Source organism: Mesorhizobium sp. L-2-11 (genome assembly GCF_016756595.1).
Lineage (GTDB): Bacteria > Pseudomonadota > Alphaproteobacteria > Rhizobiales > Rhizobiaceae > Mesorhizobium.
In genome coordinates this window covers 3226298-3283968 of the sequence record NZ_AP023257.1, presented here as the reverse complement: position 1 = coordinate 3283968, position 57671 = coordinate 3226298, and the positions used below count along the sequence as shown (strand labels likewise).

Sequence of the window (57671 nt, the reverse complement as noted above, 5' to 3'; positions counted from 1 at the left end):
CAACTCGTTCCGGCCGTGCATGTCGCCGCCCCGGTCGACACCACCGGCGCCGGCGATTCCTTCAATGGCGCCTATCTCGCCGCCCGGCTTGCCGGCCATGCCCCGACCGAGGCGGTGCTGCGCGCGCATCGCGTCGCCGCGGCCGTCGTCCAGGTGCGCGGCGCGCTGGCGCCATTCGAGACGCTAAGGGCGGCGTTCGGGGATTAGCTCAAAACGCCATCAGACTGCTGCCGCCAACCGCCGACAGCCATGCAGCCCAAGGCGGTCGCTATCCGCGCTTTTCGATGACGCCGTAGAGGACGTTGCGGTTTTCGCCAAAGTAGACCTGCGCCTCGACGGTGTTGCGGTCGACGCTGGCATTGATGATGTTCCACATGTCGGCCTCCGACCGCAGCAGCAACACCCAGTTCATGAACGTCTCCCGGTAGCCGGCGTCCGGGTTGCCCTCTGCGTAGTTGGCGAAGAGGAAAGTCCCGTTCGGCTTCAACATCTGCAGGCAGGTCTTCGTCAGCTTCACGGCGACGTTGTGCGCAAGGTAGTCGTAAAGGCCGGAGGCGTAGATGAAGTCGAACTTGCCAAGCTTGTGGCCCCTCGTGAGCATGGTTCGCACCGAGCCGTCGATGGCCTCTACCGCAGTGCCCTGAAAGTCGCGCGTGATCAATCCAACGCTCTGAGGATCCTGATCGAGCGCAACCCAGCGCTTGAGACGGCCCTCCTGTAAGGCGGCGGAGCGATTGGCCTCCCTTAAATGGCCGGCCGCAATCGCCAGGACCTCGGTTTGCGGTCCATTCCTGGTCGCAATCTCATCGACATACCGGGTCAAAAGATCGCGTCGTTCGCGTGCCGCGACGCATGACGGCACATCCTTGGTATGCCTGTAGAGCGCCTTGCCGATCTCCGAGGCGTTTGCCACGCTCTCCGCCACGTGCGGATCACAATAGATGTAGTCGAGCAACTGCGCGTCGCCGGAATAACCTCTGGGCTTGTCGTGGGACCACCGCGTGAGCGGATCCTCAAGAAAGTACTCCAGGACCGGGTGGTTCCGCACCACCGGCATCAATGCTTGCCAAACGTCCGGATCAACCTTGGAACGCATTGCTTCGAGGTGCGACATCAGACGGCGAATGATCTCCGCGGGGTCCTTCTGCTGCTCGATTTGCTGGTGCGTGATGTGGAGAATGAGCGCAAGCTCGACGCGAGCGGTTTCGAACGCTTCGCTATGCGGTTCGAGCTTTCTTCGAGGGAGACTGGCGGCGATCATCTCGGCAGTAATCAGACTTTTGCCATCGAGGATGGTTGCCACCGCAGAACTCCATAATCACATTTAACTAGATATCGTTACATATTGCGTAAAATTTTATCTTTGCCAAGACACATGTCCGGCATTTTATCGGTGTCGTTAAATTCCCGCCAACCATGCTGGTTGTTTAGACGCCTTCCGTGTCGGATTCCCGATACGAGTTAACGCAAACCTATATGCGCGACTGCATATTGCTTGCGAGGCGCCGCAATTCGCTGTCGCGCCTGAGGAGTCGGCCGGCGTGGGGGCAGAAGCTAGAAATGAGTTCGGCATACAAAGCCCCGTTCAAATCGGGCTTAGGGTGACGAACGAATACGCGTCATTCGCATTGGCCGATATGGCCCATGCGGAACCGCTCGAGCGGCGCTACGAGCCGCGGTCCGACGAACTCCGCAAGCTCTACCGAGAGGAAGGCCAGGCGAAGCGAAGAATGGACGCCAGGCCGGGGCTCTGGATCGCCGTTGCCATCTATCTCATGTTTTCGGCAACGGATCTTCTGCTGATTCCGGATGTCGCGCTCTATACGATCATGGCACGCTTCGTGGTCGGAGTGACGGCGCTGTTGACCCTGGAAGCGCAACTTCGCCGCGGGGTCGCCACGGAATGGATTGACGTGACTTGCGCCGCGGCCATCATCTTTGGCTATGTCGGTTGGTTGTCCCCAGCGGTTATGGGCGCGGACAAGGAAACCGTCTCTTATTATATGGTTTTCGGCACCATCTTTATGATTAGTGCCAATCTATTTTTCACTTTTAAATTCAGCCTGTCTATCGTGACTTCAAGTATAATTCTGGCAATATTGTATATTGTCAATTACTTCGTGCCATCCACGTTAACATACAAAATGGTATTTGGAACTTTCTACATATCATGCTTCACATTTACATCCTACGTAAACTGGAAGCTGAACGAGGAACGTTACAATGTCTTCCTGAATGCCCTCGAAGCCAAAATCCAGCACAAGGAAGCCACCGAGCGCGGCCAGGCGCTGTTGAACCTGTCGAGAACCGATCCGCTTACCGGTCTGGAGAACCGGCGGGCGATTGACGAGAAGCTGCGCGACTACTGGAGCGACTGGCAAAGGCATGGCAGCGGTTTTGTGGCGATCCTCATCGACGTGGACTTCTTCAAAAGGTTCAACGACTATTACGGACATCAGGAAGGCGACCGCTGCCTGATACTTGTCGCCAATGCCCTTGCCGAAATGATCAAGCAGCACAATGGCTCAATCGGCCGCTACGGCGGCGAAGAATTCATTGTCCTGGCTCGCATGGAGAAAAGAGAACAGGTCGCAGGTCTTGCGGAAGCCATTCGAAGCACGGTGGAGAACCTCGCGCTTCCCCACCAGCAGCGCAGGGACGGCACCTCGGTGGTGACGGTGAGCGTTGGCGCTGCCTTCACCAGGGCGCAGACTGGCGCCAAGCTGGAGAAGATCATCCACGAGGCCGATCGTGCGCTCTATCTGGCAAAGGCAGGCGGTCGCAATTGTACTTGGCTGTTCGATCCAAACGATCCCCAGAGCAGCGACGTGAGCGAGAATATCGCGGCTTTGCTGAAGATCGCGATCGGCCAGGATCTCGTTTCACTCGTCTATCAGCCGATCCAGAATGTGGCGTCTGGCCGGGTTGAAGCCGTCGAGGCTCTGATGCGCCTCAAAATGCTCGACGGGACATCGGTTCCGCCGAGCCTGTTCATTCCTGTTGCGGAACGAACCGGCGCGGTCCTCGAACTCGGGCGCTGGGCCATAAGGACAGTGTGCACTGAGCTCCTGGCGGACGATCACGTCCGTGTCGTCAGCGTCAACGTCTCTCCAATTCAGCTCAAGACGCCCGGCTTCGCAGCTTCGGTTGCGACGATTTTGAGCGAGACTGGCGTCGCCGGCAGCCGGCTGGCCCTCGAAATCACCGAAGGGCTGGAGATGGAGATGCACTCCGACATTCTGCGCTGCATCAGCGATCTGAAGCTGCTGGGGGTCAGGGTATGGCTTGACGACTTCGGGACGGGCTTTGCGGGCCTCTCATGGCTTCGTCTCATCGATTTCGATACGGTGAAGATCGACCGCTCGTTTCTGCACGACTGCGACACCGCAAGGGGCAAGGCGATGCTGCAGGACATTATTGCCCTGGTGCGAAATCGCGGCCATAAGATCCTGATCGAGGGGGTGGAAACCGACGAGCAGCTGGCTCTTATCCGCGAGCTTGACATCGATAAAATCCAGGGCTTTCACGTCGGCCGACCTGCTCCCGCCGCGAATTTCCGGACAAGACCGGCCACCTACAAACGCACATTGTCGATCGTCAAGTCGGCATGAACAGCGGCGGAGCGGCTGCCGCCAGCCGACGTCGCCGCGCTTCCATCAGCAATGGTCCCGCGGCAATGTCTCGGGTCCGGATATCCGGCCAGCCGACCGCCCGTCGACCCACCGGATCAGGCCCGGCTCATTGCTTCGTGCTCGCCTCCCGGAACGCCGCCTCTCCGGCCTCCGACACCTCGGCCCACTTCTTGTCGGCTGCCGAATCCGCGGCGTAGCTGTCGTGCCAGTTCCACCATTTGTAGGCCGGGGTCTGGGGATAGCCCTCGGGCGAGTCCTCCCAGACCTCCTGCCGGCCAAGCGGCGTGATGTCGAGATAGTTCCAGGTGCCGCCCATCTGCTCGTCGCCGCGGTTGTTGATGAAATAGGTGCGGAACACGCGGTCGCCGTCGCGGATGAACACGTTGTGGCCGTGCCACTCGTCGACGCCGAAGTCGGCGTCGAAGCTGTCGGTGAGCGTGAACCACGGTATCTCCCAGCCCATCCGCGCCTTCAGCCGCGCGATATCAGCCTGCGGCGCACGCGAGACGAAGACAAGCGTGGTGTCACGGGCGTTCAGGTGGGCGACATGGGCGACCTGGTCGGCCACCATGGAGCAGCCGCGGCAGGCATGGTCGGGCCAGCCGAACACTCCCGGCTCGAAGAAGGCGCGGTAGACGATCAGCTGACGCCGACCGTCGAACAGGTCGAGCAGGCTCACCTTCCCGTCAGGCCCCTCGAACGCATAGTTCTTCTCCACGGCCATCCAGGGCATCCGCCGCCGCTCGGCGGCCAGCGCGTCACGGGCGCGGGTCTGGGCCTTTTCCTTCACGAGCAGCTGCTCGTGGGCCGCTTCCCACTCCTGCGGCGACACCACCGGTGGTGTGCGCATCGCAGTCTGTCGCCTCTTCCGTCCGTTCTCGGCTGCTGAAGTCATGGCTTCCTCCTGATCTGGGCGCGCGCCTCGTCGCTGAAGCGCGGCTCATTCGCTGCTCGTCATTCGTTATTGGGCCTGAAATAGTTTGGCACCGGAAAACGACCAGTGGGAGTAACAAGTGTGACGCTATTCCGGGCGCCGATCAAAACCGCGGCGGGTGCGCTGGAAGCAGGTGATCCCCTCGGCATGTTGAACCGCGTGGCGCTGCGCGACGGGTGCTCCCGCGGAGCTGGCAAAGAGCGCCATAGCGGGCATCCGACACTGAACGCCAGAGCGGACGTTGACTCTGTTCTCCGCTACATCAACCAATCTACCGTCCACCGGGCTATGTCGAAGACGAACGGTGGAGATCGACTCGCGCCACGGCGTAGGCGTCAAGAGAGATGAATTGGTCATCCAACCGTCTTCCGGGACTTTCCATGAAGTTCGGATCGGCTGCCGCCCGCTCGAACTGGTCGGCAGCAAGAAGAGCAATGCGGGCGCTGATCGGCGTATCCGAAAGCTGCACTGATTGCTTTTTGGCAGTGAGATTCGAGAGCCACAGCGCCGTGCGCCCGTCTTTTTCGGCCGCGATCGCCGCGATGCTGTCAGCTCCGGAAGTTCCCACCGACAGCAGGGTGGCCCCGCTGAGTTTTGAGAGGCCTGCCATGACATGGAAAGCGGGATACACCATTCGGCCATCCTGTTCGTCAAACCACGGCTGCACGAAATCGGCCTTCCTGTAGACATATCCGAACGGGCCGGTGAAGTCGCCGAATGCGACAGCCTCGATTCCCTCGCGCGCGCAGCCCGCGAAATAACCGACTGTCCAAGCCGCATTGAACAGGCCGCGCTGCCGAGGATCGATGCGGCTCAGACAGACGCGACCGTTCGCTTCATTCGGCGCAGTGGACTTGCCGTAGGGGTTCTCGCGGCAGCCGAGCTGACTGGGACCTATACGCAGGGGCAAGAGGTCGCCCATGAAAGCACGGGTAGAGCGGATCAGATGGGGGATAGCCTGAAGCGTCTCCATCACCGAGACGTCATCCGCTGCGTGCACGTTTGGACAGGTGGTGAAGGTTGCGTAGTCGAGCGCGCCGGTCGGCGGACGCTTGCGGTTTAGCTCGGTGAAGTATGCGGCCATGCCGCCGCCCAGCGGCACCCCGGGGAAAGCCCGGCGGGCGGCGGCGTGGTTTTGCTCGAAGGTGGGCATCGCCGGCCACGGTGCTCCCGGCTGCACCGACTTCATGTCCTGCGCCGGAAAGACGCAGACAGCTTCTGGATTGAGGCGAAGGCTTTGGACGGCATCCGCGAGAGGCGCCAATTCGCCGAACGGATCGAGCGTGCCCTTGGTGATGATCTCAAGTACGACGCCAGCGCCGGTCAACTGTGCCAGGGCGGCGTAATGTTCAAGTTCATCCTGGCCGTGCTCGAACCGGAGATCGACTTGGCAGACCATCCACTGTGGAGCCAATCGTCGAATGATCTCGGGGACGTCAAGCGCGTGCTTCGCCTCGTCGGCAGCGACGCCGACGCCAATACGGGGCACGCGACCGATGGCTCTGCCGATCGTCAGGTTGATGGATGGATTGGGCTTTTTGGAAGACGCGGCAGGGAGCGTTCCCAACAGCTGCAGTCGGACGGCCTGCGTGAATTTCTCGCCTTTCGGCAATCTGTAGGGCCACGGGCGACGCAGGGGACGGACATAGGTTTTGTAGGAGGCGTCGGACCAATTGCGCTGATCCTCCATCTCAAAGGCGTCACCTTCCATGGTGCAAGTGGCCCAGATTCCAGGCATGATCTCGTGCGAAAGCGCGCGAATGTCGGTGAAGGGACATCTAGGATCGATGTAGTCCGGAAAAAGCGAGAGGTTTTCGCGACCGTCCTCGTGCAGCACCTTTACCGGCTTGCCGGCCAAACCCTCAATCGGATGCAGCACGACGAAGCCGGTTCTGTTGGTCAATACGTCAGTTTCGGGCTCTGCCTCCACCACAAACGACAGCGCACCGTCGCTCCCGCCTGCGATCCGCGCCTGGTAGATCAGCCGACCGCACGCTCCGGCGCATGTTCCACGGTAGGCGACGCTGAACGCATCCGGCTTTTCATCGATCTGGAGGTCATCGAGAACCGGCGTCTCGGTTCCCCAGTTCTCGTCCCGTACGAGAAATGAGATCCCGCGCAGAACCTCGACCCCGCCGATACGCACATAGCGTATCGCCCCATTGTCAAACTCGACCGACAAGGGTCCCGCGCGCAGTGTCCGCAACTGCGGATCGACCTGTTCGGTCCCACATAGGCGGATTGCTTGAGATGCTGCCGTGGTCAAATCGCTCTCTCGGTCTTGGCGTCGAAAATCGAGGCTCGGTTCATGTTGATGTCGATCGGCAGCCTCTCGCCGGGACGACTGACGTCGTGCGCCTGCAGTTCCGCCATCACCGGTGCGCCGGCCAGGCGGAAGGTCGCATAGCTGCGCGAGCCGGTCGGCTGCAGCAGGTCGATCGTTGCGTCGTAGCGAAACGTGCCCAGCGCAGGTGTCGCAGCATGAGCGCGCGTCAGATGTTCTGGCCGCAGTCCAAGCAGCACCGCCTGTCCGTCAATGGCGCCATTCAGGCTCCGGCCGGGGGCGACCGGAAGCAGCGCCTCGGAGAGCCGGATGGCGGCAGCGCCGCCGTCCAACTTCAGCGTGCCCGGCAGAAAGCTCATGCGCGGCGAACCGAGAAAGCCAGCGACGAAGGTGGAGGCGGGGCGCTCAAACAGGTCGAGCGGCGCGCCCTGCTGCTCGATCACTCCGTCGCGCATCAGCACGATGCGGTCAGCCAGAGTCATCGCCTCGATCTGGTCATGGGTGACGTAGATCATCGTTGTGGCAATGTCCTGGTGAAGACGCTTGATCTCGCCGCGCATCTCGTCGCGAAGCTGCGCGTCGAGGTTGGACAGCGGCTCGTCGAACAGGAAAATGCGCGGGCTGCGGACGATGGCGCGGCCGATGGCGACGCGCTGGCGCTGCCCGCCGGACAATTGGCGCGGAAAGCGCCCGAGCAGCGGGGTGATGCCAAGCATGCGCGCCGCCTCGGCGACGCGCGCCTCCACCTCCGATTTCGGCATTTTTCGCGCCTTCAGGCCGAAGCCAATGTTTTTCGCCACGTTCATGTGGGGATAAAGCGCATAGTCCTGGAACACCATCGCCACGTCACGGTCGCGCGGTCGGAAATCGTTGACCACTTCGCCGCCGATCTCGATGGTGCCTTCCGAACTCTCCTCCAGCCCTGCGATGGTCCTCAAGAGCGTACTCTTGCCACAGCCGGACGGGCCGACCAGTACGGTGAACTCGCCGTCGCGAATATCCAGGTCTATGCCGCGCACGGCATGGAAGGCGCCGTAGCGCTTGTGCAAGCCGGTGATCCTGACTTCGGCCATGCCGACCCTTTCTATCCGCGAACAGCGCCGAGCGTGAGCCCGCGCACGAGATGTCGTTGGGCAAGGACTCCCAGCGCGATCGACGGCACGAGGGAGACGATGGCCAGGGCTGCCGCCTCGCCATATTGCGCACCCTGGAAACCGATGAAGGCGCGAAACACCGTTGGCAGCGTGAAAGCAGTGCGGCTGGTCAGAATCAGCGCGAAGAAGAACTCCGTCCAGCAGGCGATGAAGGCGAAGACGGCCGCCGCGACGATGCCGGGCGCGGCGAGCGGCACGGCGACGCGCCAGAACGCCTCCCAGCGCGTGCAGCCGTCGACAAGGGCCGCCTCCTCCATCGATTTCGGCATGCCGCGGAAATAGGCGAACATCATCCATACCGACACCGGCAGCGTGAACACCGTATAGGCGATGATCAGGCCGATATGCGTGTCATAGAGGCCAACGCCGCGGTAGATCAGGAATACCGGCAGCACGATGCCGATGGGCGGCAGGAAGCGCTGCGACAGCACCCAGAACGACAGATGCTGGCCGCCGGTGTTGTAGCGCGCCAGGCTGTAGGCCATCAGCGTGCCGAACAGGGCCGAGAGCACCGTTGCCGACAGCGAGATGATCAGGCTGTTGATCAGCCCGTCGAGGCCGCGATAGGCGAACAGCGCAGCTTCATAGTGGACAAGGGTGGGTGCGGTTGGGAACCACACCGGCGGCACGGTGAGATAGTCGTCGCTCGGCTTGATCGAGGTGTTGAACATCCAGTAGAGCGGCCACAACACGAAGACCAGGAAGAAGCCGAGCAGCAGGATGCGGCCGACCGGTATCGACCGGCGTTTCGGGCGACGGACAGGCGCGACGGCCGCCATCAGACTGGCTCCGTCTTCAAAAGCCGTCGCACCAGCAGCATCACCACGAGCGCGGTGAAGACCAGGAACAACCAGCTTCCGGCGGTCGCCTGCGACAGGTGGAACTGGGTGAAGCCGACGGTGTAGAGATAGTAGGAGGCGGTGTAGGTCCGCGTGCCCGGCCCGCCGCCGGTCATGATGAAAATAGTATCGAACATGCGGATTGCATCGAGCAGCCGAAAGGTCAGCGCCAGCAGCATCATTGGCGCGAGATGCGGCAGGGTTATCGCCCAGAACGCTTGCCAGGCATTGACCCCGTCGAGTTCCGCCGCCTCGTAAAGGTTCGGGGGAATGGCGGTAAGCCCGGCGAGCAGGATGACGAACATGAACGGTGTCCACTGCCAAACATCGGCGACAATCAGCGAAACATAAAGCCATGGCGATTCGGTCATCCAGCCGATTGTCACCTCCTGCCCCAGAAGTTGCGTCAAAATGTAGTTGGTCGGCCCGAAAGGCCGCTGCAGCAGCAGCGTCCAGGCCTGGCCGACGATGACCGGACTGATGAACAGCGGCACGATCAGGATCGACATGATCACGCCGCGGCCCGGAAAGCTGCGAACCATGGTCAGCGCCACCAGAAGGCCGAGAACGAATTCGATAGCGACGCTAATCCCCGACAGCCACGCTGTCAGCAACAGCGACCAGCGCGCGACGGGATCGAACACGACGCGCTCGAAATTCTTCAATCCGACAAAGGCGTGGCCCGGCACCTGGAAATCATAGTTGATGAAAGACACGACCAGCGAGAACAGCAGCGGATAGACCGACAGCGCCAGGATCAGCAGTACCGCAGGCGCCACCAGCAGCCATTTGAAGTGGCGGTCCGCCCATTGTGCGAAGCCCGACAGTCGTGGCGGGGCGCCAGCGGCCTTCAAGCGACTGATGGTTGCGGTATGCTGCATCGACTACATCCCAAAACCTGCCCGGCGGTTGCGACGAGGTGTTGCGGACCAAGCGCCCGCAACATCGATTTTTGGTCAAGAATGCCGGCCGGCGTCCCTGATGCAAGCCGAGATCAGAGGGTGACCGCCATGCCGAGCTTCTCCACCGTGTTGTCGGCGGTAGCGCCCGGCAGTTTCAGGAACTCGGTGTAGAATGCCTTCTGCGAATCGACGCCGAGCCGGTCGGTCGTCTCATTCCACTCGGCCGCCGCTGTTTCTAGCGAGGCCTTCGAATCCGCACCGGCCCACACCGCCGTGCACATGCGGTCGATGCTCAGGAAATAGTCCTGCGCGCCTGGCATGATCGGGTCGAGGAGGCCGACATTGGCCGAGTTGTTAAGATTGCTCAGATACTCCTTGGCGCTCGGGAACAGCGCGCCGTAAAGCTCGGATTTGAAGTGGGAGATGCGGTAGGGATCGCGCAGGGCGTAGGGCAGCATGCAGCGCGCAAGCGAGACCGGCGGCGAGCAGGCCCATTGCATGAACAGGTAGGCCGCTTCGGGGTTCGCCGAATCCGCCGACAGCGCCTTATTGTAGCCGGTCGCATGTTCAGGATTGCCGGGCACGACCGCGTAGCCGACCTTGCCGGCGATCTGTGATTGCGGGATGAAGTTGATCGCGGTGGCCGACTGCGAATAGTTCGCGGCCATGCGGCCAGACGGCGGCCAGGAGTAGATCATCGCTACCTTGCCGGTCAGGAACGCCGCCCACAGCGAGACGGCGTCGAGTTCATTGTTGCCGGGAATCGACGCCGCATTGGCTGCAATCATGTTCTGCAGCGTCTTGACGCCGGCATCCGAAGCCAAGCCGGCCTTCATGTCGTCGCCGAACAGTTTTCCACCGTTGGCGCGGTACTGCTGCAGAAAGTCGAACTGGTTGCCGGGACTGCCCGCCTTGCGGAAATGGCCTGCGCCATAAACGTTCGGCGCCATCTGGTCGGTGATGAACTGGGCGATCTGGGCGTATTCCTCCCAGGTCTTCGGCGGCGCCAGCTTGGCGTTGAACTTGGCCTGGTAGGCTTCCACCATCTTCGGATCCTCGAAGATGTCCTTCCGGTAGTAGAGAGCGAACATGTCGCCGTCGTCGAAGAAGCCCCAGATCTTGCCCTTGTAGGTCGGCAGCGCCTTGTAAAGCGGATGATAGTCCTCGAGGTCGGCCGGGTTCATGTATTTGGCGATGTAATCGTCGAGGGGCGCGATGACGCCGCCATCGGCTAGCGACGGCGTCCAGGCGGGCGAGATGTCGAGGACGTCGTAGGCGCCTGAGCCGGCAATGTGCTCGGCAACGGCCTTGGAGTACTGGTCCGGGTTCGACAGTTCGACCACGTTCGACTTCATGCCCGTAAGCTGCTCCCACATCGGTCCACTGAAATTGCGCGGGTCGAGAGCCTGCAGGCCTGCCTCGTAGGTCATGTTCAGCGTGACGCCCGAATGCGCCTTCGCCGCCTCGACGGCGCGGAAGGCGGAACCATGGCCGCCGCCTGCGCCTGGCCGAGCGGTGAAGCGGCGTCTGCCAGTTCGAGCTTCTGCTGCGCCAGCGCCCAATCCGTCATCATGGCGAGGATCGGTCCGGACGCCGCCAGCATGCCGGTCATCTGGCCGAAGCGGGTTATGAAGGTTCGGCGGGTGGTTTCGCCGCGCATAAAGGCGTCGACCTCTGCTTCGAGGCCTGCCTGAAAGTCACGTTTTTCATGATCGTTCATAGTGCTTGGTCCTCCCATTTTCGTTTGCCTTCGCTCGTCCGCGGGCGCGGCGGTCGAGCATTCCTCTCGTGAAGCCGCCGCGAAGGCGCGGCGGCGCGCCGAATGCTCGTACTCCTATGTCCCGAAGCGGGCGGCGAAACCGGCCAGCCGTCTCTTCCATGCCTCGCTTGACAGCACCTCGCGATTGACCACGCCGCGCGGCTGGCGGCCGTGCTGCACCTCGATGACCGCCTTGACGTCCGCAGCACCGTTTCCGGCAAAACACTGGTCGGTCCAGCAGAGCGCGTGCGGCGTCAGGATAACGTTGTCGAGCTTGAGGATCGGGTCGTCGGCATCCGGCGGCTCCTGCTCCAGCACGTCGAGCCCCGCGCCGGCGATGCGGCGCTCCTGCAGCACTTTCGTCAGCGCCTCCTGGTCGACGATCGGACCGCGCGCGGTGTTGATCAGGTAAGCTGTCGGCTTCATCAGGGCGAGGCGCTCGGCATTGACGATATGGTGGGTCTGAGGCGTTAGCGGACAGCTAACCGACAGCACATCGGCGCGGCGGAACAGATCCTCCAGCCCGACCAGTTCGATACCCAGATCGGCAGCGACCTTGCTGTCGGCGAAAGGGTCATGGGCGACGAATTTCATGTCGAAGGGCTTGGCCAGGCGAAAGACCTCGGCGCCTATATTGCCGATGCCGAGCGACCCCAACGTACGCCCGACGAGACCAACGCCCATATGTTCCGAACGCTGATTGAACCCGGCAGGCCCCTTGCGGGTCAGCGCGTCCTTGGTGAGCAGTTTGCCGGTCAGTGCCAACATGAAGGTGATGACGGATACGGCGACCGGCCGCCGCACCCCATCGGGCGTGATGACCAGGGCGATGCCGGCGGCGGTGCAGGTCTCGACGTCGACGGTATCGTAGCCGACTCCGAAACGGGCAACGACAGCCAGGCGGCCGCTCTTAGGGACACTGGTCGCGTCGAAGCGATGGCTGAGCAGGATCAATGCATCGAAATCCTCAAGCTGATCGCCGCGCAGCGGATTGTTCGGTTCCAGGAACGCCATCTCGATGCCGGGCGCATTGCGCAGCGGCTCCAGGTCGAAGTCGGGATAGGTCGGCGCGCCGTCCGGCTTGCGGAAATCACCGGATAGCGCCACCCTGAACATTGCGTTGGCCATCGTCCCCTCCGCCTCACTCGCACCCGGCCCGGATCTTCGAGACCGCGTCGGCCATCGCATCGTGCAGGACCCAGACGTCACCCGAATAACAGATGAAATCGAAGCCTTTCGCATAGAAGTCGTGACCCTGCTGGACGCTCGGTACCAGGCGTCCAAGCGATTTGTTGTGCTTCTTGGCGGCGTCAACGATCTTGTCCATCGCCGTGGTGAAGGTGGGATGGGCGAAGTCGCCGGGAACGCCGAGTGAGACCGAAAGATCGAAATGTCCGACCCACAGGCAGTCGACCCCGTCCAGTCCCGCGATGCCATCGATGTTGTTGACGCCGTCGGCGGTCTCGATCAGGCAGATGAACACCGAGCGCTGGTTGGCCGTTTCGAATTTATCTGCGACCGAGCCCGGACGGTAGCGGTCATGCGCGATCTGTAGCGCTACGCCGCGAGCGCCAGCAGGATGGTACTTCATCGAATTGATGATGTGCTGCGCCTGTTCGACCGTACTCACCATCGGCGCAATCAGGCCTTCAGCCCCCATGTCCATGGCGCGGGCGAGGAAATGATAGTCCTGCGACGGCACACGCACCATAACCGGCAGGTCGGCCGCCTCGAAATAGCGGATCGCGCTCTTCACCGTTTCCAGGCTGAAGCCCGAATGCTCCATATCGAAGAAGACGAAGTCGCAGCCGGCGGATTTCAGAATGTGCCCGATTCCCGGCGTCGCGAATTCGGCGACGAGTGTGCCGAGCTTGACCCGTCGGTGCGCAGCCAACCCCTTGAGACTAGGCTCTGACATGCATTTCCTCCCCTTCGCCCCGAAGAGCGCAATCCGGCTATGCTTTTTTCAAGGCGTAGCCTCGAGAACGAGGTCGCAGATCGTCACCGACTTGGTGTCGACGAGCGGCGCGCTGTGCGTGTTGAATTCATCGAAATGAGCCGTCCGGCAGTGTTCGTCGAAGGCGGCCTCGCTGTCGTAAATCTCGTAGAGCACGACCCGGTCCGGTTCGCCGCGCGCCTCCGTCACGTCAAAGCGGCGGCAGCCGACCTCGTTGCGCACCGACGCAGTCGCATTGGCGTCGACGAGCTTTCGGAAGCTGTTTCGGGCGCCCGGCTTGAGGCGGAAATCGACCCAGACGACGAAGCTGGTCATCACATGGGCCTCGCGATTTCCAGATAGCGCCTCGACACATAGTCCAAATGCCTGCGCATCGCCGCTTCGGCCCGGTCCGGATCGCGCGCCGCGATCGCCTCGAAGATGTCGCGATGGGCTTCGTAGGCCTTGCGGTCTTCACCTTCGGCCAAAGTCGTTCGCCGCTGTTCGAGCAGCCATTCGGCCAACGCCGCATGGATAGCTGTGAAGATTCGATTTCGGGTGATCACCGCCAGCACGTAATGGAAGTCCACGTCAGTGCGTTCGAAGCGCGTGAGGTCGCCGATCGACTGCCGGTTCATCTCCAGCGCCGCCCTGAGGCTTTCAATGTCCTCTGGCGTGGCATTCACAGCGGCGTTGCGGGCAAGCCCGACCTCGAAAAACAAACGTGCGCTCTGGAAGTCCTGAACCCCGCCCGGGGCCGAAATCATGTGTCGCGCCGGCCCTGAAAGGGCGTCGATTACGAATTGGGGTGTGGGGCGGGTGACGCGGGCACGCTCGCCGGATCTCACCTCGACAAGGCCCATCTTTCTCAGATGCAGCAGCGCCTCACGAATTGAGGGCCGCCCGACCCCGAACTGCCGCATGAGTTCCCGTTCCGACGGCAGCCGCTCGGCTTCGGCCAGTTCTCCCTTGCGGATCATCCGCTCGAGGTGCTCTGCAACCTCGTCCGAAAGCTTCCGCTGCTTGATCTGAACACCAATCACTTGGCATACCTTTGATACCAGTTACACGCTATTGCCATAGCGCCCCCGTGTCAAACACAACTCAAATCGACAGGCGCCCGCCTTCCAAGCGCAAACAAGGAGCGAGGCTTTGGCTCTTTTCCTACAAGCAACTTGCTCACTAGCTGAACGATCAGCTCAGCGCAGGGTGCCCAACGCTGTCAGTTCGCGTCAGGATCATTTCGGATCGAACGAGATTGGGGCGCGGTCAGCTGTGGTTGATCGACGAGGTGAGCGCTGTAGGAGAAGACTATCCCTCCGACACAGGCTTGTGACAAAGTCTATCGAGCACGTCTCGAAGCGCAGTTGCGGCTTGGTCACGCTCGTCAGCAGACATCAGCTCGGGCTCAGCTTCCAGTCTGAGATGCGGCAATTCGGTTCGAACGGCGCGACAGGCAGCGACAAGATTGGCCTTCACATCGATGACGCGATAAGTGGCGACGGGGTAGGCGATCCCTTTGACGTGGATGCGTCCCAGCTCGTCGCAGTCAATTGTGTCCTTCACTTGCGCATACGTTTCATAGGAAATGAGCACGGTCCCTGGCTGCGCCTCCTGCTCAAGACGTGAGGCGAGATTCACGGCGCCGCCGATTATCGTGTAGTCCATCCGGTCCTCGCTGCCGAAGTTGCCGACAGTGCAATAGTCGGTGTGGATGCCGATGCGGCAGCGCAGTGGCGTTTCTATGCCGATGTCGCGCCAGATTTCGGCGAGTTCGCTCATCCGCTTCTGCATGGCGAGAGCCATTTCAACGCAGGCGAGCGCGTCCTCCTTGACGCCGCGAGTCTCCGGGTCGCCGAAAAACATCAGGATCGCGTCGCCGACATACTTGTCGATCGTCGCGCCGTGATCCAAGGCGATTTTCGACATCTCCGTCAGATAGTGATTGAGAAGCTGGGTGAGGTCTTCCGACTCCATCTTGTCGGTGGTCTCGGTAAAGCCGGCGATATCCGTGAAGCATATCGTCAGCTTCTTCCGCTGGCTGGCGATCCTGACGTCCTGGCGGCCCGTGAATATCGAGTTGTACACTTGGGGTGCTAAATACTTCGCCAGTTTGCTGGAAAGCGCCTCGAGGGCCGCGGATTTCTCGGCTAGGTTCTCCTCCCGTTGCTTCAGCTCGGTGATATCAGAGTAAACCGCGACCGTACCGCCGCCGGTGATCCGCCGCTCGCTTATCAGGACCCACCGCCCGTCGCCTCGCTGCTGCACCCACGGTTCGGCAGGGTTACGATGCCGGGAGAGCCGCTCTGCGACCCATTCCTCGAACCGCCCCTCGGCATCCCTAATATAGCCGCGCTCAGCTGATCGACGAATGATGTGCTCGAATGTCGTGCCGGGCGTCAGTTCGATCGCAAGGTCGCTGTAAAGCAGTTCTCGGTAGCGGCTGTTGCTTAGGACCAGCCGGTCCTCCCCGTCGTAGAGAGCGAATCCCTCGGAGATGCTCTCGATGGCATCGATGAGTCGCTGGCGGGCCTCGGCGACCTCGCGCAGGTTCTTTTCCTTCACCTCGACCGCGGTGTCCCGGAAGAGCCTGAGCGCCTCGGCCATGCGGCCGATTTCATCGCGGCCCGCCTCAGGCAGCGGCGTCCGAAGATTGCCGCCGGCGATCGCGAGCATGCCCTGGCTAACGCTTCCCAGACGGGCGAGAAGGCTGCGGTCGACATAGAGCCAAGCGATCAGAACCGAGCTCAAGAGGCTGAGAAAGGCGGAACCAAGGACAACCCCGGTCCCGTAGCGCTGGACGACCGCGGCTTCGAGACCGGACGCGGTGATCTCGTGGTCTGCCTTGGCGACCAGGCGATCGACGGCAGAGGTAAGAGTGCGCGACAACTGATTGTTTTCGGCCAGAAGCTCTTCGCCCTGCGCCAGGACGGCGAGCTCGTCCTGTCGCGCCTTCGGGACACTGTTCTCACCATCAATCAGCACCTTCAACTCGTCCACCAGCTGTCGGAACCGGACCCGCAGCCTCTCGTCGATCTCGGTGGAAATCGTTTCGAGCGCGGCGAGCGACCGGCGCAGCGGGAACAGCAGCAACGCAAGATCGCCTGGTGTCGGCGCGTCCGCCGTCCTCACCAGTGCGTCATTGACCTGCGAGATCTCGTCCTGCGCCTTCTGCTGCGGGATGTAGGCCGCAATCGCCTCGACCAGGTCGACCGTCGCCGCAGCGCCTTGATCCGACGCTAGCGACGTGTCGGCCGTGACCGTCCGCCATTGCTGAAGCTTGGAGTTCATCACTAGGATACCGGGCGCCACAAGGCGCTGGCTTGCACTTGTCGTAGCCGACAGGCGGCGTAACAGTTCTTCCTTGCGCGCGACCACGGTGAGACGTGCGGCGACAAGGTCGTCGAGAGCGTTCAGATTGTGCCGCAGACCAAGCACCGCGGCCTCGATCTCAGCCACCACCGCCGTGCTAAGCCTGGCGCCTTTGAAAGCGGCAAGCAGTTCCTCGAGGCGCGTCATCTCGACCCCGATCGCAGCCGATACCTCGTTGTGCTGAGCCTTGCTGGTCGTAGTCAGCACGGCGGGCGCACTGGCGGCGACCCGCTCGGCCTGGCGCGACAGCTGGAGGGACGCGAGCGCCGACGGCACCCGATCCCTGGTGATCCGGTCGACGACCTCTCCTACTTCTAGGAAGGCAAAAAGAGCTGCTGCTGTCGCGAGCACCGCGAAGGCGCTGATACCGAAAAAGGCCAGCAACAGGCGGCCGCGTATGCCCAGGCGTTCAAGCATTGCAGCGACGCTTGATCTCAACGATCGCGCTGAATTGCCCTGCATCAGATGCCCTCGAGCAGCGCGCCGGCGGATTCTCACTCGACCGGCACGTACTCTCCACTCCGCCAGACGTACCAAACCCAGCTTTGGGTCGTGAGATCGCCCTTGTCGTCAAAGTCGATACGGCCCAACACAGTGTCGAATTGATTGTTGCGCAGCGACGCGATCACGGCCTGCGGTTCCAGCGAGCCCGCCTTCTCGACCGCCTGCGCCCAGGTCTGGGCGGCTCCGTAGCTGTGCAGCGTCCAGGAATCAGGCTCGAAGTTCTCGGCGCGGAACCGTTCGACGACATCAGCAGCTTCGGAATTTCGGCGCGGGTCGGGGACAAAGGTGAAGAGCGTGCCCTCGGCGGCAGAGCCGGCAATGAGCCCGAATGCCTCGGTCGCCGTATCATCGCCCGAGATCAGTTGAACCGGGTAGCCCCGGTCGCGCGCCGCGCGAACCATGAGCGCGGCCTCGGTATGATACCCGCCCAGATAGAGCACGGCGATATCCGCCGTCTGCAGCGAGGCGATCTCGGCCGAGTAATCGTCTTTCCCGGGAGCGTAGGCTTCATAGATCGATTCGGTCGTGCCGCGCTTGTTCAGCTGCTTCCTGGTTTCATCGGCGAGACCTTTCCCGTAGGTCGTATTGTCGTGGAGGATCGCGATCTTCTTGCCGCCCCAATGATCGGCCAGGAAGTTGCCGGCTTCGAAGCCTTGCGCATCGTCGCGACTGCAGACCCGGAAAACGTTGGCGCGGCCCTGCTCGGTCAGCAGCGGATTGGTCGAGGACGGCGAAATCTGCAGAATTCCCGCCGCCTCGTAAACCTCCGATGCCGGAATCGAGGCTCCAGAGCAGTAGTGCCCGACGACGAACACTACACCGTCAGCCACCAGCTTTTGGGCAGCAGCCACCGCTTGCTCGGGATCGCAGAAGTCGTCGACCGTGATGAGCCGCACCTGCTCGCCGAGGACACCTCCCGCCGCATTGATGTCGGCCACAGCCACCTCTGCGCCGCGCTTCAACTGCGTGCCAGTCCATTCGAGCTTTCCGGTCATCGGGCCTGCGACCCCAATCAGCACCTCCGCCCGCGCAGGACAGCTAAGCGCGGCGGCCGCGAGCGCGACAATGGCTACGGTGATGATACGAGCTACGGTGATGATATGGTGCATGGATTGCACCCCAAAGACCGTAGTTTACGCCAATCCCGTCAGCGCCGACAGTCCTTTTCCGCGAGCGCGGATGTCTTGGCTGTTCCTACAGCGCACTCGGTTCGACGGGCCGCGTCGGGGTCAGGACTGCGAGACGGCGTCATACGGGCAGGCCTGCCTTGCGGTAGCCCTCAAGCCAGCGTTCGCGGTCTTCTTGATGAGCGATCATGCGCATCTGCGAAGCAATCATCGTCTTTGGGTCCGGCTTGGGGGCTGGACTTCGATGGAAAGCCGCCACAGCCGCTTTCGACTCCTCGATGCGACCCAGCTGTGCGTAGGCTGCAGCTTCGATCAGGCGCATATAGGCCGGCACATCGTGCCTGTGCCTGAGGATCCCAATTACTGTCTCGTACTCTCCCAACATGAAGTGGCAGTCGCACAGCACCTCCGATCTGGCATCATCCGGCGCCAAAGGGTCGATCCTCTGCATTTGAGAGAAGATTTCGATCGCCTCGGACGGTCGACCCAGATGGGCGAGAACAAATCCGCGGCTGAAGAGGGCCAATGCATCATTCGGATTGCTCGCCGTTGCACGCGCGGAGTGAAGATCGGCAAGCTCATGCATGCCGCTCGTGATATAGGCGGAAGCGGCAGCCGCATTGACTTCGGTATCGCCGCCGTCGAGCGCCACTGCGCGCGCCGCATGATGGCACGCGCGCTCCATCGCAATCTTCGGTTCAAGGCCCAACGCATAGATGCCATAGGCAAAGGCGGTGGCGATCTGCGCGTGCGCGGCCGCATAGTTCGGATCGGCCTCGATCGCTTTCTCCAGATGAACCAGGGCACTTTGCAGGCCATCAGTGGAGTGAAACAGAGCCCAACGTCCCCGCAGCAAATGGTCGAAGGCCGTGAGGTTCGCCGGCGGCCTCCGGCGCGCGTGCTCGACTGCGATTCGACCAAGATGCCCCGGTATTGTACCGACGATTGCTTGCACGACCTCGTCTTGGACCTCGAAAATGGCGTCGAGCGTGCGGTCATAGCGTTCCGCCCACACGTGCGCCCCAGTCGCGGCGTCGATGAGCTGGGCCGTTATGCGTACCCAGTTCCCGGCCTTGCGCACGCTGCCTTCGACGATCCAGCGCACGCCGAGTTCGCGCCCGACGTCCTGGATCCTCGGCGACCGCCCTTTGTAGTAAAATGAGGAATTGCGCGCGATGACCAAGAGGCTCTTGAAGCGCGAGAGTTCCGTGATGATGTCTTCGGTCATGCCGTCCGCGAAGTACTCCTGCTCGGGATCACTGCTCATGTTCACAAACGGCAAGACGGCGATGGCAGGCTTCTCGGCTGTGACTCTGGGCGTCACGACCGCAACAGCCGGTGTTCCGGCGACCCGATAGATCCGAACCGGCTCGGCAATGTTCTTCAGGGTCTGCGTACCGAGATCGTCGAAGTCTACTTGGACTTTGTTCCTGATGTGGTCATGCGCGGTCCCGGAGACCAGGATCGAACCCGGTTCGGCGATGCTTTCGAGCCTCGCGGCGATGTTGACGCCGTCGCCATAGAGATCACTGCCTTCGACAATGACGTCACCCAGATTGACGCCGATGCGCAGCACGATCAGCCGCTCCTCAGGCTGATCGCTGTTTGCGGCGGCCATGCCCGCCTGGAGCTCGATCGCGCATTGCACGGCGTTGACAGCGCTGGCGAACTCCACCAGCACGCCATCGCCGGCGACCTTGAAGATGCGTCCGCGATGCTTGGCAACCAGAGGCCTCAGCACTTCCTTGCGGCGGATCTTGAGGGCAGCCAGCGTGCCGGCTTCGTCGACCTCCATCAGGCGGCTAAAACCGACTACATCCACTGCCAGGATCGCGGCCAAACGGCGTTCCATGCTTATCCCTGGAAAGGCTGACCAGACGGGCATCATACCACCTAACCGCCGTGCTGTGTGCACCGATGCGCTCTGTTTCGATCGCCACGTCCAGGACCGCTGGTTTCGCTGAATGTCGGCTTTCAAGACGCTCTATCGCCGCCGGAATGACCCGAGATTGGGTCAACTTGCGTCATCCGGCTATCGGCCGCAAATGTCCGAGAAGGGTCCGAACTCGATCGCTACAGTGATTGGGTTCCGATCCCAGAGCGTCGCGCGTCCAATGGAAGCGCAAAGGACGCTTTTTGAACTTTACGCCTGATCCTTTCCGGACCGAAGGTCGGTACAGCTAAACCGATACCAGCCTCCGGCCTCAGGCGCCAGGCAGTCGGAACCGGTATTCCGTCACATGGTGGTAGATCTGGCCCGGCCATAGCGTCGCCTGCGGGAAATAGGGCCGGTTCGGCGCGTCCGGCCAGACCTGCGGCTCCAGGCAGAAGCCCGAATAAGCCTTGTAGTGACGTCCCTCGAGCCCCGGCGAAGGCGGCGCCAGATACTGGCCGGTATAGAGCTGGACGCCCGGCTCCGTGGTCCACAGCTCCATCTCGACGCCGGAATTCGCGCCTTGCGCCCATGATGCCAGCTTGAGCGGCCCACGCGTCGAGGCCAGGCAGAAATTCTGGTCGTAGGGCAGCTGCTTGCCCTCGCTTTCCATGCGCAGCGGCCGCGCCTGGCGGAAATCGAACGGCGAGCCGTCGACCGGCTTCACGACGCCGGTCGGGATCAGGTCGCCATCGACCGGAAGATAGGCGCCGGCGTTCAGCATCAGCCGGTGGTCGAGGATGTCGCCGGCGCCGCCGTCATCCAGGTTGAAATAGGAGTGCTGGGTGAGGTTGCACAGCGTCGGCTCCTCGCAGGTGGCGGTCAGCTCGACGCTGAGCGTGCCTGGGATTTTCAGCCGGTAGGTGCAGGTCACGTCGAGCGCGCCGGGAAAACCCATGGTGCCGTCGGGATCGTGCAAGGCCAGGGTGACGAAATCCCTGCCATGCAGCGAAACCTCCCATGGCCGGTGCGAAAAACCTTGCGAGCCGCCATGCAGCGTGTGCTTGTCGAGGAAGTTGCGCTCGGTCTGGTAGCGCTGGCCGGCGATGGTGAAGCGGCCATCGCGGATACGGTTGGCATAGCGCCCGACGACGGCGCCGAAGAAGGCGGTATCCGTTTCATAGGGCTCGAAACTGTCATAGCCGAGCACCAGCGGCGCATCGTGGCCGGCCAGGCGCAGATCCTGGATGATGGCGCCCAGCCCGATGATATTGGCGGTGAGGCCGCCGCCGCGGATGCTGAAGCGGCGGATGGCTTCGCCTGCCTGCGTCGTGCCGAAAACCTCGCCGTCCTTCATCGCCATGCCCGAAGTTGGTTGATCGATCCCCGCCCGGCCTTTCGGGCCGGCTTGGGTCTGTTGACAGTCGAAAGGCCCTTACCGATCAGAGGCCGAGGCCGCCGATGCAGACATATTTGGTGTCGAGATAATCCTCGATGCCCTGATGTCCGCCTTCCTTGCCGAGGCCTGATTCCTTGACGCCGCCGAACGGCGCCTCAGGCGTGGTGATGAGGCCTTCATTGACGCCGACCATGCCGTATTTCAGCCCTTCCATGACCCGGAAGGCGCGGCCGAGATCGCCGGTGTAGAAATAGCAGGCGAGGCCGAACTCGGTATCGTTGGCGAGTGCGATCGCTTCCTCTTCGGTTTCGAACTTGAACACCGGTGCTACCGGGCCAAAGATCTCTTCCTTCATGAAGCGCATCTTCGGCGTCGCATCGGCGATCACCGTCGGCTGGAAGAACGAACCGCCCAGCGCATGGCGCTTGCCGCCGGCGACGACCTTGCCGCCCTTGGCCGTGGCGTCGGCGATCAGTTCCTCGACCTTCTCGACTGCCTTCTCGTCGATCAGCGGCCCCTGCTGCACGCCGTCATCGAGGCCGGAACCGACCTTCAGCCCGTTGCTGGCGGCGGCGAGCTTTTCGACGAACTTGTCGTAGACGCCGGCCTGAACCAGGAAGCGATTGGTGCAGACGCAGGTCTGGCCGGAATTGCGGTATTTGGCGGTGATCGCCCCAGCGACGGCGCGCTCGATATCGGCGTCGTCGAAGACCAGGAACGGGGCGTTGCCGCCGAGTTCCATCGACACCTTCTTGACGGTGACGGACGACTTCTGGATCAGGATCTTGCCGACCTCGGTCGAGCCGGTGAAGGTGATCTTCTTGACCAGCGGGTTGGCGCAGATCTCGTCGCCGATCTCGCTGGCGGCGCCGGTCAGGATGTTGATGACGCCTTTGGGGAAGCCGACTTCCTCGGCGAGCGCGCCCCAGGCAAGGCCGGAATAAGGCGTCTGCGACGCCGGTTTGACCACCGCGGTGCAGCCGGCGGCAAGTGCCGGGCCGAGCTTGCGGGCCAGCATCGAGGACGGGAAATTCCACGGCGTGATGGCGGCGATGACGCCGACCGGCTCCTTGGTCACCAGGATGCGGCGGTCCGCCCAGGGCGATGGCACGACATCACCATAGGTGCGGCGGCCTTCTTCGGCGAACCACAATATGTAGGACGCCGCCGAACCGATCTCGCCCTTTGATTCGAACAGCGACTTGCCCTGTTCGATGGTCAGCAGCTCGGCCAGCACGTCCTGGTTGTCCATCATGGCATCATGCAGCTTGCGCAACAGTTTTGAACGCTTGAGCGCGGTGGTCTTGCGCCATGTCTGGAAGGCGGTGTCGGCAGCTTCGATGGCGCGGCGCGTTTCGACCTTGCCCGACTTCGGCACGGTGCCGATCTTGAGGCCGGTGGCCGGATTGTTGACGTCGACCGTCTGGCCGCTGTCGGCCTGCACCCACTCGCCATTGATGAGATTGGCCTGGCGCATGAAATGGCTGGTTTTCTGAAGCATGGTCTAGCCTCCGTTCGGCGCGCTGACGGGCCGCTATCTGGATTTCCTTGACGGGCGTGCGCATCGATACCGGCACGCCTGGAGCCACTGCTCTTTACCTAGGGCAAGCCCCGCAATCAATCGCAAGATGGCATATAGGGTTTGGGCCAGCCAAAGCGAGGCCGATTCTGCGCCTCCATGCAGCTGAGGCGTGTCGTCCGGTCAGGCACGGGTCGAGAATAGCGGTGTGTTTTTTAAACGGAACGCTGCGTATCGATGGGCGCGTGGGCGCCGAATGCGCACGACACTGCCGTTCGCCTATCCAAACACCTGGACCACCACCGTCAGCCAAAAGGCCGTGGTGACGACCGCGCAGGCGGTGGCGATGGTCATCTGGTTCGATGCAAGCGCCTGGCCGGTGTTGAACTGCGTCGCGATCAAATAGGAATTCACCCCGGATGGCAGCGCGGCGGCCACGACCGCCACCTTCGCCGACAGCGGCGGCAGGCCAAGCAGCCAGACCAGGCCGAGCGCGACGGCCGGCATCAGCATCAGCTTCAGCGCCGACAGCGCCAGCGCCGGCCGCACATTGCCGGAGATGCCGAAACGGCACAGGCCCAGCCCCATGGCAAACAGCGCGACCGGTCCGGCGATGTTGGCCAGCGCGTCGACCAGCCGCACGGCCAGCGCCGGCAATGGCAGGCCGGTGATACGCCACACCCATCCAGCCAGTATGCCGATGATCAGCGGATTGGAGAGCAGCTTTCGAAAGAAGCGCCGGATGATGCGCAGCGGATGCACATGCTCGTCACCGCGGCCAAAGATCTCAAACAGGATGATCGATGCCATGATCATCGTCGGCAAATGCACGGAAATCAGCAGTGACAGCACTTCGAATCCACTTGCCCCGAATGTGCCAAGGACGAACGGGATGCCGAGCAGGACGAGGTTGGAAAAAGCCGACGACACGCCGCCGACGACCCCGGCACGCGCGTCGCGCCCGAACACCCGGGTGATGACCAGGTGGCCAGCGGCCCACGTCACTGCGGCGGCCGTAAAATAGGCGCCCCAGAACAACCAGGGCGCAGTGCCATGAAAATCGGCGTTGACCATGGTGCGGAACAGAAGCAGCGGCATCGCCACCCCGACGGCGAATTCGGCGATGGCCTCGCCCGCCTCGGCCTTCAGGTAGCCGGTCAGCCCGGCCAGATAGCCGAGCGCGACAAGACCGAAGACAAAAAGGACGGTTTCGATGAGCGGGGACATTTTTCCCCTGATAGGCGAACCCGGATTTGAGCGCAACCGCCCGCCTTCCGGAGCGGCCTGCCCTCGCAGACAGCCAGGGCCTTGGTCGTGCGCAGGGTTGAACGTGCCCCGGTCGTGCTTGTTTTTCAACTGACTTTGCCGTCCCTATATGCCGATCACCCGGAACCCACCTGCCGGTCACCGGAAAAGGACGCTTGATGATTCGATCTGCCCTGGCTCTGTTTCTGCTCGTCATCCCCGCCGCGGCGCATGCGACTGAGGCCGGCTGGGCGCTGCTGCGCGACGGCGGACATGTCGTGCTGCTTCGCCATGCCATGGTCACCGGCACCACCGACCGGGCGAATTTCGACATCGACAACTGCGCCACTCAGGTCAATTTGTCGGTCCGCGGCAAGCAGCAGGCGCGCAAGATCGGCGCGCTGTTCGCTGCCCGCGCGGCACCGGTCGAGCGCGTGCTGTCCAGCCGCTATTGCCGCGCCCTCGACACGGCCCGCACCGCGTTCAGAGAAGAGCCCGAGCCCTTTGCCCCGCTTGACCTGCTGAAGACCGAGGCGAGCGAGAAAGCCGCTCAGATCGAGGCGGTGATGAACGAGATCCGCGCCTATTCCGGCTCCGACAATGTCGTCATGGTCACCCATCTGGAGAACATCATGGCGCTCACCGGCATCTCGCCGCGCGAAGGCGAAGCCGTGATCGTCGAGCCGCAAGACGACGGCCTGCGCGTGCTCGGCCGCGTCACCTTCTGATCAGCGCTGGAGCGGGCTGAAAGCGTTTTGTCTCCGCCCCTCGTGTAGGTCGTCTGGGGAGTGGAAATCCAGCCCCAATGTATCGAACAGTCGCTTTGCGGACCGAATCGGCCGTTCGCGTTCAGTGATGTATCGCGGCTCCAGGTCGCCCGGTTCAACGCGAGATGGTATGCTCGTCATATATTCGGCAAGGGAGCTTCGGCATGCCTGTAACCGTTGGTGCGCACCATCTGACGCTGTTCACACACGACATGGACCGTTTCATTCGCTTTTATGGAGAAATCTTCGACGCCGAAACGAAGTTCGATCTGTCCGAGCCCGGTCCCGGTGGCGGCACTCTTCGTCACTCACTTATCGACGTTGGAGGTGGCTTTGCCCTTCATCCGTTCCAAATGCCGGAACCAACGGGGTATGAAGACGGGTCGATGCAGATGGGCAAGAGAGGTCACATAGATCATCTTGCGCTGAAGGTGGACGATGAAGAGTGCTTGCAGGAAGTCAGGCGACGTCTGGTGAAAGCCGGCGCCTCGGATGGGACCATTACAGATTTCGGCGCTGTCCGTCTTGTGACCTTCAAGGATCCGGATGGAATGGAGGGCGAGGTCGCGCGGTGGACCAACAGCAAACGCGTGCTCGGCTTTGAAGAACGCAAGCGGGAGCTTTGGCCATACTGATCGCGAAGGTCCGCATTGGGTGGTTGCGGCATATCGCCGGTAGCGTCTCCGACGGCTCTTCTTGCGTTTACGAAGTGGGTATCCCATCTGCGCCCGGCGTTCAGGCCTTTTCCTGCCCGGAAAAACCGATTAGACAGCGCGCAACCACATGCGGACAGAGTCCGCCCGCCACCGAAGGAAAAGCCCTTGTCCACCACGTTCGACAAAGTCGCCAAGATCATCGCCGACACCAGTGAGATCGATATCGACACGATCACTCCTGAAAGCCACACTATCGATGATCTCGGCATCGACAGCCTCGACTTCCTCGACATCGTCTTTGCCATCGACAAGGAATTCGGCATCAAGGTGCCGCTGGAAAAGTGGACGCAAGAGGTCAATGACGGCAAGGCCTCGACCGATGAGTACTTCGTCATGAAGAACCTGTGCGCCAAGATCGACGCGCTGGTAATGGCAAAGAACGCCTAAGCCCCACAACAGCCTCCCATGAGCCCCCACGACGTCGTCATATCAGGCATCGGCCTTGTCTCTTCGCTGGGAGAAGGTCCGGATGCGCATTGGCGCAAGCTCGTCCAGCCCGGCCTGGAGCCGGTGCTCGAAGCCACGCGCTTCTCGCCCTATACCGTCCATCCGCTGCCGGAGATCGACTGGAACCTGCAGATCGCCAAGCGCGGCGACCAGCGGCAGATGGAAACCTGGCAGCGGCTTGGCACCTACGCCGCCGGCATGGCGCTGGACGATGCCGGCATCAAGGGCAATGACGACCTCTGCACGACCATGGACATGGTGGTGGCTGCCGGCGGCGGCGAGCGTGACGAGGCGGTCGACGCCGACATTCTCGCAGCGTCCGAAAGCCGCAACGACCGCGACGTGCTGCTCAACGAGAAACTGACCACCGAATTGCGGCCGACGCTGTTTCTGGCGCAGCTTTCCAACCTGCTCGCCGGCAACATCTCGATCGTCCACAAGGTGACCGGCTCGTCGCGCACCTTCATGGGCGAGGAAGGTGCCGGCGTCGCTGCCGTTGAGACAGCCGCGGCGCGCATCCGCTCCGGCCAATCGACGCATATACTGGTCGGCGGCGCCTTCCAGACCGAGCATTCCGACATGCTGCTTGGTTATGAGCTCGCCGGCTACCTGCATCGTGGCCCCTGGAGACCGGTCTGGCAGCGACAGGGCGCCGAAGGCGGCGGCGTGGTGACTGGATCAGGCGGCGCATTTCTCGTCCTGGAACAGCGCGAGCACGCGATCAGCCGCGGGCGAAAGATCTATGCCGAACTCGGCCCGGTCGTATCCGGACGCGCCGACCGCCGGCAGGGCGAGCTCGATGACGAGATTGCCGCGCTGCTCAGCCAGGCGGCATTGCCGAACGGCGAACTGCTGACGATTTCAGGCGCTTCGGGTGCCCATGCCGCGACCGCTGCCGAGAAATCGGCGCTCGACGCCAATCCGGCGATTGCCGCACGCGGTTTTTCGACGCTGACCGGCCACATGAAGGAAGCGCAGTTTCCCTTCGCCGTGGCGCTGGCGGCACTGGCTGTCGAACGCAAGGCCGCCTACCCGGCTTTTGACGCCGCCAGCGAGAAGCCGTTCAACGGCATTCCCAGGACCGTGCTTGCAACGGCGATCGGCTATCACCAGTTCGAGGGCATGGCATTGGTCAACGCTGCCTAGAGCATCGGACCGAAAAGTGGGAAGCGGTTTTCGGATGATTCCGATGCTCCGACAAAGGAACAGGTCAGGATAAAATATGGCCAATCTGAACGACCACATGGGCAGGCCGATCGTCGCCGTCACCGGCATTGGCGTGGTAACGTCGCTGGGCGTCGGCAAGGCCGACAATTGGGCAGCGCTCACCGCGGGCGTGTCCGGCATCCATCCGATCACCCGCTTTCCGGTCGACCATCTGAACACCCGCATCTCCGGCATGGTCGATTTCCTGCCGTCGAGTTCCAGGGGCGCTTCGCTTCTTACCTACGACCTCGCCGAGATCGCTGCGCAGGAAGCCGTTGCCGAAGCCGGCCTTGATTGGGGCGATTTCGGCGGGCCGCTTTTCCTTGCCTCGCCGCCGGTCGAGCTCGACTGGAGCGAGCGCTTTTCCCTGTACAATTCCGACAAGCGCGACGCCGGCGCCGAACGGCTGCTTCGCGTGGCGCGCGGCTTGAAGGGGATCGATGTTTTCGAGACCACCCAGTTCGGTTCGATCGCCGACCGGCTCGCCGACCGTTTTGGCACGCGCGGCCTGCCGATCACGCTCTCGACGGCCTGCGCCTCGGGCGCTACCTCGATTCAGCTCGGCGTCGAGGCGATCCGCCGCGGCGAATGCGACCGGGCGCTGTCGATCGGCGCCGACGGCTCGGCGACCGCCGAGGCGCTGATCCGTTTCTCGCTGCTTTCCGCACTCTCCACGCATAACGACATCCCCGAAAAGGCGTCAAAGCCGTTTTCCAGGGATCGCGACGGTTTTGTCCTCGCCGAGGGTTCCGGCGCGCTGGTATTGGAATCGCTGGAGGCGGCACTCGCCCGCGGCGCGACCATTCTCGGCATCCTGCGCGGCTGCGGCGAGAAGGCCGACGATTTCCACCGCACCCGCTCGAAGCCGGACGGCTCGCCGGCGATTGCGGCGGTTCGCGCCGCGCTCGCCGATGCCGGCTTGGGCGAGGACGAGATCGATTATGTCAACGCCCACGGCACCTCGACGCCGGAAAACGACAAGATGGAGCATCTGTCGCTGTCGACCGTGTTCGGCGAGCGGATCGGCTCGATGCCGATCTCGTCGAACAAGTCGATGATCGGCCATACGCTGTCGGCAGCCGGCGCCGTCGAGGCGGCCTTTTCGCTGATGACCATGCGCGAAAGCGTCATCCCGCCGACCATCAATTACGACAATCCCGATCCGGCGATCGTGCTCGACGTGGTGCCGAACCAGAAGCGCAACGCCGAGGTCGGCACGGTGCTGTCGAACTCCTTCGGCTTCGGCGGCCAGAACACCTGCCTTGTCATGGCGCGGGAACCGGTCTAAGCGACCGTTCTTCGCAACAGAACCGACAGGCCCAATGCGCGCATTGCAACTTATCGAGGACCGCCGCCTTGAAACGGTGGACCTGCCGCCTCCGCCGCAACCTGCGCTGGGCGAAGTGACGCTGCGCATCAAGGCCGTGGCGCTCAACCATATCGACGTCTGGGGCTGGCGCGGCATGGCCTTCGCCAAGCGCAAGCTGCCGCTGGTCGTCGGCGCCGAAGCCTCGGGCGAGGTCGAGGCGGTTGGCCCCGGCGTCTCCAGCCTTGTGCCCGGGCAACTTGTATCGATCTATGGCGCGCGCACCTGCGGGCTTTGCCATGCCTGTCGCGAAGGCCGCGACAATCTGTGCGAACACGTCTCGGGCGTACACGGCTTCCATCTCGACGGCTTTGCGCAAGAGAAGATAAACCTGCCCGCGCGCCTGCTGGTCCCTGCCCCGCCCGGCGTGACCGACGTCGGCGCCGCCGTCGCGCCCGTAACCTTCGGTACGGTCGAGCACATGCTGTTCGACAATGCCAGGCTGCAGCCCGGCGAAACCATCCTGATTCATGCCGGCGGGTCCGGCATCGGCTCCGCCGCTATCCAGCTGGCGAAGAAAATGGGCTGCACCGTGATCACCACGGTTGGCTCGAACGACAAGATCGACAAGGCGAAGGCGCTTGGCGCCGATCATGTCATCAACTACCGCGACGACCGTTTCGAAGGCGTCGTGCGCAAGCTGACGAAGAAAAAGGGCGTCGACGTCGTCTTCGAGCATGTCGGCGCCGACACCTTTGCCGCCTCGATGCTGTGCCTGAAACGCGGCGGCCGCCTGGTGACCTGCGGCTCGACCTCGGGCGTGTCGACGCAGATCAATCTGATGCAATTGTTCCAGCAGCAGCTGAAGTTGCTCGGCTCGTTCGGCTGTCGCATGCAAAACATGGCCGACGCCATGCAGAAAATGGCGGCGGGGCTGGTTTCTCCGGTCATCGACACCGAAGTCCCCTTCGACGGCATCGACGCCGCGCTGAAGCGCATGGAAGGCCGCGACGTGTTCGGCAAGATCATCCTGCGCGTCTAGGAATGGTCGGCACCGCCTTCAAAAAACTCCGCCGGGACCTGGCGTTCCGCCACGGCAGGCGGCTGCGCCAGTTCAACTACTGGCTGCTGGCGCGCCTCGCGATGACGATGATTTGGCTGCTGCGTCTGCTGCCGGTCGACAGCGCGCTCAATTTCGCCGACCGCGCCGCCCGCCGCATTGGTCCGTGGGTGGGGCGCCACAACGTCGCCATCGCCAATCTGCGCAAGGCTTATCCGGAAAAGAGCGACAAGGAGATCCAAGCCATCGCCTCCGACATGTGGGGCAACATGGCCCGCCTTGCCGCGGAATACGTCTTTCTCGACGCCCTGTTCGACTACGATCCCGCCGCGACCAAACCGGGCCGCATCGAGGTCAAGGGGGTCGAGCACTTCGTGCAAATCGCCGGCGAGCAAAAACCGCATATCATCTTCACCGGACATCTCGGCAATTTCGAGCTGCTTCCGGTGGCGGCAGCCACTTTCGGCATGAACATCACCGCCCTGTTTCGCCCGCCCAACAACCCTTACCTTGCCGACTACATCCTCTCGACGCGTCGCTCGACCATGGGCTCGCTTCTGCCTTCCGCGACCGGCGCTTCGTTCGCGCTGGCGGCCATCCTGGAGAAAGGCGGCAATATCGGCGTGCTCGTCGACCAGAAATTCTCGAGCGGGCTCGAAACGACATTCTTCGGCCGCCCATGCGAGAGCAACCGGGTCCTGGGCACCCTGGCACGGCACTATGATTGCGATGTCTATCCGGCGCGCTGCGTGCGCATGCCGGGCAACCGCTTCCGGCTCGAGATCGAGGACAAACTGACCTTGCCGCGCACCGCCGGCGGCAGTGTCAACGTCCATGCCACTACCCAGCTGCTCAACGACGTGGTCGAGCGCTGGGTGCGCGAGGATCCCGGCCAGTGGATGTGGTTCCACAAAAGATGGGAAATCAGCGGCCCGCGCGGGAAGCGCAAGCGGGCGAGGAACCGCGGCGAAGCCGCCTGAACGGCAGGACGGGAGGCAACGCCAGCGAGGAGCGATTGCCCTGCAACCGTGGGCAGTGTCGACTGCATTGGTCACCGTCCGCGGGGCGCCGCTAAGGCCCCCTTGCGACAGACCTAGATCTCGGAGCCGACCGAAGGGGCGCCATAGCGAAGCCCATCCACGAGCAAGCCAACCATGCGTCGTGCCTGGTCGGGGCCGCCGCCATAGCGGTCTGGTGAGCAGAGCCTGGCAATCGCGAACAATAGTTCCTTAGCATCAACGTCCGAGCGAACATCGCCCGCTTCGGTCGCGGCATCCAGCAAGCTCTGCAGCGCGGGCCGAAGTTTCTCAAGAAAATACAGCGGCAAGGACTCATATGCCGGATCGCCGGAGGAGAAGGCCGCGGCGAGACCACGCTTGGCAGCGATAAAGTCCACGTAACGCTGCATCCATCGGGCGAGCGCTTCGCCGGGTTCATATTCGGCCGCAATGGCAGATGCAGCATTTGCGCAGGCATCCACTTCGTTACGGAAGACCGCCACGATCAGGTCCGAACGCTGCGGAAAATGCCGATAGAGCGTAGCCACGCCAACGCCGGCCTTATCGGCGATCTCCCGCACCGGAGCATCGACCCCCGAAGCTGCAAACACTGCCATTGCTGCTTCGAGCAGCGCCTTGGAGTTGCGTTGCGCGTCCGCACGCACGCGCCGATCCGTCGAGTTTACGGGCTCCAAGCCACCACCGCGCTCCTCCGATTTGTCGTCCATGATTTTTCCACTTGATAAACGGAACAATGTTCCGTATAAAACGGAATGCAGTTCCGATTGGGAAAATTAGCACAGCATGGCGCCGTTGCCTACACGTCAATGCAAAAAGAGGAGATCACCATGCGGGTCAAACCTATTGCCCTGATCACTGCGGCCAACAAGGGAATCGGTCTCCAGATCGCCAGGGATCTGGCGACGCACGGCCTCACCGTGCTCGTAGGGTCGCGTAAGCTTGAGCATGCGGAAACGGCTGCAAAGAGCGTTGGCGCGGATGCCCGCGCCCTCCAAATCGATGTCACGAACCAGGCCTCGATCGCCGCCGCGGCAAAGCGCATCCGCAACGAGTTCGGTCGCCTCGACGTCCTGGTGAACAATGCAGGCATTTCCGATGCGGGAAAGCAGGGCATCTCGCATGCGGCGTCGCTCGGCGAGGGACGCGCGGTGTTCGAGACCAACGTGTTCGGCGTCGTCGCCGTCACGCAGGCGATGTTGCGGCTGCTTGGTGAAGCGCCAGCGGCACGCATCGTCAGCGTCGACCCGTCCAGTCCACAGCGCGCATTGTTCGGCCCTGTTTACAGCCCCTCGAAGACTGCCCTCGATGCGACGACGCTCGCCTTCGCCATTGAATTTGAGGACGCCGGCGCCAACGCCGACTGCCCCGGCTTCACTTCGACGAAGCTCAACAAATTCGAGGGCACCCGCACGGCCGAACGGGCCGCTTGAGCCCTTCGCCTCGCGCTCCTCGACGCGAACGGTCCGGAACGCCTTCCTGCTCGCCGCCGCCCTGCTGGCGGGCTCCGCCCTGCTCGCCGCTGCCGCCAGCCCTCGCGCTGCTGCGGCGCAGAACCTTTGGTCGCCGCGGGACAGCGCCCGGACAGCGCCCCCTCTGTCTTGCCGGACATCTCCCCCACAAGGGGGGAGATTGGCTGTCTTATCTGCTTCCGCTAATCACCAACATTGCAGGATTGGCGGCCAGAGCGAAGCTGCCGATCTCCCCCAAGTGGGGGAGATGTCCGGCAAGACAGAGGGGGCGCGAAGGATCGCTACAGAGCGCTTAAATTCTGAACCGTCGCATTCTTCGGCTGATGGCTCTCGCCGCGACCGGCATCCGGCATTTTCCGCCTCGCTGGAACTTAGTTGGTCACCACGATGCGCGTGTTACGCAAGCCGGCTTTCCGCACCATCGAATAGAAGGCGGCGGCATTGCGGGGATGCAGCCGCACGCAGCCATGCGACGCCGGGCGCCCGAGAGATTTTACCGCGCCGGTGCCATGGATGGCGTAGCCGCCGCGGTAGAATACCGAATGCGGCATCGGCGACATGTCGTATTTGCGCGAATACCACATCCGTGCCGTTCGTTGCGGCCGGTAGGTGCCGCGCGGCGTGATATAGCCTTTGCGCGCGGTGGATACGCGCCATCGGTAAACCGCCCGGCCGTATCTTACAGTCATCGTCTGCGATGAGACGTCGATCCTCGCAACCAGCTTGGCTGCCCAGCCCTCGACCAAAGAACCGAGCAGCATCGTTGCCAGTGCCGCTGCCATGAGAACGGTCTTTTTCATGCGATCAGACCCCTTTGATTCCCTTCCTTCACGCTATTCTTCATCCTTTAATCGCAAGTGAATGAGGCAACCACACACCTCTGACGAATTCACCAATCCAAAGCAGCGAATTTGAACCATTTCCCGCGATGGTTGCCGTGCGACGCGTAACCACATAACTAGGGCGCGGCCCGCCAACAGGCTTGCCAAAACGCACCGTTGGCTGCTCAATTCGTCGAATGAACGATCTCCTGCTGAAAGCGGTCGATGATCGGGTCGACGACCTGGTCCTCCTGACCGCGGACCTGATTCGCTTCCCGACCATCAACCCGCCCGGCGAGGCCTACCGGCCATGCGCCGAATACGTCGGGGCGCGGCTGAAGAAGCGCGGTTTCGAAGTCGAATTCATCCGCGCCGAGGGCACGCCCGGCGACAGCGACCGCTACCCGCGCGTCAACGTCGTCGCCCGCTTCGCTGGCCGCTCGCCTGGCGCCTGCGTGCATTTCAACTCGCATATCGACGTGGTCGAAGCCGGCGACGGCTGGAGCCACGATCCGTTCGCCGGCATCGTCAGGGATGGCAAGGTCTATGGCCGCGGCGCCTGCGACATGAAAGGCGGCCTGGCCTCGTCGATCATCGCCACTGAGGCCTTCATGGAGGTGTTCCCCGACTTTCCCGGCGCCATCGAGATTTCGGGCACGGTCGACGAGGAGTCGGGCGGCTTCGGCGGCGTCGCCCATCTGGCAAAGCTCGGCTATTTCTCCAAGCCGAAGGTCGACCACGTCATCATCCCCGAGCCGTTGAACAAGGATCGCATCTGCCTTGGCCATCGCGGCGTCTGGTGGGCGGAGATCGAGACCAAGGGCGAGATCGCGCACGGCTCGATGCCGTTCCTCGGCGACAATGCGGTGCGCCATATGGGCGCCGTGCTAAGGGCTTTCGAGGACGAACTGTTTCCGGCGCTCGACCGCAAGGTCACGCGCATGCCGGTCGTGCCCGACGGGGCCAAGCGCTCGACCATGAACATCAACTCGATCCATGGCGGCCAGACCGAGGATTTCCGGCCCGGCCTGCCCTCGCCCAACGTCCCCGATTCCTGCCGGCTGACCATCGACCGCCGCTTCCTGCTCGAAGAGGACCTCGGCACGGTCAAAAGCGAGGTGACCGATATCCTCGACCGGCTGAAGCGCGAGCGCAAGAAATTCGACTACGAGATCCGCGATCTCATGGAGGTGCTGCCGCTGATGACCGAGCGCGATGCGCCGGTGGTCAAGGCGGTGGCGCAAGGCATCATGGAGATATTCGACCGCGAGCCCGACTACGTGATTTCGCCCGGCACCTACGACCAGAAGCACATTGCCCGCATCGGTCACATCTACGACTGCATCGCCTATGGCCCGGGCATTCTCGACCTCGCCCACAGGCCCGACGAATGGGTGGGGATATCAGACATGGTCGAATCGGCCAAGGTGATGGCGATCGGGCTCAACGTGCTGCTGAGGGGCGCGGGCGCTCGGTAGTCGGTGATTGAGCGAAAAAACATTCCTGCCGGCGCTGCCGGAAAACACGAAACGCAATTTACTCGTTGGTGAAATCACGCTTCTATCCACCGGGTTTTGAGCATGTTTTTGAGCATATCGGGAGCTGCACGATGAAATTGTGGAAAACCATTCTCACCGCCGCGGCCCTGGTGCTGTCTGCCGGAACATCGGCATTTGCCGCGCGCGATCTCGTCATCGGCATCACGCTCGAGCCTCCGCATCTCGATCCGACCGCCGGCGCTGCGGCGGCGATCGACGAAGTGCTTTATGCCAATGTATTCGAGGGGCTGACCCGCATCGGTTCGAACGGCGAGGTGCTGCCAGCTCTGGCCGAAAGCTGGACCATTTCCGATGACGGCAAGGTCTACGCCTTCAAGCTGCATAGCGGCGTCAAATTCCATGACGGCACCGACTTCAATGCCGACGACGTCAAATTCTCGCTCGATCGCGCCCGTGGCGAGAACTCCGTCAACGCACAAAAGGGCCTGTTCGCCGCCATCGATACGGTCGAGGTGGTCGATCCGGCGACGGTCAGGATCACGCTGAAGAACCCACAAAGCTCGTTCCTCTACAATATGGGCTGGGGCGACGCGGTCATCGTCGCGCCGGAGACAGCCGACACCAACAAGGAAAAGCCTGTCGGCACCGGCCCGTTCAGGTTCCAGAACTGGGCCAAGGGTTCGTCGATCACGCTGATCAGGTCAGACGCCTACTGGGGCGCTCCGGTGTCTCTCGACAAGGCCGAGTTCCGCATCGTCACGGATGCCGCAGCCGCCGTGCCGGCGCTGCTTTCCGGCGATGTACAGGCCTTCCCTTTCTTCGATCCCGACAGCGTCGCCCAGATCCAGGGCGACCCGCGCTTCAAGGTGGTGATCGGCGCGACCGAGGGGGAAACCATCCTGTCGATGAACAACAAGAAGCCGCCTTTCGACAGGCTGCAGGTCAGGCAAGCGATTTCGTTTGCGCTCGACCGCAAGGCGATCATCGACGGCGCCTCGGCCGGCCATGGCGTGCCGATCGGCTCGCACATGTCGCCCGCCAACAAGGCCTATGTCGACCTCACCGGTCTCTATCCGCACAATGTCGAGAAGGCCAGGGAGCTTTTGAAGGAAGCCGGCCTGGAGAACGGCTTCAAGGCGACGCTGAAACTGCCGCCGCCCTCCTATGCGCGGCTTGGCGGCGAGATCATCGCGTCGCAGCTTCGCGATGTCGGCATCGATCTGCAGATCGTGCCGGTGGAATGGGCGCAGTGGCTGGACCAGGTCTTCACCAAGAAGGACTACGACCTGACCATCGTTTCCCACACCGAGCCCAACGACATCGATATCTATTCGCGCAAGGATTATTACTTCAACTACGACAATCCGACCTTCGACAAGATCATCGCCGATCTGAACCTCACCTCCGATGAGGCCAAGCGCATGACCCTGCTCGGCGAGGCGCAGAAGATACTGGCCGACGATGCCGTGGTCGGCTTCCTCTACGAACTGCCGAAAGTCGGCGTCTGGGACGCCAAGCTCGAGGGTTTTTGGGAAAATGCCCCGATCCAGGCCAATGATCTGACCAAGGTGAAGTGGACGGAGTGAGGCAGCTGACAGAAAGGCGAAGCTTGCACTCCGTCGCACCCCCCTCTGTCCTGCCGGACATCTCCCCCTCAAGGGGGGAGATTGGCAGTTTCTATGCCGGCGCCAGCCTTGCAACGCTGATGATTAGCGAAAGCAGCAATGAGGGCTTAATCTCCCCCCTTGAGGGGGAGATGTCCGGCAGGACAGAGGGGGGTGGGCGGGAACGCGACCTTCATCCAGTTGCCGCGCTGAGCGGACCTGCGGTCCTGCCGCCGTGACCGCCTATCTCCTCGAGCGTCTTGCCGTCGCCCTCATCACCCTGGTCCTGGCCTCGATGGTGGTCTTTGCCGTGCTGGAGATCATTCCCGGCGACCCGGCGCGGCTGATGCTGGGCATGAACGCCAGCGCCGAGCAGGTCGAGTTGCTGCGCAACCAGATGGGCCTCAACGCGCCCCTTGCCGCGCGCTATCTGCACTGGGCCGGCGGCTTGCTGAGCCTCGATTTCGGCCGTTCCTACACCTATTCGGTGCCGGTCATCGACCTGGTTCGCGAACGCATCGTCGTCTCGCTGCCGCTGGCGCTGATCGCGCTGGCGCTGTCGACCATCATCGCCATTCCGGTCGGGCTGTTTTCCGCCGGCCGGCGCGGGCGGGCCGGCGACACGATCGCGATGGGCGCCGCCCAGCTTGGCGTCGCCGTGCCCAACTTCTGGTTTGCGCTGATGCTGATCTACCTGTTCGCCGTCTGGCTGCGGCTGGTGCCGGCCGGCGGCTTTCCGGGATGGAGCGCTGGCATCTGGCCGGCGCTGAAATCGCTGGTCCTGCCGGCGATCGCGCTCGCGCTGCCGCAAGCGGCGATCCTCGCCCGCGTCACCCGCTCGGCGCTGATCGAAGTGCTGAACGAGGACTATATCCGCACTGCCCGCGCCAAGGGCCTGCCCTTTCGCGCGGTGCTGTGGCGGCACGCGCTGCGCAACGCGATGATCCCGGTGCTGACCATTCTCGGCCTGCAGTTCGCCTTCCTGCTCGCCGGCACCATCATCATCGAGAACGTCTTTTATCTGCCCGGCCTCGGCCGGCTGGTGTTCCAGGCGATCACCCAGCGCGACCTGATCGTCGTCGAAAGCGTCGTCATGCTGCTGGTCGCCGCCGTCATCGCTGTCAACCTGCTTGTCGATCTCTCCTATGCGGTCGTCGATCCGCGCCTGAGAAGCCGCCAATGACGCTGCGCTTCGACATCCCAGAGGAAAATTTTGCCGACATCCTCGTCAAGGCTTTCACCAACCGCTCGTTCCTCACCGGCTTCGTCATCACTATAGTGCTAGCAGCGGTCGCCATCGTCTCGTTCTTCTGGACGCCTTTTGACGTCACCAGGCTGATCATCGCCGACAAGACCCAGGCACCCTCGCCGGCGCACTGGTTCGGCACCGATCATTTCGGCCGCGACATTTTTTCCATGATCATGGTCGGGGCCCGCAATTCGATCGCCGTGGCGCTGGTGGCGGTCGGTATCGGCATGGGCGTCGGCGTGCCGCTCGGCGCCCTTGCCGCGGCGCGCGGCGGCATCGTCGACGAAGCGGTGATGCGGCTGAACGATCTCGTCTTCGCCTTCCCTGCCCTGCTGTCGGCGATCATGATCACCGCCATCTTCGGCCCGGGCGCGCTCAACGCCATCATCGCCATCGGCATTTTCAACATCCCGGTCTTCGCCCGCGTCGCCCGGGCCGGCGCGCTGGCGATCTGGCCGCGCGAATTCATCCTCGCCGCGCGCGCCGCCGGAAAAGGCAAAGCACTGATCACCATCGAACATGTGCTGCCCAACATCGTCACTTTGCTCCTTGTGCAAGGCACCATCCAGTTCGCGCTCGGCATCCTGGCCGAAGCCGGGCTTTCCTATGTCGGGCTCGGCACACAGCCGCCGATGCCGAGCTGGGGCCGGATGCTGTTCGACGCGCAGACCCGCATGGCCACGGCGCCGTGGATGGCGATCTTTCCGGGCATGGCGATCGTCGTCACCGTGCTTGGACTGAACCTGCTCGGCGACGGTATTGCCGATATCCTCGACCCCAAATCGCGGCGGCAGCGATGAGCCTGCTCGAAATCGAGAAATTGTCGCTGACGATCGGCGACACGCCGATCCTCAGCGATGTCGAGCTCTCCGTCGCGCCCGGCGAGGTGATGGGACTGGTCGGCGAATCCGGCTCGGGCAAATCGATCACGGCATTGACGGTGATGCGGCTTCTGCCCTGGGCCGCGCGCGCCAGCGGGCGCGTCGCCTTCGACGGCATCGACATCCTTGCGGCCAGCGAAGACCAGATGTGCGCGCTGCGCGGCGATGATATCGGCATGGTTTTCCAGGAACCGATGACGGCGCTGAACCCGGTCAAGACGATTGGCGAGCAGGTCGCCGAAGGCATCCGCTGGCACACCAGGGCAAGCCGCGCCGACGCCGAGGACCGCGCCCGAAAAATGCTCGACCGGGTCGGCCTGCCTTCAGCGCAATTTCCGCTGTCGCGCTATCCGCACGAGCTTTCCGGCGGCCAGCGCCAGCGCGTCGTCATCGCCATCGCCTGCGCGCTGAAACCAAAACTGCTGATCGCCGACGAGCCGACGACGGCGCTCGACGTCGTGCTGCAGGCGCAGATCCTCGACCTGTTGCGCGACTTGGTCGCAGAAAACCGCATGGGTCTGCTGTTGATCTCGCACGACCTCGCGGTGGTGACCGAGATGGCGGAGCGCATCACCATCCTGCGCCACGGCGAAGTGATGGAGGCCGGCGATACGGCGCGCACCTTGTCCGAGCAGCTTCATCCCTACACAAGACAACTGGCACAGGCCTCGATGCATGTGCCGGCGCGTGCCAGGACGCACGAGGTCGGCCAAGACAACCCTCAGTTGAAGGGTGCCAAACCTCTTCAGGGAGCCAGACCTCTTCTTCAGGTAGAGAGCGTGACGCGGGACTATCCGGGGCGGCGCAAATCGCTGCTGAAGCGCGCGGCTCCGACCCGCGCCGTCGACGATGTCTCGTTCTCGATCGATCCCGGCCAGTCGGTGGCGCTGGTCGGGCGTTCCGGTTGCGGCAAGTCCACGCTTGCCCGCCTGGTCCTGGCGCTGGACGGGCCGACATCGGGAACGATCCGGTTTCGCGGCGAAGTCATCACCGGCAAGAGCGAGGCGGAGCTCAAGCCGGCGCGCCGCGACATGCAGGTGGTGTTCCAGGACCCTTACGGCTCCTTCGATCCACGCCAGAAGGTCGAAAAACTGGTCGCCGAGCCACTGCATGTGCTGGAGAAAAGGCCGACGAATGCAGAGCGTCGCGAGATGGTGGCAAAGGCCTTGCACGAGGTCGGCCTCAGCCCACGCGACATCGACAAATATCCGCACGAATTTTCAGGCGGCCAGCGCCAGCGCCTGTCGATCGCCCGCGCCATCATCACTCGCCCCAAGCTGGTCGTCGCCGACGAGCCGGTCTCGGCGCTCGACGTCTCGATCCGCGCCCAGATTCTCGACCTGTTCGCCGAGCTGAACCAGAAGCTCGGCGTTGCCTATCTGTTCATCACCCACGATCTGACCGTTGCCCGCGCCATTACCGACCAGGTGATGATCATGCATGCCGGCAAGATCGTCGAGCGCGGCAGGACGAGCGAGGTTCTCGACCATCCGCAGTCCGAAGCGGCGAAGGCGCTGGTCGCTGCGGCCCCGGACCTGCACCGCGCGATTTTCCGGCGCTTACAGGAACAGGGGTGAACGGCCGACCGTCAGGATAGGCTACTCTTTGGCCTTCACCACATCGGCTGGGCTGATGTCGAGCAAGTCGAGCGTGCGGCTCAAGAGCTGCATCTCGGTCCCGGCAAGTTGCGAATCGGCCTTGGCGATCTCGGCCATATGGCGGGCAAGCAGGCTGCGCCTCTCGACGTCGAGGTCTCGGAACTGCGCGATGGCTTGCGAGCCGTTGGTCTCGTAGCCGAACTCGTTGAGATATTCGATGACGCTGTCGATGCTGGCTTCCGGAATGCCGAAGGCTTCCCGGCAGATGCGCCTGAACGCGGCCATTTCGCTCTCGCTGACCGTGCCGTCGGCCAAAATCATGCGAAACAGCATCAGCAGTTCCGCCGACAGCACAGGATCGTCCGCGACCTTGCGCACGCCGGGGTCGCCGTCGAAGATCGAACGTATCTGCTCCAGCAATGCGAATGCCATCAGCGTCCCCTTTCCGATTCGTAGCAAATAGGTAGCGCGGAATCGGGTTTGCGCAAACGGTGGTTCGACAGCGGCAATCGCTTCAGGTTTTGAGTTCGGCCTCACTCTTTTCCGGGCGTTGGCGCTGCCCCTCACCTGCCTGCCGGCATCCCTCCCCGTAAAGGGACAGGGAGAGGGGCGCTGCCATCGACGTTTCGCCAATCACCCGCGTTTTAAAGAAGCGGTGCGGCGCGGGGGCGCCTGATAGGATGCGGTTGTACGAATCATGTCGGAGGAGCCACACATGAATCTCAGTGCGCCTACGCAGCTTATTTTCATCATATCCCTTGTTATTGCCATCATCGGTCTTCTCGCCGCTCTCGGCGTTTTTGCGTTCCTTCCGCTAGGCGCGGTGTGGATCGTCCTCATCGCTTATGTCGTGCTTGCCGGCGGCTGCCTGGTTCGCGGCGCTTAAGCCCTCAGATCTCAGGCAACTCGGAGCGCCCGGCCACAAGCCGGGCGCTTTTGATTCTGGAGGCTGGTCTGCTAGACTCCTTGGGCGCAAGGAATGCACTCATGCCCGCCAAGAGCGAAGACGGCAGCCGACGTGAAAATCCTGGCCTCGAACGGTTCGAGATGGTGCGGCGTGCGCCCTGCCCTCGGCTCCAGGGTTCGGTCACTGACATCTGCGGCTACCGCGAAACCATGCCCGGCCGTTTCCGCAACGTCGAATATGCATCGCTGACCGTGCCGCTGGTCATCAGCTTTGCCGAACCCTTCGCCATCGGGCTCGGCAAGGAGCCGGGCGACAACGACCGCTTCGCCAGTTTCGCCGCCGGCCTCTATGCCGGTCCGGTGGTGATCGAATCGCTTGGCGGCGCCTGCTGCGTCCAGGTCAATTTCACCCCGCTCGGCGCCCAACGCTTCTTCGGCCTCGCGATGAGCGAACTGACCGACCGCATGGTCGGCCTCGACGATGTGCTCGGAATCGAAGGCATGGCGCTGCGCGAAAGACTTGGCAATGCGCGCGGCTGGAGCGCACGTCTTGCCATCGTCGAGGCGTTCGTCGCCGCGCGGCTGACTGAGGCCCGCGAAACCCAGGCCGAAATCGCCTGGGCCTATGACCGGATCATCGCCTCTGGCGGCCGCATTCGCGTCTCGTCGCTCGCCGACCGGCTGGGCTGGAGCCGCAAGCATCTCTTGGGAAAATTCTCCAACGCGATCGGCGTCGGCCCCAAGACGCTGTCGCGCATCGTCCGCTTCAACCGCGCGCTCGGCCTGTCAAGGCAAGGCAAATCCGATTGGGCTGATATCGCCGCCGATTGCGGCTATGCCGACCAAGCGCACTTGGTGCGCGAATTCCGCGAGCTTGCCGGCGAAACGCCGACGGCGATTGCCGCCCAGGCATAGATGCGCAGGTAACATTTCTTCAAGACGTGGGAACAGCCTTCGCCCAGACTGGATTATCGTCCAATCCAATTGAAGGAGATCGTCATGACCATGTCAGTCGAACCGCCCAGGCTCTATCCGACGTTGCGCTACCGCAATGCTGCGAAAATGATCGACTGGCTGGGTGAAGCCTTCGGCTTTAGCGTTCATGCCCGCTATGGTGAAGGCGACATCGTCCAACACGCCGAACTGACTTTCGGCTCCTCGATGATCATGCTGGGCACTGCACGCGACGACAAGTTTGGCCAGATGATCGGCGCACCGGGCCCGGGTGGCGGCAGATCGATCTATGTTGCCGTCGACGACGCTGATGCCGCTTATGGCAGAGCAAAAAAGGCCGGCGCCGAAATACTGGAAGAACTCACCGACCGCGACTATGGCAGCCGCGAATTCATCTGCCGCGATCCGGAAGGCAATGTCTGGTCGTTCGGAACTTACTGGCCGAAGGTTGGTGAGAAGGGCTGAATTGGCAGCACAGGTTGCAGGCTTGGTAGCGGTCAGGAATCCACTGTTCGATCGTTGGAGCATCGCCGACATTCGAGATTAGCCGAAGCCTCCCCAACTTCGTCATCCTGGGGCGGAGCAAGGAGCGCAGCGACGCGGCGCAGACCCCAGGATGACGAAGCGATGGGCGTTTCGGCTAATCTCCAAGGCATGTGGTTCGTCAACGATCCGCCAAAACGACCGCGCCGAGGAGCTACCGCGCCAAACCAAAAATCGCGTCGCAGTCGAGGTGGGTTTCCAGCTCGGCTGCGATCTCGTCCAGCGCCCGCTCGACCTCGGCACGGTAGTCGATGCCACCGCCTTTGACGCCAAGGTTCTCCAGGAATTTCGCCCGAAAAGCATCCGCGGAAAACAGCCCGTGCAGATAGGTTCCCGACACCTTGCCGTCGGCCGAGACGGCGCCGTCATCGATGCCGTTGATGACGGTGGACGCGCGCAGCGTGTCCGGACCGGTGGTGCGGCCGAGATGAATCTCGTAGCCCTCGAGCGGCAGATCGAACTGGACCGAGCGAGCGCTGACATTGCGCACCGTCTTTTCCGGCTCCATCACCGTTTCGACGTCGAGCAGGCCGAGCCCTTCGGTCTCGGTAACGCTGCCCTCGATGCCATCGGGATCGCGCACGACGCGGCCGAGCATCTGGAAGCCGCCGCAAATGCCAACCACATGGCCGCCGCGCTTGCGATGCGCGGCAAGGTCGCGGTCCCAGCCATTCTCGCGGAATCTTAAGAGATCGCCGATCGTCGATTTTGAGCCGGGAATGACCACCAGCCCTGCATCTTCTGGCAAGTGCTGGCCGGGCGGCACGAAGACGACCTCGACTTCGCGTTCGGCCTTGAGCGGGTCGAGGTCGTCGAAATTGGCGATACGCGAAAGCATCGGCACCGCCACTTTCAACGCCCGCTTTTCGCCGGATACCAGGCGTTCGAGCACCACCGAATCTTCCGAGGGCAATCGCGCCGCCGCCTTCAGCCACGGCACGACGCCAAAACAGCGCCAGCCGGTGAAGCCCTCGATCGCCTTGATGCCGTCATCGAACAGTGAGACATCGCCGCGGAACTTGTTGATGAGATAGCCGACGATCATGCGCCGGTCCTCTTCCGGCAAGATCAGATGAGTGCCGGCGACCGAGGCGATGACGCCGCCGCGATCGATGTCGCCGACCAGGATCACCGGCACGTCGGCGCGCGTCGCAAAGCCCATATTGGCGATGTCGCGGCTCCTGAGATTGATCTCGGCCGGCGAGCCGGCGCCTTCGACGATGACGAGGTCGGCGCCCTCGCCGACCTTGGCCCAGGAGCCGAGCACGGCATCCATCAGCCGGGCCTTCAGCGCCTGGTAGTCGCGCGCCCGCGCCTCGCCGAACACCTTGCCCTGCACCACAACCTGGGCGCCGACATCGGTCTGCGGCTTGAGCAGCACCGGGTTCATATGAACGGAGGGCGCAACGCCACAGGCGATCGCCTGCAGCCATTGGGCGCGGCCGATCTCGCCGCCGGAGTTGTCGCCCGGTATATCGGCGACGGCGGCGTTGTTCGACATGTTCTGCGGCTTGAACGGGCGCACCTTCAGCCCGCGCTTTTTCGCCGCGCGGCAGAGGCCCGCGACCAGCACCGTCTTGCCGACGTCGGAGCCCGTGCCCTGCAGCATGATCGCCTTGGCCGCCATTAGTTCCTGCCTTGTGAGCCGCTGATCGTGGATTTCGCCGCCAGCGGTCCGCCGCGCCAGATGTAGAGCGCCAGCAGCGGCTCCTTTCCGGTGCGCATGGCGTGGCTGACATCAGAGGCATGGTGGATCACCTCGCCGGCCTCGCGCCTGCGAAAGTCGCCTTCGCCCATGCGCCATTGCGTGCCGCCAGTCAGCGGAATGTAGATCTCCTCGGCGACATGATGATGGTCGGGATAGACGATATCAGGTCCGAGGATCAGCAAGCCGGCCGCGACCTCGTCATTGACGAAATGGCCGCGCGTGCCGAAGACCTCCAGCCAGCCGTAATTGTCGATGAATGTCTTGCCGAGATCCGCCTCGCTGTAGGTCTGCCCCCAGTGCAGTTCGCCGCGACGCTGCGCAAGCAGCCGCGCCAGCGGCTGAGCGTTGGCCGGAGCGAGCTCGACGATGCGGTCGAGCTGACGCAGGCAGGCGAGCGGACGCGGCTCGAGCCGACGCGCCGGCATGGCCCAGGCGATCTGGGCCACGGCATCGCGCACCAGCGCATCATCGAATGTTGCGAGAGTGGCGTGGAAGCGTTCAAGCAGTTCATCGAAATTTGTCGTCACGCCTTGCTCCGCACGCGCATTCGCGCACAGCCGCTGCCCAGATCGTTGGATGGAGCTAGTCGGCTTGCGCGGCGGCATCATTGGTCTAGATTGGACCGCGCGCAAAGCCAAAAACGACAGGCCAGCCGGCCGACGACATCAGGGAGCAAGCCATGGACGCCGCTGTCGACGCGGTCACCAGCCAGTTCGAGCTCAACGAGGACCAGCGCGCCATCCAGCAAATGGCCGAGGCCTTCGCTGCCGATCGCGTGGCGCCGAACGCGCTCGACTGGGACCGCAACAAGCATTTTCCAGCAGACGTGATCCGCGAGACTGGGCCGCTCGGCCTCGGCGGCATCTATGTCAGTGACGATGTCGGCGGCTCGGCGCTCGGTCGGCTCGACGCGGTGCTGATCTTCGAGGCGCTTTCACGCGCCGATCCGGCCTTCTCCTCCTTCATCTCGATCCACAACATGGTGGCTTCGATGATCGACCGCTTCGGCAGCGACGAGCAGCGTCAGCACTTCCTGCCGAAGCTGACCTCGATGGAATGGCTGGCGAGCTATTGCCTGACCGAGCCGGGTTCGGGATCGGATGCGGCGGCGCTGAAGACGCGCGCGGTAAAGAGCGGCGGCGACTATGTGCTGAACGGCGTCAAGCAGTTCATTTCGGGCGCCGGCGACAGCGACCTCTACATCGTCATGGCGCGCACCGGCGGCGACGGTCCGAAGGGCATTTCGACCTTCGTCGTGCCGAAGGATGCGCCCGGCCTGTCCTTCGGCGCCAACGAGCACAAGATGGGCTGGCACATGCAGTCGACCCGCCAGGTCGTCTTCGAGGACTGCAAGGTGCCGGCGCAAAACCTGCTCTCGGACGAAGGTGCCGGCTTCGGCATCGCCATGGCCGGGCTCGACGGCGGCCGGCTCAACATCGCCGCCTGTTCGCTGGGCGGGGCGCAGTCGGCGCTCGACAAGGCGCTGTCCTACACCGCCGAACGCAAGGCCTTCGGCGCCAAGATCAACCAGTTCCAGGCGCTGCAGTTCAAGCTGGCCGACATGGAGACCGAGCTGCAGGCGGCACGGATATTCCTTTACGCCGCTGCCTCCAAGCTCGACCGCAAGGCCCCGGATGCCTCAAAATGGTCGGCGATGGCCAAGCGCTTCGTCACCGACATCGGCTTCAACGTTGCCAACGACGCGCTGCAACTGCATGGCGGCTATGGCTATCTGCACGATTACGGCATCGAGAAGCTGGTGCGGGATTTGCGTGTCCACCAGATTCTCGAAGGCACCAACGAAATCATGCGCGTCATCATCGCGCGCGGACTAATTGGGCGGCAGTAGGGCAGTAGGGCAGTAGGGCAGTAGGGCAGTAGGGCAGTAGGGCAGTAGGGCAGTAGGGCAGTAGAAATGGCCGGCAGGATCAATTCTTACAAGGACCTTATTGAATGGCAGCAGGGGATATATCTGGCGCATGATCAAGCTTGTCAGGACCTAGGCATCGGAAAAATGCTTCGCAACTTATAAGCAACTAGCGCCCGAATAGGCTGCCCTACTGCCCTACTGCCCTACTGCCCTACTGCCCTACTGCCCTACTGCCCTACTGCCCTACTGCCCTACTGCCCTACTGCCTAACCAACCACGGAGCGCCACCATGACCACCATCGCCTTCATCGGCCTCGGCAATATGGGCAATCCGATGGCTGCCAATCTCGTCAAGGCTGGATATGCCGTTCACGGTTTCGACCTGATGCCGGAAAATCTCGCCATCGCCAAGGAGCATGGGGTCGTCATCATGGCCAATGCGGTTGCCGCAGTGAAGGAGGCCGCTGTCGTTATCACCATGCTGCCGGCCGGCAAACACGTCCTGTCGGTCTACGAAGACATCGTGCCAAAGGCGAAAAAAGGCGCGCTGTTCATCGATTCCTCGACCATTGACGTCGAATCGGCACGAAAAGCCCACGCCATTGCCGCCAGGCATAAGCTGCTGTCGATCGACGCGCCGGTTTCCGGCGGCACCGGCGGCGCCGCCGCCGGCACGCTGACTTTCATGGCCGGCGGCTCGAAGGAAGCGTTCGCCAAGGCCGAACCAATCCTCAAGCCGATGGCCGGCCGTATCGTCCATTGCGGTGATGACGGCGCCGGACAGGCGGCAAAGATCTGCAACAACATGATCTTGGGCGTTTCGATGATCGGCGTCGCCGAAGCCTTCGTTCTGGCGGAAAAGCTCGGCCTGTCGCATCAGGCGCTGTTCGACGTCGCCTCGAACTCGTCGGGCCAGTGCTGGTCGCTGACCACCTACTGCCCGGTCCCTGGTCCAGTGCCGACATCGCCGGCCAACAATGGCTACAGGCCAGGGTTTTCCGCCGCACTGATGCTGAAGGACCTGAAACTGTCGCAGCAAGCCGCGCAAAGCGCCGGTGCGGTGACGCCGCTCGGCGCCGAGGCCGCCCAGCTTTATGCGCTGTTCAACGCCCAGGGGCATGCCGCTGCCGACTTCTCCGGCATCATAAATTTCCTGCGCGGCACCCCGGCGTAATGCATGTCGCCCAAAAAGCTTGGGCTTAACCCCCCAAGGGGCGCGCAAAGGGTGCGCAAAGCGTGCGCAGCAGACGCGACCCGCTTTCAGCCTCGAACTCGACCGGCTTTCGGTTTCCGGCAAGAAACATCGGAAATTTAGATTTGCTTAATGTATCGATAACCACCCGGTAACGATGTCCCTGTAGAACGGAGTGCGAGGCGGCCCATCGCATCCGCCCGGCGCTCCGGATCAGGTCTCGCGTCCCGGAGCCCGTAAGTTTCGCCAAGTGTTCAGTCAGCGAAGCGCCATGCGTATCTGGCAAAGCCGCGTTCCCGATGGAGCGCGGTTTTTGCATTTCGCATTCCTCGACGACAGTGAGCCCTGGCGCGTCTCCAGATGGTCGTCGGCCTCGTGGAGCGCTCATGACCGACGTCGACCCACAGGTGGTCGCTCCTCATCAGTCCTGTGTCAAGATTGTCGACAGGCTCACGAAGCGGCAGCAGATCAAGGAAGACGACAGGAAACGAAGCCGACCGCATCCGCGCCGAGGTGGAGATCAAGCGGCTTGAGCGGACATCATTGAAACCTTCTGATTTCCAAGCCGTTATCGCCGGTATGTCCGGGGTTAAATCCAAGCCGAAATCGGTCTCCAGATCACGCGATGCCGAGAAGTCGCGCCAGGAGAAGCAATCGACTGTCGAAGTCGCGTCCGAGATCGTCGGCGCGGCCCCGCCGCCGGTGGATTTCGTCGAACCCGATCCGGAGCTTACCCCTGAGGAGGCCGAGCAGGCGCGCAAGAGATACTTGCTGAGGCGTTTCTGGATCAGCGCGCGCGGTTACTGGGGCCGCGGAGGCGATAGGCGGGCATGGCCGTACACGATCGGGTTATTGCTCCTGATCGTCATCAATGTTGGCTTCCAGTATGGGATCAATGTCTGGAATCGCGCAATTTTCGATGCCCTCGAGCAACGCAATGCGCGCACCGTCTACGTCCTGAGCGCCGTTTTCGTGCCGCTCGTGCTCGGCAGCGGAAGCCTTGTCGTTGCACAGGTCTTCCTTCGCATGACGATTCAGCGCCGCTGGCGTTCCTGGCTCACCAACGCGGTCATCGCGCGTTGGCTTGCAAGCGGCCGCTACTTTCAGTTGAACCTCGTCAGCGGCGACCACCAGAACCCCGAAGCCCGCATCACCGAGGATTTGCGGATTGCCACCGAATCCCCGGTCGATTTCATCGCCGGTGTCATCAACGCGTTTCTGGCGGCCTCGACCTTCATCGTGGTGCTGTGGACGATCGGCGGGGCCGATGCGCCGTGCACAGGCGTTCCAATTGGCGAGACGGGGGTAGTTGTCGACCAGCCATCCGAACGCGCCCTGCACGATGGCAAAGGCAGAGGCAGCCTGCATGACCTGTCCAAGTGTCATCTCGCCTTCGAGAAACTTTGGAGCGCAAAGCAAAACCGGCACGACAGGCGCAAACAGACTCGCCCCCTGCGAAACCAGCGCCGTGCGCATGTGCTGCCCTGTAAGGAGCGCCCATTGCCTGAGCACATGGGCGAACGTTTTGTCGATGCCGCTACGCTCTTCCTCCTCGCCGCCGAGCAATGCGGCCGTACCGAAGCGCAGCACGATCTTGAGCAAAGCGGAGCTGCCCGAGACAAAAAAGTAAAGTCGGCGCTCGGGCCTCGGCGCTTGGTGACTCCGGCTGGCAGTATCCGGCATTCAAACGCCGGGCGTGCGGTTGCGCCCGGCCATCGTTGTATCTTACTGCTTGCGCAAATCGGCTTGCGCCAGATCAAGCGCCTTGGCGATGCGGCCGCAGGCCACGTCGATCGTCTCGCGCGTCCAGATCAACGGCGGCCATCTGGCAAAGCCGTGTTCCCGATGGAGCGCGGTTTTTGCGTTTCGGAACGGGATGCGCGGGAGCTGGCACAGATGTGAGAAGGGCCGCGGATGCGGCCCTCGGTGGTGCAGGTCATGACCCTGTGCGGCCTAGAGCGGGATGAGATTACCCGCGGTCATAGCCTGAGTTTGCGAAGTAATTTGAGCACTCGAGCGGTGTGACGCGGTTGAGAATCTGGCCGATGGCGTTGCAGACCGTTTCAACGGTGCGCTTTGCGGCCTTTCGCAGCCAGTGCTTGAGCTTGGCGAAGAGCTGTTCGATCGGATTGAGGTCAGGCGAGTATTTCGGCAGGAAGAAGAGCCTCGCGCCGGCCTTTCGGATGGCGCGACGCACGGCCTTGCCTTTGTGGCTGCCGAGATTGTCCATCACAACGATGTCGCCCGGCTGGAGAGTGGGCACGAGAACCTTCTCGACATAGAGGAGGAACCTCTCGCCGTTGATCGGCCCGTCGATGAGCCAGGGCGCTTCGACGCGATCATGACGCAGCGCAGCCAGAAAGGTCATTGTCTTCCAGTGGCCATTGGGAACTTTGGCCTTGATCCGCTGTCCGACCGGTGCCCAACCCCTGAGCGGGGCCATGTTGGTCTTGGTCCAGGTCTCGTCGATGAACACCAGGCGGGCGGGGTCGATCCGGTCCTGATACAGAACCCATTGCCTCCGTCGGCGCGCAACATCGGGACGATCTTGCTCGGCGGCGATCAGCGTCTTTTTTTGTGAGACAGCTTCTCGGCGTGCACGAACTCCCACACCGAGCGGTAGTCAACCTTCAGGCCACGCTCGCCAAGTTCGGCCACAAGCCCGCGCAAGGTGAAGTCCTTCTCCCGGCAGCGCTCGACAAGCCAGTCGCGCCACGCTCCCGATATCTTCTTCGGCTTGTAGCCGCCCACTTGGCGGGGCGCCACGCTCCCCGTCTGTTCCACCCGCTTCAGCCACTCGATCGCCGCGCTGTAGCTGACGCCAAATCGAGCAGCCGCCGCGCGCCGCGAAAGCCCTTCAACCTTGACCGCCGCAACAACCCGTTCGCGCAGGTCCATTGAATATCCAACCATCAATGCTGGCCTCCTGCCCAGCAGCAAGGTTGAATCAGATCATCGCTGATTTGGGAATCCCACGACTCCCATAAATCTCATCCCGCTCTAGAGGAGAGGACTATGCGAGCCTCTTCTCAAGTTGCTCCATCCAAACGAGTTGCGACCAGTTTGCCGTCCATCATCATCGGGATGATTGCCAGCTTCTTTTCCTCCAGGAATTCCAGGTCGGCGCTGCCTTGATTGAGGTCCATCAGCTGCTCGACTTTTCCATCCGAATGAATGCGAAAGAGCGCCCCTGCGATCCAATCCGTGACGAGCCAATTTCCTGCTCCGTCTGATTCCAGACCATCCAGATTTCCAACAGGCTCGCCAGGCCCGATGTCAGAGATAGCCTTTGTCTTCAGGTCGATCGCGATCAGATGGCCGGGTGTCTTGGACGAAAAATCCGGCTGAATATCGCGACCCCAGCCGGCGACGAGGAGGCGGCCGTCTTCGACGCGCAGACCGTTCGGATGCAGGAGATCCTCGCTCTCGAGCCAGACGGTGAGAGCATCATTGTCCAGAAGATAAATCCTGTTCGCCAGCATATCGGAGACAAAGACTCGACCCGCCTCGTCGACGGCGGGGTCATTGAGGAACTGAGCGCCTTCTGCAGGCCACGTTCCGGTGATCTGACCGCTCTCGATGTTGACGGCCATCAGCCGATCGATGTCGGTGACGAAAAGCGTATCGCCGTGCATCACCAATCCCTTGGGCGCATTGAAGCCGGTCACCCATTCGGCTGCCTGCAACTTTCCGTCAGGCGACACCTTGGAAAGGTGTCCGACCCCATCCTTGCCGGCGGGCTCGCCAACAATGTTGGAGACGTAGAAGACGTTGCGCTTGGCATCGAAGAGCACGCTCTCGGGGGCCTTGAGGCCGTCAAGCGACCAGACCTCCTGCGCCGTCGCTGGCAATCCTGCCAGGAGCAGAATAGAAAATAGAACTGACTGCAGCCTGATCATGATTAACCTCCCTATGTTATTTTTGACGTGTTTATATAAATCGCAACTAAGAATTGCGATGCTACCTGGTGAAACTTACAGTTGACGCGTTGTTTGCCCTTACAGGCCTTATGCCAAGCGGTCTGTGCTCAGCCAACATTACAATTCCCCAGATGAATGGCAGTTCCAACGTTGGAGCCGTACTGCGGACGAACAGCACTCCGGACGCGGCTCGAGTTTGCCACGGCACCATATCGAACCGCAGGACCAATACCCGCAAGAGCCGAGCTTTCCGACCGGTCCGGGTGGGTGGGCCGAGCAACAGAGCGGCGGCGCTAACGCCAAGCGTAGCAGCACCGACGCAACGGCCGACAACCAGCGCAGGTAAACAGGTCCTTACGGACAAGTCTAAATCGCAGCGATGGATGAAGCGATCGCTTCTTAGCAGCCCTTGGTGGGCCCTGGTATGCAACGCCGGGCGTACCGATTGCAGGACGCCCGGCGATCGTTTCATCTCACCGCTTGCGCAGATCCGCCTGCGCCAGATCAAGCGCCTTGGCGATGCGCTCGCAGGCCATGTCGATCGTCTCGCGCGTCCAGATCAGCGGCGGCGACAGGATCATCGTATCGCCTGTGGCGCGCAGCATCATGCCCTGGGCAACTGCGTGGTCGCGGACGGTCACGGCTGCGCTCCCGGCCGGCAGGAAGCGCTCCTTGGTTGCCTTGTCGCTGACGATCTCGATCGCCGCCATCAGGCCGATCGAACGCACCTCGCCGACCAGATCGTGCCCGCCAATGTGCTCCTGCAGCGCCTTGGCGAAATAGGGTCCGGTTTCGTTCTTGACCCGATCGACCAAACCTTCCCGCTCGATGATCTCGAGGTTCTTCAGCGCCACGGCGCAGGCCACGGGGTGGCCGGCATAGGTATAGCCGTGATTGAACTCGCCGCCCTTCTCGACCAGCGTCGCGGCGATGCGATCACCGACCAGCAGCGCCGACAGCGGCTGATAGCCGGAGGTCAGCGCCTTGGCGGTGGTGATCGTGTCGGGCTCGATGTCGAATGTCTGAGCCGCGAACCACTCGCCGGTGCGGCCATAGCCGGTGATGACCTCATCGAGCATCAGCAGGATATCGTATTTGCGGCAGATGCGCTGCACTGCCGGCCAATAGCTCATCGGCGGTATCTTCACGCCGCCTGCTCCCATCACCGGCTCACCGATGAAGGCGGCGACCTTGTCGGCGCCGGCTTCGAGGATGGCGTCCTCAACGGCCTTTGCCGCGCGCAGGCCGAAATCATGGTCGCTTTCGCCGGGCAGAGCCAGTTCATAGGCATAAGGCATCATCACATGGACGATGTTGGGAACCGCGCCGTTGAGCTGCTTGTGCATCGGCTCCATGCCGCCCAGCGACGCACCGGCGATGGTAGAGCCGTGATAGGCGCTCTTGCGCGAGATGATGCGGTTCTTCTCCGGCCTGCCTTCCAGGGCCCAATAGTGGCGCACAAGGCGCAGCGCCGTGTCGTTGGCCTCCGAGCCGGACGAGCCGAAGAACACCTGGTTGACGTGCTTCGGCGCCAGTTCCGCCAGCTTTTTGGCCAGCAGCACCGGCGTCGGGGTCGAGCATTTGAAGAAGGAATTGTAATAAGGCAGTTCCTTCATCTGGGCGTAAGCGGCGTCGGCCAGCTCATCGCGGCCGTAACCGACGTTGACGCACCACAGTCCGGCCATGCCGTCGAGGATCTCCGTGCCTTCGGAATCGTAAATGAACGGCCCGTTGGCGTGGGTGATGATGCGTGAGCCGGCCTCGCGCATCTCCTTGTGGTCAGTAAACGGATGCAGGTGATGCGCAGCATCGATCTGCTGAAGCTGCTTCAGCGAATAATTCTGATAGGTCATGTCTGATCTTCCTCTTGAACCAATCCGGCATTGCCGCCGGGGCGGATTCGTCAGAGGAAGGCGGGCGGCGAATAGCCGATGCGGGCGCAAAGCCGCAAAAGCTCGGCGCGAAGCGTGCGCGGCGACGGCGTCACCGCCCAAACGCGCATGATGTCTTCATCCGAGCCATGCAGCATCTTAGGCGGTCTGATGCGATCAGTTCAAGCCGTTCCGTTCAAGCCGTACCGGTCAGGTAACGCCGGTCAGGGCCCGTTGCAGGAAGACATACTTCATCGCCGCCTGTGCCGCTTGCGGCCGGCGATCGCCGCGCCCGCCATGGCCGCCCTCGGTCTCCTCGAAGAACAGCGTCTTGGCGTGGCCGGCAGCCTGCAGCCGCGCCGCCATCTTGCGCGCATGGCCGGGATGGACGCGGTCGTCGGCGGTCGATGTGGTCAGTAGCACCGGCGGATAAGCGGCGTCGGGCTCGATATGCTGATAAGGCGAGTAAGCCGCCAGCGACGCGGCCTCTTCCGGCTTCGCCGGATCGCCATACTCGGCCATCCAGGATGCGCCGGGCGGCAGCTCAGTGTAGCGTAGCATGTCGAGCAGCGGCACGTCGATGATCACCGCGCCGAAAAGCTCGGGATGCTGGGTCAGCGAAACGCCGGTCAGCAAGCCGCCATTCGAGCCGCCCTGGATGCCAAGCGTCGCCGGCGTGGCGATGCCGCGTTTCACCAGGTCTTGCGCGACCGCTATAAAATCGTCGAAGGCATTCTGGCGATTGGCCTTGAGCGCGGCCTGATGCCAGTTCGGACCGAACTCGCCGCCGCCGCGGATATTGGCCTGCACATAGGCGTTGCCCTTTTCCAGCCACAGCCGGCCGCGCACGCCGGCATAGCCGGGCAGCAGCGGCACTTCGAAGCCACCATAGCCGTAAAGCAGCGTCGGCACCGGCCCGTTCTGGTCGCGCCGCCTGACGACGAAATAAGGGATTTTGGTGCCGTCCGTCGAGCGTGCCTCGAACTGTTCCGAGACCAGGGACGACGCGTCGAAACGCGCCGGCTGCGATTTCACCGTTGCCAGCGTCGCAACATTGTCGTCCGACCAGATGATCGAGCTCGGCGTCAGGAAATCGGTGAAGGAGAAGGACACGCTGGAGCCGAAACGCTCGGCGTGGCTGATGCCGACACTGCCGTTTTCGGGCAGCGCCACCGGCTGCAGCGACCAGCCGCTGCCGCTGCAATCGCAGGCGACGACCTTGCCGCGCACATTGTCCATCAGATTGATGAACAACCGGTCCCGCGTGCGGGCAATGCCGGCAATCGAGACACGATCTGCCGGCTCGAGCACGGTCTCGACAGGTCCAAGCGCATTGGTCTCGATCCAGCCCGCGAAGTCCAGCGAATAGAGGCCATCAGGCTTGCACAGCGTGCCGTCCGGCGCCGTCCACGGGCTGCGCACCCCAAACACGAACTGATCCCTGAACAGCACCGTGTCGGTGACGTCGTCCGGCAACGGGATGCGCCTGTTTTCACCGGAGGGCAGACGCAGAAAACTGTGCGAGGCAAAGAAATCGAGCGTCCGGGTCAGCAGAAGATGACGCTTGTCGCCGTCGAATTCGAGAGAACCGCCGGCGGCGAGATCCTGCTTGTGCGCCTCGAAGATCGGCGTCGCATCCTCCAGCCTGCTGCCGCGCTGCCACAGCTTGACGACGCGCGGATAACCGGACTGGGTTTTTTCGTCCTCTTCGAATGCAGCCGAGACGATGACCGTGTCCTTGTCCAGCCAGTTGAAGCCCGACTTCGAGGCAGGAGCACGAAAACCGCCCTCGACAAAGGACTTGCTGTCGATGTCGAATTCGCGCATTTCGCTGGCGTCGCCGCCATCCGGCGACAGGCTGAGCAGACAGCGGCTGAAATCGGGGTAAAGCCGGCTGGCGCCGCTGAACACCCATTTCACACCCTCTTTGGCCGACAGACTGTCGAAGTCGATGATCGTCTCCCAGTCCGGCTTCTCGGTCTTGTAGGAAGCGACCGTCGTGCGCCGCCAGAGGCCGAGCACGTTGGTCTTGTCCTGCCAGAAATTATAGACGTGGCCGTTGAGCGCAGAGCCGACCGCAATGTTGTCTTCGGCGGTCATCAGGTCGAGTGCGGTCTGGAAGCAGGCCTGGTAGGACGGATCGCCCTGCAACTCGGCGACCGTGACTTCGTTCTGGCGGTGAACCCAATCGAGCGCTTCCTTGCCTGTCCTGTCCTCCAGCCAGAGAAAAGGATCTTCGTCCGCCGAATTCGGCTGCGTCTTTGTGTTCGACATCGTCAAATGGTCTCCGATAAACTCATCAAGGCTCGCAAACATCGTCTTGCCACTGCCGATTTTCAAATTTGAACGCGCAAAACGAGCCGTTGCGCTGTTGGCCGCTTTAAGATGGGGCCTCCTGCCGCCCGCAGGCCACGAGGGAACTCCATGCAACATCTGTACATTGCGAAAGAGAAGTTCGGTCCTTTCAGCGGCACTGCGTGGTCCATGTACATCAACTGGTCCGGCCTCACCCAATTAAGCGAAGTCGTCTCACTCGATGGAATGCTCGGGCCGGTCGCGCTTGGCGAGGTAAAGGACAGCTACTGGCCCCATATTGTTAACGAGGACTACATGCTCGATTTCTTTGTGGACCTGGACTTCCTCCTTTTCGGAGTTGGCGGATCCGGGCGACTTGAATGTCCTCAATGTGATCCGAAGACCGTCGGTTGACGTGCGTTCACTCGACTGGAACGGATTTACCTTCCTGGGCTACGACTTGTTGGATCAAGACGTCTCGATAAGCGCTTTGACCAACTGCGGAGGATTTCCTGACGTGTTTGCGAACACGGAACTGTCTGACGTTGGATTGATACCCGACTTTGATCGTGCCGTTGAAATTCGAGACCTCCTACGCAAGATGCATCCCTCTGAATACCATGCCGAGTGTGATTTATGGGCGATTTCCAGATGGCAAGGAAATGAAGGCACCCCGCAATTGTATTAGACTGCTCGCCCGCGCAAGACGGTTGTAAGCGCCAGCGCCAGGCAAATGGCGCCAAGCGTGATCGGCAGGCCGTTGGCGCCAATTATATCCATGGCGCCGCCCGCCAACGGCGGCACGGCGATGCCGCCGACACCCCACATCAGCGAGAAGGCGGCGTTGCCGGCGACCAGCGCCGAGCCGGTGAACCGCTCGCCGAGCTCGATGATCGACATCGTGTAGATGCCGTAGGAAACCGCGCCCCAGACAAACACGCACGGCCAGATCAGCGGCGTCTCGATGAGCACCGGCAACAGCACGCATCCGAGCACCGTTAGCGATACACAGATAAATCGCACCAGACGCGCCGTCAGCCGCTCCGCCAGCAGGCCGAGCGGCACCTGCATGGCGATGTTGCCGGCGATCATCATCGACAGCAGCGCCGACATGCGGGCCTCCGCGATGCCATAATGCGCTCCGTAGACCGGCAGCAGTGCCAGCACTCCCTGTTCGAAACCGGCGGCCACGACGACCGCCGACAGCAGCAGCCATGCCATCGGCATGAATCCCATCACCGAAACCTGGTGCCCGGCTTGATCGACCTTTGGCAGCCGTCCCAGCACCAGCGCCAGACAGGCGCCGCAAAAGACGAATGCGGCGATGCCGACGAGAAACGGCGGCCATCCCTCGGTGCCGACCGCAAGCAGGCACAGCGGGCCGGCGGCGAAACCGGCCGAAATGACTGTGGAATAGACCCCCATCACGCGGCCGCGGCGCGCCGGTGGCGCCAGCGCGATCACCCAGATCTCGCTCAGCACATAGAGCGGATTGGTCACCACGCCGATCAGGAAGCGCAGTGGAAACCAGAGATAGACATTTTGTGTCCAGCCGATCAGCGCCAGCACGATCGCGGAAAGGGCCGCGCAGGTGAGCGCCGTGCGCCCTGCCCCGAACCGGCGCGCCAGTGCCGGGATGAGCGGCGAGGAGACGATAAAGCCGACCGGCGTCATTGCCGCCGACAGGCCGATCATGGCCGGCGAGACGCCCTGGCGCTGCAGGATGAAGCTCAGCAGCGGGTAGCTAAGCCCTTGCGCGATGGCGAACACCGAAACTGTGGCGATCACGCCGGTGATCGCCGCCCACTGCATTGTCTCGTCGCTGTTCTGTTCCGCCAGGTCCATGATCCGCACCAAAAGGAACCTGCACGATTAGCGTTTCGGCAGCGTGCCGGGAAGCTCCGGCGGCAACAACCGCTTGCGCCAGCCAGAGCAGGACTTGTTCAAGAGTTCGCGGCGCCATTCAGGCCATTACGGAAAATACCGGGCAATCGCCCCCTTCCTGCCCTCCGCGTAAGGCTTCAGCCACTTGTCGTCGATGGAGAGCCCGTCATTGTCCGACGGTCCTTCTCCAATCGTTCTGCGCCAGGCGCGGAACTTGTAGTGGTCGAACACATCGAGCATATGCACCGCAAAGGCCGCAGCGAACGTCTTGTCGCCTTTGACGATCACCATGTTCTCGTCGTTTTCATAGGACGCCTTGTAGCCAAGGTTGTGGCTGCCGGCGATGACGGTCGCGTTGTCGGCCATCGGATCGATGATGACGATCTTGTCGTGCACGATCGCATGGC

Annotated in this window: 51 protein-coding genes and 2 pseudogenes (2 of these 53 running past the window's edge); 22 read left to right on the top strand and 31 right to left on the bottom strand. The window is 62.5% G+C overall.

Features of this window, described 5'->3' with window-relative positions; genetic code table 11:
* Positions 1-207: the final stretch of a sugar kinase gene (locus JG739_RS15680; protein WP_202367238.1), read on the top strand. It extends 714 nt beyond the left edge of the window; only the last 207 of its 921 coding nucleotides appear in the window; its start codon lies beyond the left edge, outside the window; it ends in the stop codon at positions 205-207.
* A gap of 61 nt (positions 208-268) precedes the next feature.
* Here JG739_RS15680 and JG739_RS15675 read toward each other — a convergent pair whose 3' ends face one another.
* Complete coding sequence (locus tag JG739_RS15675) at positions 269-1303, bottom strand: class I SAM-dependent methyltransferase (protein WP_202367237.1); 1035 nt, start codon at positions 1301-1303, stop codon at positions 269-271.
* 334 nt (positions 1304-1637) lie between these two features.
* Between JG739_RS15675 and JG739_RS15670 the strand changes: the two genes are divergently transcribed.
* Complete coding sequence (locus JG739_RS15670; RefSeq protein ID WP_202367485.1) at positions 1638-3611, top strand: putative bifunctional diguanylate cyclase/phosphodiesterase; 1974 nt, start codon at positions 1638-1640, stop codon at positions 3609-3611.
* A gap of 127 nt (positions 3612-3738) precedes the next feature.
* Here the strand turns inward: JG739_RS15670 and JG739_RS15665 are convergent, their stop codons facing one another.
* The 17 genes from JG739_RS15665 to JG739_RS15585 all read right to left on the bottom strand — a co-directional run bounded on the left by JG739_RS15665 (position 3739) and on the right by JG739_RS15585 (position 24461).
* A complete protein-coding gene (locus tag JG739_RS15665) occupies positions 3739-4527 on the bottom strand; it encodes a DUF899 domain-containing protein (protein ID WP_202367236.1) in 789 nt (262 codons plus the stop codon).
* Between the two features lie 325 nt (positions 4528-4852).
* A complete protein-coding gene (locus JG739_RS15660) occupies positions 4853-6832 on the bottom strand; it encodes a hypothetical protein (RefSeq protein ID WP_202367235.1) in 1980 nt (659 codons plus the stop codon).
* Positions 6829-7923: an ABC transporter ATP-binding protein gene (locus JG739_RS15655; RefSeq protein ID WP_202367234.1), complete on the bottom strand. Its 1095-nt coding sequence runs from the start codon at positions 7921-7923 to the stop codon at positions 6829-6831. Before JG739_RS15655 ends, JG739_RS15660 begins: the two co-directional genes overlap by 4 nt.
* Positions 7924-7934: 11 nt before the next feature.
* A complete protein-coding gene (locus JG739_RS15650) occupies positions 7935-8783 on the bottom strand; it encodes a carbohydrate ABC transporter permease (RefSeq protein ID WP_128246859.1) in 849 nt (282 codons plus the stop codon).
* A complete protein-coding gene (locus JG739_RS15645; protein ID WP_202367233.1) occupies positions 8783-9724 on the bottom strand; it encodes a carbohydrate ABC transporter permease in 942 nt (313 codons plus the stop codon). Before JG739_RS15645 ends, JG739_RS15650 begins: the two co-directional genes overlap by 1 nt.
* A 113-nt stretch (positions 9725-9837) precedes the next feature.
* Positions 9838-11175, bottom strand: a complete 1338-nt coding sequence (locus JG739_RS15640) for an extracellular solute-binding protein (RefSeq protein WP_202367232.1) — start codon at positions 11173-11175, stop codon at positions 9838-9840.
* Between the two features lie 2 nt (positions 11176-11177).
* The gene (locus JG739_RS15635) at positions 11178-11465 is read right to left on the bottom strand and encodes a hypothetical protein (RefSeq protein WP_202367231.1); all 288 of its coding nucleotides are present in this window, start codon (positions 11463-11465) and stop codon (positions 11178-11180) included.
* 114 nt (positions 11466-11579) lie between these two features.
* Positions 11580-12632 (bottom strand): NAD(P)-dependent oxidoreductase, encoded by a 1053-nt coding sequence (locus JG739_RS15630; protein WP_202367230.1) that lies wholly within the window; start codon positions 12630-12632, stop codon positions 11580-11582.
* A gap of 13 nt (positions 12633-12645) precedes the next feature.
* On the bottom strand, positions 12646-13422 hold the full coding sequence (locus tag JG739_RS15625) for an HpcH/HpaI aldolase family protein (protein WP_202367229.1): 777 nt from the start codon (positions 13420-13422) through the stop codon (positions 12646-12648).
* Positions 13423-13470: 48 nt separating this feature from the next.
* The gene (locus tag JG739_RS15620) at positions 13471-13776 is read right to left on the bottom strand and encodes a putative quinol monooxygenase (RefSeq protein WP_202367228.1); all 306 of its coding nucleotides are present in this window, start codon (positions 13774-13776) and stop codon (positions 13471-13473) included.
* The gene (gene nanR, locus JG739_RS15615; RefSeq protein WP_202367227.1) at positions 13776-14483 is read right to left on the bottom strand and encodes a transcriptional regulator NanR; all 708 of its coding nucleotides are present in this window, start codon (positions 14481-14483) and stop codon (positions 13776-13778) included. Before nanR ends, JG739_RS15620 begins: the two co-directional genes overlap by 1 nt.
* 268 nt (positions 14484-14751) lie before the next feature.
* On the bottom strand, positions 14752-17229 hold the full coding sequence (locus tag JG739_RS15610) for an adenylate/guanylate cyclase domain-containing protein (RefSeq protein ID WP_202367226.1): 2478 nt from the start codon (positions 17227-17229) through the stop codon (positions 14752-14754).
* A gap of 77 nt (positions 17230-17306) precedes the next feature.
* Positions 17307-18425, bottom strand: a complete 1119-nt coding sequence (locus tag JG739_RS15605) for a branched-chain amino acid ABC transporter substrate-binding protein (RefSeq protein WP_202367225.1) — start codon at positions 18423-18425, stop codon at positions 17307-17309.
* 139 nt (positions 18426-18564) lie between these two features.
* Entirely contained in the window at positions 18565-20283 is a 1719-nt protein-coding gene (locus tag JG739_RS15600; protein WP_202367224.1) for an adenylate/guanylate cyclase domain-containing protein, read from the bottom strand.
* 364 nt (positions 20284-20647) lie between these two features.
* Positions 20648-21679 carry an aldose epimerase family protein gene (locus JG739_RS15595; protein WP_202367223.1) on the bottom strand — a complete coding sequence of 344 codons (1032 nt, stop codon included), beginning with the start codon at positions 21677-21679 and terminating at the stop codon, positions 20648-20650.
* Between the two features lie 79 nt (positions 21680-21758).
* Positions 21759-23216: an NAD-dependent succinate-semialdehyde dehydrogenase gene (locus JG739_RS15590; RefSeq protein WP_202367222.1), complete on the bottom strand. Its 1458-nt coding sequence runs from the start codon at positions 23214-23216 to the stop codon at positions 21759-21761.
* 297 nt (positions 23217-23513) lie between these two features.
* Entirely contained in the window at positions 23514-24461 is a 948-nt protein-coding gene (locus JG739_RS15585; protein ID WP_202367221.1) for an AEC family transporter, read from the bottom strand.
* 197 nt (positions 24462-24658) lie between these two features.
* On the opposite strand from JG739_RS15585, the gene JG739_RS15580 reads away from it, so the two are divergent.
* The 7 genes from JG739_RS15580 to JG739_RS15550 all read left to right on the top strand — a co-directional run bounded on the left by JG739_RS15580 (position 24659) and on the right by JG739_RS15550 (position 30961).
* Positions 24659-25207, top strand: a complete 549-nt coding sequence (locus JG739_RS15580; RefSeq protein WP_202367220.1) for a histidine phosphatase family protein — start codon at positions 24659-24661, stop codon at positions 25205-25207.
* Positions 25208-25410: 203 nt separating this feature from the next.
* A complete protein-coding gene (locus JG739_RS15575) occupies positions 25411-25881 on the top strand; it encodes a VOC family protein (RefSeq protein ID WP_202367219.1) in 471 nt (156 codons plus the stop codon).
* A 186-nt stretch (positions 25882-26067) separates the two neighbouring features.
* Positions 26068-26349 (top strand): acyl carrier protein, encoded by a 282-nt coding sequence (locus JG739_RS15570; protein WP_123150518.1) that lies wholly within the window; start codon positions 26068-26070, stop codon positions 26347-26349.
* 18 nt (positions 26350-26367) lie between these two features.
* Positions 26368-27555 (top strand): beta-ketoacyl-ACP synthase, encoded by a 1188-nt coding sequence (locus tag JG739_RS15565; RefSeq protein ID WP_202367218.1) that lies wholly within the window; start codon positions 26368-26370, stop codon positions 27553-27555.
* A gap of 76 nt (positions 27556-27631) precedes the next feature.
* Complete coding sequence (locus JG739_RS15560; RefSeq protein ID WP_202367217.1) at positions 27632-28903, top strand: beta-ketoacyl-ACP synthase; 1272 nt, start codon at positions 27632-27634, stop codon at positions 28901-28903.
* Positions 28904-28937: 34 nt separating this feature from the next.
* Positions 28938-29963 (top strand): zinc-binding dehydrogenase, encoded by a 1026-nt coding sequence (locus JG739_RS15555; RefSeq protein WP_202367216.1) that lies wholly within the window; start codon positions 28938-28940, stop codon positions 29961-29963.
* A 2-nt stretch (positions 29964-29965) separates the two neighbouring features.
* Positions 29966-30961: a lipid A biosynthesis lauroyl acyltransferase gene (locus tag JG739_RS15550; RefSeq protein WP_202367215.1), complete on the top strand. Its 996-nt coding sequence runs from the start codon at positions 29966-29968 to the stop codon at positions 30959-30961.
* Positions 30962-31074: 113 nt separating this feature from the next.
* Here JG739_RS15550 and JG739_RS15545 read toward each other — a convergent pair whose 3' ends face one another.
* On the bottom strand, positions 31075-31707 hold the full coding sequence (locus JG739_RS15545; RefSeq protein WP_202367214.1) for a TetR/AcrR family transcriptional regulator: 633 nt from the start codon (positions 31705-31707) through the stop codon (positions 31075-31077).
* Positions 31708-31827: 120 nt separating this feature from the next.
* On the opposite strand from JG739_RS15545, the gene JG739_RS15540 reads away from it, so the two are divergent.
* Complete coding sequence (locus JG739_RS15540) at positions 31828-32430, top strand: SDR family NAD(P)-dependent oxidoreductase (protein WP_202367213.1); 603 nt, start codon at positions 31828-31830, stop codon at positions 32428-32430.
* 410 nt (positions 32431-32840) lie between these two features.
* Here the strand turns inward: JG739_RS15540 and JG739_RS15535 are convergent, their stop codons facing one another.
* Entirely contained in the window at positions 32841-33269 is a 429-nt protein-coding gene (locus JG739_RS15535) for a L,D-transpeptidase (protein WP_202367212.1), read from the bottom strand.
* A gap of 218 nt (positions 33270-33487) precedes the next feature.
* Here JG739_RS15535 and JG739_RS15530 point away from each other — a divergent pair, with 218 nt between their 5' ends.
* From JG739_RS15530 to JG739_RS15510, 5 genes are all read left to right on the top strand, one after another.
* Positions 33488-34768, top strand: a complete 1281-nt coding sequence (locus JG739_RS15530) for an acetylornithine deacetylase/succinyl-diaminopimelate desuccinylase family protein (RefSeq protein WP_202367211.1) — start codon at positions 33488-33490, stop codon at positions 34766-34768.
* A 131-nt stretch (positions 34769-34899) separates the two neighbouring features.
* The gene (locus tag JG739_RS15525; protein ID WP_202367210.1) at positions 34900-36375 is read left to right on the top strand and encodes an ABC transporter substrate-binding protein; all 1476 of its coding nucleotides are present in this window, start codon (positions 34900-34902) and stop codon (positions 36373-36375) included.
* A gap of 253 nt (positions 36376-36628) precedes the next feature.
* Entirely contained in the window at positions 36629-37576 is a 948-nt protein-coding gene (locus JG739_RS15520; protein WP_202367209.1) for an ABC transporter permease, read from the top strand.
* On the top strand, positions 37573-38442 hold the full coding sequence (locus JG739_RS15515) for an ABC transporter permease (RefSeq protein ID WP_202367208.1): 870 nt from the start codon (positions 37573-37575) through the stop codon (positions 38440-38442). Before JG739_RS15520 ends, JG739_RS15515 begins: the two co-directional genes overlap by 4 nt.
* Positions 38439-40100, top strand: a complete 1662-nt coding sequence (locus JG739_RS15510; RefSeq protein WP_202367207.1) for an ABC transporter ATP-binding protein — start codon at positions 38439-38441, stop codon at positions 40098-40100. The genes JG739_RS15515 and JG739_RS15510 overlap by 4 nt, the downstream gene beginning before the upstream one ends.
* A gap of 21 nt (positions 40101-40121) precedes the next feature.
* Here JG739_RS15510 and JG739_RS15505 read toward each other — a convergent pair whose 3' ends face one another.
* Positions 40122-40553 carry a tellurite resistance TerB family protein gene (locus tag JG739_RS15505; RefSeq protein WP_202367206.1) on the bottom strand — a complete coding sequence of 144 codons (432 nt, stop codon included), beginning with the start codon at positions 40551-40553 and terminating at the stop codon, positions 40122-40124.
* A 283-nt stretch (positions 40554-40836) separates the two neighbouring features.
* Here JG739_RS15505 and JG739_RS15500 point away from each other — a divergent pair, with 283 nt between their 5' ends.
* The 3 genes from JG739_RS15500 (at position 40837) to JG739_RS15490 (ending at position 42446) form a co-directional block, all read left to right on the top strand.
* Complete coding sequence (locus JG739_RS15500; protein WP_202367205.1) at positions 40837-41007, top strand: hypothetical protein; 171 nt, start codon at positions 40837-40839, stop codon at positions 41005-41007.
* Between the two features lie 101 nt (positions 41008-41108).
* Positions 41109-41942 carry a helix-turn-helix domain-containing protein gene (locus tag JG739_RS15495; RefSeq protein ID WP_202367204.1) on the top strand — a complete coding sequence of 278 codons (834 nt, stop codon included), beginning with the start codon at positions 41109-41111 and terminating at the stop codon, positions 41940-41942.
* An 84-nt stretch (positions 41943-42026) separates the two neighbouring features.
* On the top strand, positions 42027-42446 hold the full coding sequence (locus tag JG739_RS15490; protein ID WP_202367203.1) for a VOC family protein: 420 nt from the start codon (positions 42027-42029) through the stop codon (positions 42444-42446).
* Between the two features lie 232 nt (positions 42447-42678).
* On the opposite strand, the gene JG739_RS15485 is transcribed toward JG739_RS15490, so the two are convergent.
* Entirely contained in the window at positions 42679-44151 is a 1473-nt protein-coding gene (locus JG739_RS15485; RefSeq protein WP_202367202.1) for a cobyric acid synthase, read from the bottom strand.
* A complete protein-coding gene (locus tag JG739_RS15480) occupies positions 44151-44759 on the bottom strand; it encodes a dimethylsulfonioproprionate lyase family protein (protein ID WP_202367201.1) in 609 nt (202 codons plus the stop codon). The genes JG739_RS15485 and JG739_RS15480 overlap by 1 nt, the downstream gene beginning before the upstream one ends.
* Before the next feature lie 152 nt (positions 44760-44911).
* Between JG739_RS15480 and JG739_RS15475 the strand changes: the two genes are divergently transcribed.
* From JG739_RS15475 to JG739_RS15465, 3 genes and pseudogenes are all read left to right on the top strand, one after another.
* Positions 44912-46081 carry an isobutyryl-CoA dehydrogenase gene (locus JG739_RS15475; protein WP_202367200.1) on the top strand — a complete coding sequence of 390 codons (1170 nt, stop codon included), beginning with the start codon at positions 44912-44914 and terminating at the stop codon, positions 46079-46081.
* A 310-nt stretch (positions 46082-46391) separates the two neighbouring features.
* Complete coding sequence (gene mmsB, locus JG739_RS15470; protein WP_202367199.1) at positions 46392-47276, top strand: 3-hydroxyisobutyrate dehydrogenase; 885 nt, start codon at positions 46392-46394, stop codon at positions 47274-47276.
* Positions 47277-47873: 597 nt separating this feature from the next.
* Positions 47874-48560 (top strand): annotated as a pseudogene (locus JG739_RS15465) (ABC transporter ATP-binding protein/permease); the annotation flags it as partial.
* Here JG739_RS15465 and JG739_RS35360 read toward each other — a convergent pair.
* The 6 genes and pseudogenes from JG739_RS35360 to JG739_RS15440 all read right to left on the bottom strand — a co-directional run.
* Positions 48561-48863, bottom strand: a pseudogene (locus JG739_RS35360) (ABC transporter ATP-binding protein/permease); the annotation flags it as partial.
* A 400-nt stretch (positions 48864-49263) separates the two neighbouring features.
* A protein-coding gene (locus JG739_RS15460) for an IS630 family transposase (protein ID WP_446720553.1) occupies positions 49264-50207 on the bottom strand; the annotation gives its coding sequence in 2 pieces (ribosomal slippage) (positions 49264-49871 and positions 49871-50207; 945 coding nt in all).
* Between the two features lie 116 nt (positions 50208-50323).
* Positions 50324-51193, bottom strand: coding sequence for an SMP-30/gluconolactonase/LRE family protein (locus tag JG739_RS15455; protein ID WP_202367197.1), 870 nt, complete (start codon positions 51191-51193; stop codon positions 50324-50326).
* A 494-nt stretch (positions 51194-51687) separates the two neighbouring features.
* Positions 51688-53067, bottom strand: coding sequence for an aspartate aminotransferase family protein (locus JG739_RS15450; RefSeq protein WP_202367196.1), 1380 nt, complete (start codon positions 53065-53067; stop codon positions 51688-51690).
* 50 nt (positions 53068-53117) lie between these two features.
* Complete coding sequence (locus JG739_RS15445) at positions 53118-53216, bottom strand: capsid protein (protein ID WP_202367737.1); 99 nt, start codon at positions 53214-53216, stop codon at positions 53118-53120.
* Positions 53217-53295: 79 nt separating this feature from the next.
* A complete protein-coding gene (locus JG739_RS15440; RefSeq protein ID WP_202367195.1) occupies positions 53296-55359 on the bottom strand; it encodes a prolyl oligopeptidase family serine peptidase in 2064 nt (687 codons plus the stop codon).
* A 150-nt stretch (positions 55360-55509) separates the two neighbouring features.
* Between JG739_RS15440 and JG739_RS35355 the strand changes: the two genes are divergently transcribed.
* Positions 55510-55794, top strand: coding sequence for a hypothetical protein (locus JG739_RS35355; protein ID WP_244749904.1), 285 nt, complete (start codon positions 55510-55512; stop codon positions 55792-55794).
* 270 nt (positions 55795-56064) lie between these two features.
* Here JG739_RS35355 and JG739_RS15430 read toward each other — a convergent pair whose 3' ends face one another.
* A complete protein-coding gene (locus JG739_RS15430) occupies positions 56065-57225 on the bottom strand; it encodes an MFS transporter (protein WP_202367194.1) in 1161 nt (386 codons plus the stop codon).
* 126 nt (positions 57226-57351) lie between these two features.
* Positions 57352-57671, bottom strand: the end of a protein-coding gene (locus JG739_RS15425) for a phospholipase D-like domain-containing protein (RefSeq protein ID WP_202367193.1). It continues 1549 nt past the right edge of the window; 320 of the gene's 1869 nt are visible here — the last part of the coding sequence; its start codon lies off the right edge, out of view; it ends in the stop codon at positions 57352-57354.

Coding starts and splice junctions, on each gene's coding strand:
- JG739_RS15670 (WP_202367485.1), top strand. CDS start 1,638: ATGGCCCATGCGGAACCGCTCGAGCGGCGCTACGAGCCGCGGTCCGAC.
- JG739_RS15665 (WP_202367236.1), bottom strand. CDS start 4,527: ATGACTTCAGCAGCCGAGAACGGACGGAAGAGGCGACAGACTGCGATG.
- JG739_RS15655 (WP_202367234.1), bottom strand. CDS start 7,923: ATGGCCGAAGTCAGGATCACCGGCTTGCACAAGCGCTACGGCGCCTTC.
- JG739_RS15650 (WP_128246859.1), bottom strand. CDS start 8,783: ATGGCGGCCGTCGCGCCTGTCCGTCGCCCGAAACGCCGGTCGATACCG.
- JG739_RS15645 (WP_202367233.1), bottom strand. CDS start 9,724: ATGCAGCATACCGCAACCATCAGTCGCTTGAAGGCCGCTGGCGCCCCG.
- JG739_RS15640 (WP_202367232.1), bottom strand. CDS start 11,175: ATGACCTACGAGGCAGGCCTGCAGGCTCTCGACCCGCGCAATTTCAGT.
- JG739_RS15635 (WP_202367231.1), bottom strand. CDS start 11,465: ATGAACGATCATGAAAAACGTGACTTTCAGGCAGGCCTCGAAGCAGAG.
- JG739_RS15630 (WP_202367230.1), bottom strand. CDS start 12,632: ATGGCCAACGCAATGTTCAGGGTGGCGCTATCCGGTGATTTCCGCAAG.
- JG739_RS15625 (WP_202367229.1), bottom strand. CDS start 13,422: ATGTCAGAGCCTAGTCTCAAGGGGTTGGCTGCGCACCGACGGGTCAAG.
- JG739_RS15620 (WP_202367228.1), bottom strand. CDS start 13,776: ATGACCAGCTTCGTCGTCTGGGTCGATTTCCGCCTCAAGCCGGGCGCC.
- JG739_RS15610 (WP_202367226.1), bottom strand. CDS start 17,229: ATGCTTGAACGCCTGGGCATACGCGGCCGCCTGTTGCTGGCCTTTTTC.
- JG739_RS15605 (WP_202367225.1), bottom strand. CDS start 18,425: ATGCACCATATCATCACCGTAGCTCGTATCATCACCGTAGCCATTGTC.
- JG739_RS15595 (WP_202367223.1), bottom strand. CDS start 21,679: ATGGCGATGAAGGACGGCGAGGTTTTCGGCACGACGCAGGCAGGCGAA.
- JG739_RS15590 (WP_202367222.1), bottom strand. CDS start 23,216: ATGCTTCAGAAAACCAGCCATTTCATGCGCCAGGCCAATCTCATCAAT.
- JG739_RS15585 (WP_202367221.1), bottom strand. CDS start 24,461: ATGTCCCCGCTCATCGAAACCGTCCTTTTTGTCTTCGGTCTTGTCGCG.
- JG739_RS15580 (WP_202367220.1), top strand. CDS start 24,659: ATGATTCGATCTGCCCTGGCTCTGTTTCTGCTCGTCATCCCCGCCGCG.
- JG739_RS15575 (WP_202367219.1), top strand. CDS start 25,411: ATGCCTGTAACCGTTGGTGCGCACCATCTGACGCTGTTCACACACGAC.
- JG739_RS15565 (WP_202367218.1), top strand. CDS start 26,368: ATGAGCCCCCACGACGTCGTCATATCAGGCATCGGCCTTGTCTCTTCG.
- JG739_RS15560 (WP_202367217.1), top strand. CDS start 27,632: ATGGCCAATCTGAACGACCACATGGGCAGGCCGATCGTCGCCGTCACC.
- JG739_RS15555 (WP_202367216.1), top strand. CDS start 28,938: ATGCGCGCATTGCAACTTATCGAGGACCGCCGCCTTGAAACGGTGGAC.
- JG739_RS15550 (WP_202367215.1), top strand. CDS start 29,966: ATGGTCGGCACCGCCTTCAAAAAACTCCGCCGGGACCTGGCGTTCCGC.
- JG739_RS15545 (WP_202367214.1), bottom strand. CDS start 31,707: ATGGACGACAAATCGGAGGAGCGCGGTGGTGGCTTGGAGCCCGTAAAC.
- JG739_RS15540 (WP_202367213.1), top strand. CDS start 31,828: ATGCGGGTCAAACCTATTGCCCTGATCACTGCGGCCAACAAGGGAATC.
- JG739_RS15535 (WP_202367212.1), bottom strand. CDS start 33,269: ATGAAAAAGACCGTTCTCATGGCAGCGGCACTGGCAACGATGCTGCTC.
- JG739_RS15530 (WP_202367211.1), top strand. CDS start 33,488: ATGAACGATCTCCTGCTGAAAGCGGTCGATGATCGGGTCGACGACCTG.
- JG739_RS15525 (WP_202367210.1), top strand. CDS start 34,900: ATGAAATTGTGGAAAACCATTCTCACCGCCGCGGCCCTGGTGCTGTCT.
- JG739_RS15515 (WP_202367208.1), top strand. CDS start 37,573: ATGACGCTGCGCTTCGACATCCCAGAGGAAAATTTTGCCGACATCCTC.
- JG739_RS15510 (WP_202367207.1), top strand. CDS start 38,439: ATGAGCCTGCTCGAAATCGAGAAATTGTCGCTGACGATCGGCGACACG.
- JG739_RS15505 (WP_202367206.1), bottom strand. CDS start 40,553: ATGGCATTCGCATTGCTGGAGCAGATACGTTCGATCTTCGACGGCGAC.
- JG739_RS15500 (WP_202367205.1), top strand. CDS start 40,837: ATGAATCTCAGTGCGCCTACGCAGCTTATTTTCATCATATCCCTTGTT.
- JG739_RS15495 (WP_202367204.1), top strand. CDS start 41,109: ATGCCCGCCAAGAGCGAAGACGGCAGCCGACGTGAAAATCCTGGCCTC.
- JG739_RS15490 (WP_202367203.1), top strand. CDS start 42,027: ATGACCATGTCAGTCGAACCGCCCAGGCTCTATCCGACGTTGCGCTAC.
- JG739_RS15485 (WP_202367202.1), bottom strand. CDS start 44,151: ATGGCGGCCAAGGCGATCATGCTGCAGGGCACGGGCTCCGACGTCGGC.
- JG739_RS15475 (WP_202367200.1), top strand. CDS start 44,912: ATGGACGCCGCTGTCGACGCGGTCACCAGCCAGTTCGAGCTCAACGAG.
- mmsB (WP_202367199.1), top strand. CDS start 46,392: ATGACCACCATCGCCTTCATCGGCCTCGGCAATATGGGCAATCCGATG.
- JG739_RS15455 (WP_202367197.1), bottom strand. CDS start 51,193: ATGATCAGGCTGCAGTCAGTTCTATTTTCTATTCTGCTCCTGGCAGGA.
- JG739_RS15450 (WP_202367196.1), bottom strand. CDS start 53,067: ATGACCTATCAGAATTATTCGCTGAAGCAGCTTCAGCAGATCGATGCT.
- JG739_RS15445 (WP_202367737.1), bottom strand. CDS start 53,216: ATGCGCGTTTGGGCGGTGACGCCGTCGCCGCGCACGCTTCGCGCCGAG.
- JG739_RS15440 (WP_202367195.1), bottom strand. CDS start 55,359: ATGTCGAACACAAAGACGCAGCCGAATTCGGCGGACGAAGATCCTTTT.
- JG739_RS35355 (WP_244749904.1), top strand. CDS start 55,510: ATGCAACATCTGTACATTGCGAAAGAGAAGTTCGGTCCTTTCAGCGGC.
- JG739_RS15430 (WP_202367194.1), bottom strand. CDS start 57,225: ATGGACCTGGCGGAACAGAACAGCGACGAGACAATGCAGTGGGCGGCG.